Here is a 57,671-nt window from a genome sequence, read left to right on the forward strand (position 1 = left end):
GCGCTGCGAAGCAGTCGTAAAATCAGTCATTGCGGTACGTCAGGCAGGCCGCGTCAGCTGGACTCACGACTGCTTCGCAGCCGAACGCAGCCTCGCGGGCTCGGCAGCTGCTACAAAGGGAGTCGCGGCTGAAATTGCTTAACTGAACGACCGCGAGCGCGAGCGCGAGTAATCATCGTGAACCAATTGTGAAATTATTTGAGTTGCCAGGGGTGGCAGGGCATGAGCCGTTGCGGAAGCAGTGCAGACTGCTCCCGCTTGAAAGGAGGGGGTCAGGCGAGTGGGGCGCGTTGCGTCACAGCCAGGGGCTGCGTCTGACCGGCTTGCAGCAGTAGCCGCAACTGCGCCAGCTCCTGTTTCAATTGATCGCGTTCGTCCTTCAACTGACGCAATTCATCGCGACGGATAGTGACGTAAAGGGTTTGTGCTGGCAGTGCGGTGTGTACTGTGCCCATTGCTCACCTCGCAAATGGCGTGTCTCAACTGTAGGTCCGCCTCGAAATCAACGGCTGATCTACTATCGGCGCCAATTTTGATTTCTTTTGCCCCCGAAGGGAACTTTTTTATTTTTCATTGTCGTTGTGTCTTCGGTTTGATTACCGACGTTATCCATCAGGATCGGGCACAATGCCCGGAAACTTCGTGCCAACGCTCTGGACTAACCCCATGAGTCGCGTTGGGCTATAACCTTTGACACACATTTTATTTGTAGTAGGGAGCATCAGCACATGCAACTCGGGATTATTGGACTGGGCCGCATGGGCGGCAATATTGCACGGCGCCTGATGCTCAACGGGCACACCACCGTTGTTTACGACCGCAATACCGCCTTTGTCGAAACCTTGTCCGCTGAGGGTTCCACCGGCGTCACCGATCTGCCAGCGCTGGTCGCTGGCCTGGCCAAGCCGCGTGCGGTGTGGGTCATGCTGCCGGCCGGCGCGCCGACTGAAGAAACCATCGACACCCTGAGCACCTTGCTCGAACCCGGCGACACCATCATCGACGGCGGCAACACCTTCTATAAGGACGACATCCGCCGGGCGAAAACCCTGTCGGAAAAAGGCCTGCATTACATCGACGTCGGTACGTCCGGCGGCGTCTGGGGCCTGGAACGTGGTTACTGCATGATGATCGGCGGCGATGCCGCGACCGTTAAGCGCCTCGACCCGCTCTTCGCAACCCTGGCCCCCGGAATGGGCGACATCCCGCGCACCAAGGACCGCAAGTCCGACGACGATCGTGCCGAGCGTGGCTATATTCACGCAGGTCCCGCTGGCGCCGGGCATTTCGTGAAGATGATCCACAACGGCATCGAATACGGAATGATGCAGGCCTTCGCCGAAGGCTTCGACATTCTGCAAACCAAAAACAGCGAGAGCCTGCCGCAAGACCAGCGTTTCGACCTGAACGTGGCGGACATTGCCGAAGTCTGGCGTCGTGGCAGCGTGGTGTCGTCGTGGTTGCTCGACCTGACTGCCGACGCCCTGGCCAGCGATCCGAAACTCGACGGTTTCTCCGGGTCCGTGGCCGACAGCGGTGAAGGTCGCTGGACCATCGAAGCCGCCATGGAGCAAGCGGTGCCGGTACCGGTGCTGTCGAACTCGCTGTTCTCCCGCTACCGTTCGCGTGGGCAAGGCACCTTTGGCGACAAGATTCTCTCGGCCCAGCGCTTCGGCTTCGGCGGCCACGTGGAGACCKCGAAAAAATGACCCAYGTGATCCGCAGGAAATCCAAGGCAGAGCCCGCACCACCGACGACGTTGTTTGTGTTYGGCGCCCACGGTGACCTGGTCAAGCGTCTGTTGGTGCCGGCGCTGTATAACCTCAAGCGCAATGGGTTACTCGGGGATGGACTGCGGATCATCGGCGTTGACCACAACGCCATCAGCGATGAAGGCTTTGCGCAAAAGCTCGAAGACTTCATTCGAAACGAGATGGCTGGCAAGGGTGACCACACCCTTGATCCAGCGGTCTGGTCCAGACTCGCCAAAGGCATCAGCTACGTCCAGGGCGATTTCCTGGACGACAGCACTTATCAAGCGCTGGCGGCGAAAATCGCCGACAGCGGAACCGGCAATGCGGTGTTCTACCTGGCCACCGCACCGCGTTTCTTCAGTGAAGTGGCACGCCGTCTCGGTGCCGCCGGCTTGCTGGAGGAGACCCCCGAGGCGTTCAGAAGGGTCGTGATCGAAAAGCCCTTCGGCTCTGACCTGCAAACGGCCGAAGCCTTGAACGCTTGCCTGCTCAAGGTAATGACGGAAAAGCAGATCTACCGGATCGATCATTATCTGGGCAAGGAAACCGTGCAGAACATTCTGGTCAGCCGTTTTTCCAACAGCCTGTTCGAAGCGTTCTGGAACAATCACTACATTGATCACGTGCAGATCACCGCCGCCGAAACCGTCGGCGTGGAAACCCGTGGCAGTTTTTACGAGCACACCGGCGCGCTGCGGGACATGGTGCCCAATCACCTGTTCCAGTTGCTGGCGATGGTGGCGATGGAGCCTCCCGCCGCGTTTGGCGCCGATGCGGTGCGCGGCGAGAAAGCCAAGGTCGTCGGTGCGATCAGGCCCTGGACGGTCGAGGAGGCCCGCGCCAATTCGGTGCGTGGCCAATACGCCGCGGGTGAGATCGACGGCAAGGCACTGCCGGGCTATCGCCAGGAAGACAAGGTCGCAGTCGACAGCAATACCGAAACCTATGTGGCCCTCAAGGTCATGATCGATAACTGGCGCTGGGTCGGCGTGCCGTTCTACCTGCGTACCGGCAAGCGTATGAGTGTGCGTGACACCGAGATCGTGATCTGTTTCAAGCCGGCGCCCTATGCGCAATTCCGCGATACCGAGGTCGATGAGTTGCAGCCGACCTATTTGCGCATTCAGATCCAGCCCAACGAAGGCATGTGGTTCGACCTGTTGGCCAAACGGCCCGGTCAGGCCCTGAAGATGGATAACATCGAGCTGGGGTTTGCCTACAAGGACTTCTTCGAGATGCAGCCGTCCACCGGCTACGAAACCCTGATCTACGATTGCCTGACGGGTGATCAGACGTTGTTCCAGCGCGCCGACAACATCGAAAACGGCTGGCGCGCCGTGCAGCCGTTCCTGGATGCCTGGCAGCAGGATTCCAGCCTGCAGAGCTATGCCGCCGGGGAAAACGGCCCCAAGGCCGGCGAAGAATTGCTGACCCGCGACGGTCGTGTCTGGCATCGTCTCGGATAACGCGGATCTCCTGTGGGAGCGAGCTTGCTCGCGATGGCGGCCTGTCAGGCACAGGGATGTTGAATGTGCCGCCGCCATCGTCGGAACGCCGCCCGGAGCAAGCTCGCTCCCACAGGGGCGGCGGTGTCAGAGCCAGTAGCTCACCGCATACCACCCGAGCAAGCCCATCACCACGGTGTACGGCAACGCCATCCAGACCATCCGCCCATAAGACAGGCGCACCAGCGGCGCAATCGCCGAGGTCAGCAAAAACAGGAACGCCGCCTGACCATTGGGTGTAGCCACGCTCGGCAGGTTGGTGCCGGTATTGATCGCAATGGCCAGCGTCTCGAAATGCTCACGGGTCATCTCACCCGCCATGAATGCACGCTTCACTTCGGTGATGTAAATGGTTGCCACGAACACGTTGTCGCTGATGGCGGATAACAGACCGTTGGCAATGAACAGCATGCCCGGTTGTTGGTCCGCCGGCAGCGTCAGCACCCAGTGGATCAACGGGGCGAACAGCTGTTGATCGTGAATCACCGCGACCACGGCGAAAAACACCACCAACAATGCGGTGAACGGCATGGCGTCCTTGAACGCGGTGCCGAGACGGTGTTCGTCGGTGATGCCGGTAAAGGCAGTGATCAATACGATCACCATCAAACCGATCAAGCCCACTTCGGCAATGTGAAACGCCAGCCCGGCAATCAGGATCAATGCGGCAACGCCTTGCACCAGGAGCGCAGCACGCTGGCGTGAGGTGCGCGCGGCGTTGTCTTCGGCGGCGTAGTTGGCCAGCACCGTTCGGACGTTATCCGGCAGCAACGTGCCGTATCCGAACCAGCTCAGCTTTTCCAGCAGCACGCATGTCAGCAGTCCGGCAACCAGCACCGGCAAGGATACCGGCGCAACCCTGGAAAAGAACTCGGAGAAGTGCCAGCCCATTTCATGGCCGATCAGCAAGTTCTGCGGCTCGCCGACCAATGTGCAAACGCCACCCAGCGCGGTGCCCACGGCACCATGCATCAGCAGGCTGCGCAGAAAGGCGCGAAACTGTTCGAGATCGCCTTGATGCAGGGTGGGCAGATGTTTGTCGTCGTTGAACTCGCTGTCCTGACGCGGATCGTTACCGGAGGCGACACGGTGATACACCGAGTAAAAACCCACGGCGGCACTGATGATCACGGCGGTCACGGTCAAGGCATCGAGAAACGCCGACAGAAAGGCCGACAAAAAACAGAACATCAGGGCCAGCAGGGCCTTGGAGCGAACCCCGAGCAGCAAACGCGAGAACAGGTACAGCAACAAGTCCTTCATGAAGTAGATGCCGGCCACCATGAACATCAGCAGCAGGATCACCGGGAAGTTGTGCAACAACTCGTCGTACAGCGCCTGGGGCGTGGTCATCTTCAGCAACAGGGCTTCAATCATCAGCAGGCCGCCGGGCATCAGCGGATAACATTTGAGCGCCATGGCCAGGGTGAAGATGAACTCCAGAACCAGCAGCCAGCCGGCCGCCACCGGGCCTGCGGTCCACAGCACCAGGGCATTGAGAATGAGGAAACCGACGATGCAGGCCTTATACCAACGGGGCGAGTGCCCGAGAAAGTTGTGCGCGAACGCCTGGGCCATTGAACCGGACATCGGCTGCTCCTTGTTTTAAGAAGCGCGCAAATTGCCGTAAGCGGACGAGAAGATCAAGCGCAGGAAAAATACATCGGTTTAGCCCAGATATCGCGCGACGACGGCCTTGTAGCTGCCATGCAACGAATAGCCGCCAGCTACGATGTTTCCATCGGCCTGCACCGCGACACAGGTGGCAGTATCCAGGCTGGGGCCGAGGCGGGTCCGCGTACAGCCGCAGCCTTTGCCAAAGTGGCGATCGGGACGGCCGTTGGGCAGGTATCGCCCCAGAATGAAGTCTGCTTCAACGCCGCCGATGGTGGCGCCCGCCGTCAGCACACGGCCATCGGGCTGTAACTGCGCGGCGTTCCACTGGCATCCGCTGTGACCGATTTTCAGTCGCTGCGGTTGTCCGCCGTTGCAATGATTGTCGGGGCGGCCGTTGCTGTGCATTTTAAATGTCAGGCAGTGCATCGGCTCGCAACTGCTGCCAAAACACAGGATGTCGCCTTCGTTTTGCTGGACCACCTGACTGACCCGGGCGCCATGCCCTTGCGCCTTGAAGGTCATGAATCCATCGACGGCAAAACGGTCGTCGAGGCGCCCGTCCGGGTGATAGCGTGCCAGCAAGCCTTCTTCAGGGAAGTTGATCGATCCACCGACCAGAATTCGGCCATCACGTTGTAGCGTCAGGCTGCTGAGCCAGGTGTTCATCAGCAGGTGCCTGACCACGACAAAGCCGCGGTCATTGAACGAGTAGTCCAGCGAGCCTTCGACATCCAGCCGTATCAACATACCGGCGTGATCGGCCAGTTCGTAGTGATGGTTGGCCAGGATCAGGATTCGACCGTCTTGTTGGACGCCGATATCGCAGGCTTCGGCGCCGGGTACACCGGGGGGGAGCCAGGCATCGCGTATGCCCAGGGACAGACCGCCAGGCAATCGCACGACACAGCGACCATTATCACCAAAGCGTCGAACCAGCCGACCCTCCTGATCCAGCAATGCCAGGGCCGGGAGCGTGCGGTGCGCATTTTCGTATTGCAGGCCGGCCAACAGGATATTGCCGTCGGGCATGACCAGAACCTTGGCACCCATGGCTTCGAACCCCGGCTCGAATTGCCCGATGACACTGCCTTGATTGCCGAATGCGAGGTCTGCGGAACCATCCTCCAGCAAACGGGCCAGACCAAAGCGGCTGCCATCGGCCATGAAGACTTTAGCGGCTACCAGCAAGCGACCCTGCGCATCGATCGCAACACCATTGGCCAGGCTGGAAAGGCTATCGGCGAAATACACCTGGGTCTTGCCATTGGCGGCAAACGTTTTATCGAGGACTCCGGCGTTGTTCCGGGTGGTGGAGTAGGCAAAAGCCGACTGGATTGACATGCGTCGCATCTCCTTGCGAGTCGTCATGATCCAGAAGTTTGGCTGGCGACTGATAAGGAAAATATTCAACCCCTGAATGAAGGGATGCACAACTCTAATAACTAACAAGCGGAGGGTCGTTGTGTGCCACAACAGTGTCTTTTCGAACCATTGGCAAGCCTGCAAAGTATCAGGCGTATGCAAAGTTCGAACTGAACAGCGTCAAATAGTGCGCAGGGCCAGAAAATTCAGCGAACTAATGACAGGAGGAGGGCGCGGATTACCCCGGAGTAATCCGCAAAACAATTAGTTTGGCATCGACCACGACTGCAGTGTGTAACCTTCCTGGCTCAATTCGGCGCGGGCCTGTTCCAGCAGCAGTTCGAGTTGTGCGGGATCGGAGTAAGCGCTGCTTGGGATCTGCTTGCGGCCAATGCGGGTGCTGGTGCGGTCGATAACGGTCAGGCTGAGTTCGCCATTACCGTCTTGTGGTGCCCAGGCCACGCATTTGAATGGTTTAAATGCGCGGTCGGCAATCAGCAGTGCTTCGTTGATACGGAGCGGGGCGTTCATGGGGTCTTCCTCTGCATGCCCAATCAAGTGATGTGCCGATGGTTGGGCTTACCGTTCGGCTGGTTACTTGTACTGATGCCCGCAACCGGGGTTCGGGTCACACACAATCAAAAGAAATTTCCACTTTATTTCAAATGCTCAGGAATGAGCCTGACATTGAAAGCTGAATGAAAGGAAAGAGTCGTTAGGTAACTAACAAAATCGCAGCTTATAACTGGTTGTATAGCGCCCCTATAGTTAAACGGTACAAGGACCTGTCAAATTCTTGCTAATGTTACAGTCGGGTCCGCCAAATGACTGTTTTTAATAAATTTTCATAAATTTGGCGCCAAGGAATTGTCATGAGCGATGCGCCTGCTTTACGACGTCTATTAGTGGTGGACCCCTGTGACGATTGCTATCGTCTGCTCCCTGGATTGCGCTCTATCGGTTGGGACGTTGACAGCTGCACACTGGAGAACGCCACCGACCGAACCTGTGACGTGGGTTTGTTACGCTTGCAGCCCTTTCACCTCGAGCACCCGGACGCTGTCAAAGAACTGATCAGCCGCAGCGGCACCGAGTGGATAGCCGTACTCAATCAGGATGTGCTGCGACTGCAAAATGTCGGCGACTTCGTCTGTGAGTGGTTTTTTGACTTTCATACCTTGCCATTCGATGTGTCCCGGGTTCAGGTAACACTGGGCCGGGCGTTTGGCATGGCGCGGTTGCGCGGGCAGGGTACGGTCCATGTTGACCAGCCCGAGCACGAATTGCTGGGCGACAGCAAACCTATCCGTGAACTGCGAAAGCTGTTGAGCAAACTGGCTCCGACCGAATCTGCGGTGTTGATTCGGGGTGAAAGCGGCACTGGCAAGGAACTGGTCGCCCGAACCCTGCATCGTCTGTCCCAGCGTCACAGCAAACCCTTTATTGCGATCAATTGTGGTGCGATTCCCGAACATTTGATCCAGTCCGAGCTGTTTGGCCATGAGAAAGGCGCATTTACCGGCGCGCACCAACGCAAGATCGGACGGATAGAAGCCGCCAACGGTGGCACTCTGTTTCTCGACGAGATCGGTGACCTGCCACTGGAGYTGCACGCCAACCTGCTGCGGTTCCTCCAGGAAAAACACATCGAGCGGGTGGGCGGCAGTCAGCCGATTCCGGTGGATGTGCGGGTTCTGGCGGCGACGAACGTCGACCTTGAAGCCGCCATCGAGAAGAAACGCTTTCGCGAAGACTTGTATTACCGCTTGAACGTACTGCAAGTGGCGACCGTTCCGCTGCGCGAGCGCCATGGCGACCTGGCGACGCTGGCCAACCACTTCTCCCATTTCTACAGCCGTGAAACCGGGCGCCGCCCACGCAGTTTCAGCGAAGACGCGTTGATTGCCATGGGTAAACACGACTGGCCAGGCAATGTTCGCGAACTGGCCAACCGCGTTCGTCGCGGGTTGGTGTTGGCCGAAGGCCGGCAGATCGAGGCCCGTGATCTGGGGTTGATCAGTCAGCATTCAATCTCCGCGCCGATGGGCACCCTTGAAGAATACAAGTCCCGGGCCGAACGCCAGGCATTGTGCGATGTATTGACCCGCCACAGCGATAACCTGAGTGTCGCCGCCAAAGTATTGGGTGTGTCGCGACCGACCTTCTACCGGTTGTTGCACAAGCATCAGATTCGTTGAATTCCTGCTTCAAACAAAAAGACCGCTGCAATGGAAATTGCGGGCGCGGCGCGCTTGAGTCGATCGCCAGTAATCGAGCGTCGACCGGCTGCTCCTACAGGCGCGGTCTCTTGTGGGAGCTGGCTTGCCCGCGATGGTCGTTAACGATAACGCGTGTGGACTGGATGAACGCGGCGCACTTGAGTCCATCGCCAGCAAGGCTGGCTCCTACAGTTTCAGCGTGGGCACGCTTCCGTGTAGGAGCTGGCTTGCCAGCGATGGTCGTTAACGATAACGCGTGTGGACTGGATGAACGCGGCGCATTCAAGTCCATCGCCAGCAGGCTGGCTCCTACAGTTTCCCGGGATTGCGTGAAGAGCCTATTTAGTTCAGGTCAGAAGTAGTAAGGGAATTTCAGGCTGAACTGGAAATCCGGGGCGTCGTCCGTCAAGCCGATGGACAGGTTGGGTACGATGGTCAGGTTGTCGGTGGCCGCAATGGTCATGCCGATGTTGAAATAACCGGCGTTGGCATCGCTGGAAACCACCGATTGCCAATCCCCGCCATCTTCCTTGAGCTTGCTTTTGCGTTGCACCAGGTCGGAGACCGAGAACGACATACTCATCTTTTCGTTCAGGGCGAACGCAATGCCGGCGCCAATCTGGAAGCTGTCGCCAATGCGTACTTTGCCCGGGGTCTTGACCGCCGGGTTGGAGCTGATGTCGTCGAAAGACTCTTCCAGGTTGTGCGTGTAGGACAGGCTGCCGAACAGCACTGCCGGATCGAAGGTCTTGACCAGGGAGATCCCCGGCGTAACCGACCAGACGCCGTTACCGGTAGGCAAGGATTCAGGCACGGCCAGGTTGGAGTTATTGTCCACACGAATCAGCTTGATGCCGAACGGATCTTTGCCAGTCGGCGCCTTGACGCGCAAGGTCACCACGGCATCCGGCGTGTTGGCCGACTCGTCGAGGAATTTGTAGGCGATACCGAAGTTGACGTCGCCTATGGCCGGGGATTCCTTGACGGTGTCTTCGGTGGTGACGTTGGCGGCGCCGTTATTGCCGCCACCGGACTGGTACGTGGACTGACGGTAGACCACCGGCACGTTCAGGTCGAACTGCCAGCGATTGTTGAAGTTGTAGCGGCCGGTGAGGTCCAGCGTCCAGGTGTCGGCCTTGATCCGGTCCAGGTTGATGGCACCGAGAAAGATCGAGTCCAGGGCGAGAAAGCCGTTGAGGACCAGTTGGCGGGTATCGTATCGGGAGTAGGTTATCCCGGTTTCGAAGCTGAACTTGCCACCGCCGAAGAACCCGCTGGCCTCGTCATACAGGTTTGAAACGCTTTGCGCCGGTTGTGAGTCATCGGTCAGCGATTGTCCATAAGAGCTGCCGCTGCCCCCGGCGGCCCCCCCTGAAGCCGCCGCGGCACCGGTGCCGGTGGCGACGTTGGGATTGCCCTTCAGGTCCGCTGGCGACTTGGCCAGGCGTTTGGGAGGKGGTGAAGCGGGCTGTTCTTCGACCTGGCGAACCCGTTGCTCGAGAACCGCCAGGGCTTTTTGCTGGACTTCGTATCGTTGTTTCATCTCCAGAAGTTCTTTTTTGAGAGCCTCTAATTCCGGGTCAGGTGCTGCCTGCACCATCGCCACCGGGAGTAGAGAGCACAAGCATATGACTGCACGCAGTGATACCGATCGGTACATGAAAAAGCCGTCCATTTGTGCCCAATGGTCGTGTTTCAGCGTAGCTCAATACCCCAAGGTCCGTAATGCAGCGAGTTGGTTCAGGTTGTAGCCCAATGCAACAGCACTCGGGCCTTTATTGTCGAGCACCACGTTGAGTCGAGTCATGTTGTTGACCACATTGCTGTTGCCCAGCAACCGGGTGTCTTGCAGTAACCCGCCTTGGGCGACTTGTTGCAGGCTTGAGCCCTGGTTGTTGTTGGCGGTGATGGCCACCTGAACGCCGCCACCGGTCGCGGACACAGCAACACTGCCTGCACCATTGCTGCCGGTGATGGTTTGACCGGCTATCAGCGCCTGGCCCCGTCTCGGCACCGGCACCGGCGCAGGGGCCGTGCTGGCCTCTTTCACGTTGATGGCGATCTTGTTGTTTGAGCTGTTGCCATCGCCGGCGGCCCGTGTGACCTGGGTGATGCCCTGAGAGGTGCTCAGTCCGGCGCCACCCGTTACATTACCGGTGCCCGAGCCGGTGCCCGAACGGTTGCCCGAACCGGTACCCGAGTTGCCCGAACCGCCTTTACCGCTGTGTTCGATGGTTGAAACATAGAACTCGGGCTTGACCGTTTCGGCTTGAAGTTGCATCGAGGTGGATGCCCCGATCAGATCACCACTGGCGTTGCGCCAGGTACTGCTCATGACAACACCGAAGCTGATGATCCGCCCCGGCATCACATACCGGCCACGCAACTCGGCCAGTTCCTGGTCCTTGATTTCGATGGGTCTGAACTCATCAGCAAAACCTGAAGTGGTCGCTGCCAGACAGGCAGTGACCACCCAATACGAGGTTTTCATTTGCTGCTCCCGGAGCATCCTGCCCCCTGTCATCTTATAGGCGATTAAAAGAAGTCGCTCTGTATGAAACCAAAATCCATCAATTCGGCATCTTTGACCGGGTTGAAGTTATCCAGCTTGTTCTTGGCTGTCAGCGGTTGCGGTGGACTGCGTAACGCATTGGTCTTTTCGTACCCCGGACCGACAATAGCGAAGATAATGCCATTCCAGCCTTTGACAAAGTCATCATGGGAGTAGCGTTTGTGACCGAGCACCGGGTCGCCGATGTAGACCCAGTTCTTGTCCGCCCGCTGCAACACCACGAAGTGCTTGTAGCCGCGAATTTCCATCAGTACTACCACCGGAATCGTCACGGCATCGAGTCTTTCAGGCGGGATCTTGTAGCCCCGGGCGCGCATGCCGATGCTTTCTATGTAGCGCTTCATGTCCAGCATGGAAAAACCCTGGGTACGCACAAGGTCCTGGTCTGCGTAGACCAGCATGCCTTTGATGATGTGCTCCTCATCGACGTCGAGCCAATAGGCCTGGCGCAGTATCGTTGCCAGCGCGGCGGCGCCGCAGCTGAAATCGGTTTTTTGTTCGACGATGTCGCTGAACTTGCGCTCACGCAAACTCTGTACGTGCTTGTACACCAGCACACCACCCGGCAGGGCGGCAACCGGCATCTGTGCAGCCTGGGTCAGGCCAGACAGGCAGAGCAGGGCGAAAAGGGCAGTCTTACGCATCATCGATACGCCTTGTGACTGTGGAACAGCCCCATCGCCAGGACTTTCATGGCGGTCGCGATTATGGACATGATTTACAACCCGCGGCGATGGACAGCGAGTTGCTTTGCTGGTTGCCGACGCCGGACGATACGTTGGCTCCGCCGTTGCCGGAGAAGCTGTTCATCGAGCCCGTGATCGAAGCATTGTTGGTTACAGGAGGCCTCCAGCCTTCTGGCGTCATCACTTGCTGGGTGGTTATGCCGGACAGTCCGAGTACACCCAAGGGTACGAAATCAGTCCTGGCGTTGTTGGTGACGTTCAGCCCGGACGTACTTTGGTTGGCCGCCGCCGCGGCTACTGCGACACGGCCACCCGATACGGCAATCGCCAGGTTGTTTTTCTGTTGGTTGAAGTCGCCGGTGGTCACGTTGATGCCGATGTTGCCGGAACCGCTGTTGCCAGCGTTATTGAGCGTTGTGTTGTTGGTGTTGGAGTGGTTCCTGGCGGTGTTGCCGGTGCTCTTCTGAGTCGCGCTGGAGACGGTGACGGCGGAGCCGAAGATGAAGGCTTCGTCAGCCGTGGCAAGGGCGGCGGCGTTGTCTTGCTGGTTGCCGTTACCGGCTGCAACGTTGGCGCCCATGTTGCCGTTGGAGTTGTTCAGGGAGTTATCGATTTTAGCGTCGTTTTGGGTGCCCCGGTTCACTACCCTGCTGTCACTGCTTTCCTGCGAGTCCAGTACGGCGGCCCCAGCCCCGGCGCCTGCGGTAATCTGCAGAATCTGTTCCAGCGACGGGCCGTTAGGCTGTTGGTTGCTGCCCTGCCCATTGCCCTGCGCGGGATCATCAACACCGGCTGCCTGGGCTGCGAATGCCATCACTGCTGCCAGGGCGAAAGCCAGTGGTTTGAGAGCAGTTGTCGGGTTCATGGTGCTTCTCCGAGCTCATTGGTTGGTCAAGTGTTGGTACGTCCCTAATCGCACTGTATCGGGGTCAATCAGAGACCCGGATACTCAGGGTGTTAGCCATTCGGTTCCCCACCCCGGCACTCTGGTTCACCTGGATCACGCCCCGGCTGCCGGTGAAGGCCTGGTCGCTTGTCACGACCTGGCGACTGCCGTTTGGGGTGCCAGTTGCTCCCGAGTTCGGTAACAACGCCACGTTCTGTTGAGAAAGGGCACTATCGTCAACGGCTTGCGGTGCAGCTCCGATGCTGATGCGCATGGCGTTGGCCATCTGGTTGTTCGCCCCGGCACCCTGGTTCACGCCCAGTACGCCGTTGCCATTACTGAAGGAGGTGCCGCCGATATTGGCCGTCGCATCCATCGACGGATTGGCGGGCGTGGTGATGCTCTGCCTGACGCTGGTGGTCGCACCGGCTTGGGTACCAATGGCGATCGCGCGGACGTTGGCCTGCTGCTGTTGATCACCCGCGGCCTGGTTGACGCTGAAGTTGCCTCGGTATTGAGTACCGGAATCAAGGAAGGTGGCGTTGTTCACCGAACTGACGCCCGAATCGGCCATCACGCTGGTACTGTCGAGCAGGGCAAGTAACAGGGCAGGTAACAGGGCAGGCAACAGGAAGGAACGATCCATCTCACTGGCCTCCCGCCATTTTGCCCAGTGAGCCCAGGCCGCTGCTCATGGCGCGATTGATGGTTCCGGAAATGGCGCCGCCACTGCCGCCACCGTGGCCGACAGACATGCCAGGCAAACCGTTGGGGTTGGTGATGACATTCATGCCTTGCATGCCGCCCGGGTTTTGCCCGAAGCTGTTATGAGGGGTCGTTCCGGTGGTTACCCCGGCGATATCGGCGTCGCTGAGTTCGCCGGTGACGCGGGCAGAAGGGTTGGCATTGATGGTGGCCGGGTTCGGATCCCTGCCGCCGCTACGACCGATGAGAGTTGGGTGAACGGTACGATCAAGCACGATGACACCGTTGCCTTCGGCATGAACGTTGAAACTGAGAACAGTGCCAGCAGCGCTCGCGATCAGCAGGAGGCACATCAAGCCTTTTTTTTTGAATATCTCCACGACATTCATACCTTCATTTGTAAGCTGGCCCCGGTCAGCTGTGTGAGGGATAGAGCGAAAGCTGTGCCGGCTTTTGAATAACGAGTTGATTCAATGGTTTACAGACTTGGTTCGGGAACCCTTTGCCGAGAATGTATCAACGGTGAGACGAAACCCAGCGCAGGCAGACCGTAATTGCGGGCCAACCCCTGTGGAACAAGGGTTCTAGCGTTGTCGTAACAATGCCTTAACACATCCTGTGAGCAAACGATGAAGGGCGTTGAAATGGGCCGTTTCAGGCAGGGAGAGTGTTTCAGGATCGGACACTTTCCCCCCGAAACAGGGGGGGAGGATGGGGAAATTGCCCCAAACGCCGGTCAGGCGTCGAGCAATCGGGTCACGGCGTTCAGTGCCTGGAATCGGCGTTCTGCCCAATCTCCGTGCAGTACTTGAACCGGTTGGGCGTGGCGCTCAAGCCAGGCCAGGGTCTGGTCGAAAAATGCCTGGCGCTCACTCAATCGGGGCTGGCAACGCTGGCCATCATCCGTCCACTCGACGTGTTCCGGCGAAAGCAGCAAGTGCAAGTCGTAATGCCGGGCCAGTAGCGCTTGTTCAATCCAGGCCGGGCAGTCGCCAAACAGGGTCTGGCTCCAGAGGATGTTGCTCAGCAGGTGCGTGTCGAGGATGAGCAACGACGGTTGTTGCGCCCGCGCTTCGTCTTCCCATGCCAATTGACCGCGGGCGATCTCCGGAATGTCGGCCAATGTGGTGTCCCGCGGATTCTGCTCGATGAACCAGCGCACATACTCGTCGACCAGAGTCCCGCCGAAACGCTGTTGCAACTCGGCCGCCAGCCAGCTTTTACCGCTGGATTCGGGGCCTGTGAGTACCAGGACTTTCATGCGCGCAATGCCGGATCGGCGCGCCATTCGCGCCAGCCCTGCACCGCAATAACGGTAAACAACCCGTACAGGGTGGCGGTCAGGTACAGATCTTTGTAGATGAACAACCCGACGAAAATCACATCCAGGGCAATCCACAACGGCCAGCACTGGACACGTTTTTGTGCCATCCAGACCTGCGCCACCAGGCTGAATCCGGTCAGCGCCGCATCGAGCCAGGGTTGCGCAGCGTCGGTCCAGTGAGCCATGGCCGCCCCCAGCAACAGACTGCCGAGTGCGCCAATGGCAAGGCTCAAGGCCACAGACCGGGTATCGAGCCGACTGACTTCGCGGCCATGGGTGGTTTCGCCAAACTGCGTCCACTGCCACCAGCCGTAAAGCTGCAAGGCGGCATAGACGACTTGCAGCAGCATGTCCGAATACAGCTTTACCTCAAAAAAAATCCAGCTATAAAGCAGCACCATGACCAGGCCGATGGGCCAGCACCAGGGATTCTGTTTGACCGTCAGCCAGACGGCAATGACACCGAGGGCGGCGGCAAACAGTTCAAGCCCGGACATGGAGATTCCTTGGGGAAATAGAAGAAGGGGCGGATTGTAACCGGATTGGCGTCAGGAATCCTGTGGCAAGGGCGCGAGCCCCGATAACGCGGAAGCGTCAATCGGACTTGTCTGATAGGATTTCGGCCCCGTACGGATAAACCCGAATCAGGGTTGTTTTTTCACAGGATTTTTACGGTTCTGTGGTAATCCTTGATGCGCGGGGCTTCAGCTACGCTGATCGCGATGAACGCTTTTGAAAAATACTAACGGGGCATGCCGGTGCGCATAGCCTTTTGGGGGATTGATGGATTTTTGGACCGCCTTTCAGGCATTGATTCTTGGGGTTGTAGAAGGGCTGACCGAGTTCCTGCCCATTTCCAGTACCGGCCACCAGATCATCGTGGCCGACTTGCTCGGCTTCGGGGGCGAGCGGGCGATGGCGTTCAACATCATTATTCAGTTGGGTGCAATCCTGGCGGTGGTGTGGGAGTTTCGACGCAAGATCTTCGACGTGGTCATCGGTCTGCCGACCCAGCCGGGCGCTCGGCGGTTTACCGCGAACCTGTTGATCGCGTTCTTGCCGGCCGTGGTGTTGGGCGTCATCTTCGCCGACCTGATCCACAAGTACCTGTTCAATCCGATCACGGTGGCAACGGCGCTGGTCGTGGGCGGGTTCATCATGTTGTGGGCCGAGCGGCGTCAGCATGAAGTACACGCCGAAACGGTGGATGACATCACCTGGAAAGATGCCCTGAAAGTCGGCTTCGCCCAATGCCTGGCCATGATTCCTGGCACTTCGCGTTCGGGCTCGACGATCATCGGCGGGTTACTGTTCGGCCTGTCGCGCAAGACCGCTACCGAGTTCTCGTTCTTCCTGGCGATGCCCACCATGGTCGGCGCGGCGGTGTACTCGGGCTATAAATACCGTCACCTGTTTGTCCCGGCGGATTTCCCGGTGTTCGCGATCGGCTTCGTCACGGCGTTCGTCTTTGCGATGATCGCGGTCCGCGGGCTGCTCAAGTTCATCGCCAACCACAGCTATGCGGCGTTTGCCTGGTATCGCATTGTGTTCGGCCTGATCATCCTGGCGACCTGGCAATTCGGCTGGGTCGACTGGAGTGCGGTCAAGCCGTGAGTGACTCAAGCTCGCGCAATAACCCCGGGCGCCAGTCCGGGGGACAGGTTCGCCATTCACGGCTGAAGTGGTTGGTGTTTGCAATCCTGTGCGCGTTGCCGCTGTCGGGTTCGGTGTCGTTGTGGCTGCACGGGGTGTCGCTGATTCCCCTGGCGGCCTACGGCATTGTCAGCGTCGTGACGTTTTTTCTATACTGGAGCGACAAGCGCAAGGCGCGCGCCAATCAATGGCGGACGCCGGAGAATGTCCTGCATGCGCTGGAATTCGCCGCAGGCTGGCCCGGTGCTTTGCTGGCACAGCAAGTGTTTCGGCACAAAACGCGCAAAGTCTCGTTCCAGTTGGTGTTCTGGATCATCGTGCTGTTGCATCAGGTGTTCTGGATCGACCACCTGTTCCTCGGCGCACACCTGTTCGCCTTGTTCTAATAAAGAAGGCCCTATAGCAACAGGCCGACTTGAGTGCGCCTTGGCAGTTTGCTCACCACCAACTGATGGGAACGCTGCAGCAATCTCTGTAGTTCTTCGCCACCGAGCGGGTAGGGCGTTTCCATGATGATCCACTGGGCGCGCGCCAGATAAGGCGCCGGATGAATCCCGGGACGGTCGCAATGGCCGAGAAACAGATCCTTGTCGACCTTGAAGGCCAGGGAGTCACCCCGCAGGCCCTGCAAGGCGAACATCTTGTTCCCGGCAATCGAAAACACCCGTACGCCTCCCCACTTATAGTCTTCCCGCGCTCCAGGCAGGGCGAGGCAAAATTTCGCGACATCCTCTTCGCTCATCCGTCCAGCTTTCATATCAACCGTTCCCCACAGGCATTGAATGATTCGACCAGATGGTCAATCCAGGCGCGTACCGCCGGCATCACCCCGCGTCGATGAGGATAGACCGCTTGCAACCAGCCACCGGGCAACGACCACTCGGGCAACAGCTGCACCAGTGAGCCGTTTTCCAGTTCCTGTTCGCAATACATCATGGGCAGCATCGTGAAGCCCAGGCCTGAAAGGGTGCTGGCCTTGCGCACGATAAAATCATCGATGCCCAGCCGGGCCTCGAGCGCGAGCTCACAAACTTTGCCTTTTTGATCCAGCATGCGGATGTGCACCATGCGGTCGGCTTCCAGGGCACCGAGCACCGGCAGGCTTTTCAGATCCTCGGGATGGTTGATCTCACGGCCAACGAGGAAACCGGGGCTGGCGACCATCAGCATTTGCGCCTGACGCAGGCGGCGGGTGACCAGCAGCGGGTCTTCGTCGCCCAGTTCCCGCACACGCAGGGCCACGTCAATGCCTTCGTTCACCAGGTCGACCCGCCGGTTGAGCAACATGATCTCCAGCTGGACTTGCGGAAACCGTTCCAGAAAGTCGCTGATCACACCCGGCAACATTTCGTGGGCCAGCCCAACCGGGCAGGACACCCGTAATCGCCCACGGGGCTCGCTGGACATGCTGGCCACGGCCTCGTCGGCCATTTCCGCCTCCAACAGCATCGCCTGGCAGTGCCTGAGGTAGCGCTCACCCACGGCGGTCAGTTTCAACTGTCGGGTCGTGCGTTGCAGCAATCGTGCGCCAAGGCGTTCTTCCAGTTCGGCGATGCGGCGTGACAGTCGTGACTTGGGGATGCCCAGCAAGCGCCCGGCCGCCGCGAAACCACCGGCTTCCACGACTTTGGCGAAGTAATACAGATCGTTGAGGTCTTGCATGATGTGAACTCGATTGTTCTATCTGTGAGACGAACTATCGCATTGTTGCCGTCTAATCAGCTATTGGTTTCGTCTGTAGGATTAGTCCCATCAGATCGCCCTTGTGGGCGATCCTCACCTGGAGATCCCACATGAAACTGCTGCATATCGATTCGAGCATTTTGGGCGACAACTCGGCTTCCCGTCAGCTGAGCGGCGAAGTCGTCAAAGCCTGGCAAGCCGCCGAGCCAACCGCCGTGGTGACCTACCGCGACCTGGCCGCCGACGCGATCAGCCACTTCTCCGCCACCACTCTGGTCGCCGCCGGTACCACCGCTGAACTGCGCAACGCCGCACAACAGCACGAAGCCGAACTGAGCGCCTCGACCCTGGCCGAATTCCTGGCCGCCGATGCCGTGGTGATTGCCGCACCGATGTACAACTTCACCATCCCGACTCAATTGAAGGCGTGGATCGACCGCATCGCCGTAGCCGGTCAGACCTTCCGTTACACCGAAGCCGGCCCTGAAGGCCTGTGCGGCGGCAAGAAAGTCGTGATCGTCTCGACTTCCGGCGGCATGCATGCCGGTCAGGCCACCGGTGTTGCCCACGAAGAATATTTGAAGCTGCTGTTCGGTTTCATCGGCGTCACCGACATCGAAATCGTCCGTGCCGAAGGCCTGGCTTACGGTGACGACGTTCGCAACAAAGCCATGAGCGCTGCTCACGCGCAAATCAGCGAGCAGTTGTTCGCCGCCGCGTAAGGCTTGCGTAAAAGTAGGCAAGCGTTCAGGTAAAGCCAAAAAAACTCTGTATTCTGGTTACGCAAGTACCAGATGCGGAGTTTTTTGTTTCTGGTCGTTGCAGATTGTGGCCTGACTTATGCAGTCAAGGGTTCACGTCTCAAGTCCGGTAACAAGGTGGGGCATCCCATGCTGCGTCTTTGTGCAACTTTACTGATTTGCCTGCTCAGCAGCCTGAATCCAGTGCACGCCGCGCCTGCGCCGCATCCTCACTGGAGCGTCGGCTTCCATGAGATGACTTTTCTCGATCCACTGGACCTGCAGCCGATGCGCGCCATCGCCTTCTATCCGTCCAGTGACTGGGAGCACACCAGCAAACTCGAGGGTTACACCGTCGAAGCCGGGGAGGACACCAAAGTCGCCATTGGCCGGTTCCCGATGCTGATGCTGTCCCACGGAAACACCGGTACCCCGCTGGCCCTGCACGACCTTGCCACGTCGCTGGCGCGCAAAGGCTTTGTTGTGGTGGCGGTGATTCACCCCGGTGACAACTCCAGGGACCACAGCCGCCTCGGTACTTTGAGTAACCTGTACGGCCGGCCGATCCAGATTTCCGAAGCCATCACCGCCACTTTGGGCGACCGTATGCTGTCGCCGTTCGTCAATGCCGACCAGGTGGGGGTCATCGGTTATTCGGCCGGTGGCGAGACTGCATTGATTCTGTCTGGCGCGACCCCGGACCTGGATCGCCTGCGCCGTTATTGCCAGGAGCGTCCGGATGACCGCGATGCCTGCAACACCCAGGGCGAATTGATTGTCGACCGCGACGACCTGCAACCAGTAGCTGACCCTCGCGTCCACGCCTTGATGCTGATGGCGCCGTTGAGCCTGAAGTTCGGCCGCCACACTCTGGCCGATGTGCATGTGCCGGTGCTGCTATACAGCGGCGATGGCGACAAACTGGTGGCTTTCGACAAGAACGCCGCGGCACTGGCACGCAAACTGCCGACGGCGCCTGACTTCAAGTTACTGGCCGGGGCAGGCCACTTCGTGTTCATGGCACCGTGCAACGACGAGCAGATCGTGATCACGCCCGCGCTGTGCACCGATGCCGATGGTGTCGATCGGCAAGATATACACCGCAATCTGATTTCCGAGGCTGGAAGTTTCTTCTCGCGCACCCTGGGCAGGGCGACCCGGGCGGGGATGCAGACCGCCGATCAGTAAACTTGTGATCGGCGATCGCTACCTTCAATGACTTATCGGCGAACCATCTTCCCAGGTTTTAATTCGGGAAGATGGTTCGCGAACCGGTTTAAAAACAATGCCACTGATTTTTTAAAATACTGGTGAGTGCCCGCGCTCAGCAGGCACTCACTATGGATATGGCTTCTGATTTTCCGGGCGGTCAGACCTATAGCGCAGTGCTCATCTTGTTTGTAATTGAATGTGATGCCTTACTGTTCGCGAAGTTTTCTGTCGGGTTTTCCAGGTGTTGGGCGTTGCTCTTCAGTTGCTCGATACTGAACGGGCAGCACTCGTCGCCTATATCGCCAATGTCATAACACACACCGTTATGGCAGATTTGCTGCATTGTATCTTCGGCATGTGCATTGGAGTAAAGAGCAATCAGCAATGGCGGAACGAGAAGGGGTAGCGATAATAGACGCATATTGATTTTCCTGTTTTTATAATCCAAGTTAGTTCAGCACATGCGATTCTGACTCCATCAATAATTTAAACAACGATAGCACTTTGGATTAATCTGTTCGGAGTGTTTCATCTTTGTTGTAAATTGAAATGCATTGGGTGTTGTTTCTTTTGGATATGTTTTTAATTCGTTGCGCGCGCGGATTTGCGTGCCAGCAATAAAGTCAGGCCAAGGCCCGCCACCGACAACACTGCCGCACTGAAGAAAATCCATGCGTAACCGAGGTTCAACGCCACGGCGCCCATCAACGGGCCGGCGATGGCCAGCGCCAGGTCGAAAAACACCGCGTAAGCACTCAAACCCGCGCCCCGGCTGGAATCAGGCACCTGTTTGATAGCCTCGACACCCAGTGCCGGGTACACCAGGGACAGGCCAAATCCGGTCAGGCCGGCGCCAATGAGCGCATACCCGGTCGACGGTGCGAGCCACAGCAGTACCAGGCCAACCGTCTCAATGCACATGCAGGCAATGGCCGACGTGAACCCGCCGAATCGGCTGATGGCGGAAATGAACAGCAACCGCGACAGAATGAAACATACCCCGAATACGGTCAGGCAGTAGGCCGCACCGGTCCAGCCGCGATTGATGTAATACAAGGTGATAAAGGTCGTCAGGGTGCCGTAGCCAATGGAAGCCAGGCTCAGGCTCGCGCCGAATGGCGCAATGCGCCAGAACACCGCCCAGAACGGCAAACGCTCACCGCGCACCACGGGAACCGAGGGCTTGTTGCGAATCAGTAACAGTGCGGCCAGGGCCAGCAGCGAAAGGGCTGTGCCCAGGCTGGCGAAACCGAGTTGTTGCACCATCACCACGCCCAGCGGTGCACCGATGGCAATAGCACCATAGGACGCGATGCCGTTCCAGGAAATCGACCGCGCGGTGTGCTCAGTGCCCACCTGGCCCATGCACCAACTGATGGTGCCGACGCCGATCAACCCTTGGGCGATCCCCAGCAACAGGCGCCCGGCGATCAAAATCAGCAGGCTGAGCAAGGGAAAGCCTTGCAACAGGGTCGATAGCAAGGTCAGCACTCCACTGAGCACAATCCCGGACAAGCCATAGATGATTGCGCGCTTGGTGCCAACGCTGTCGGACATTCGTCCGGCCATGGGCCGGCTGAGCAGGGTGGCGAGGTATTGCGAGCCGATGGTCAGCCCGGCCACGATGGCACTGAACCCGAGCTGCTCGTGGACATAGCCCGGTAATACCGCAATCGGCAAGCCAATGCAGAGGAAGGCAATGAAGGTATAGAAAACAATGGAGACGATCTGCAGGGTGATCGCCATGGAGCTTTGCGGAGCAACTTGCTGCACGGACATGAGGGCTCGTTCGCGGGCGGCGGTGGGAGAACTGCATCATGGCGCGGGACAGTGATAAAAGGAAGCAGGCTAACTATATTTCGTGGGCTGCCTTGCTGGCTGTAGGAGCGAGCTTGCTCGCGAAAAACGTCTGGATAACGCGCTCATTCAGGTTGCACGCGTTATCGTTGTCGTCCATCGCGAGCAGGCTCGCTCCTACAAGTGCAGCGAGGTAGTTTTAGAACACCACACCCTGGCTACGCAGGTAGTCGTCGTAGGTGCCGCTGAAGTCGGTCACGCCGTTAGGGCTCAACTCGATGATGCGGGTCGCCAGGGACGATACGAACTCACGGTCGTGGCTGACGAAGATCAGCGTGCCCGGGTAGTTTTCCAGCGCCAGGTTCAGCGCCTCGATGGATTCCATGTCCAGGTGGTTGGTCGGTTCGTCCATCACCAGTACGTTCGGCTTTTGCAGGATCAGCTTGCCGAACAGCATGCGGCCTTGCTCACCACCGGAGATGACCTTGACCGACTTGAGGATCTCGTCGTTGGAGAACAGCATGCGACCCAGGGTGCCGCGAATGATCTGCTCGCCCTGGGTCCACTGGCCCATCCAGTCGAACAGGCTGACGTCGTCTTCGAAGTCATGGGCGTGGTCCTGAGCGTAGTAGCCCAGCTCCGCGCTTTCGGTCCATTTCACGGAACCGGCGTCCGGGGTCAGCTCGCCCATCAGGGTGCGCAGCAGGGTGGTCTTGCCGATACCGTTCGGGCCGATGATCGCCACGCGCTCGCCGGCTTCGACGGTGAAGCTGAAGTTCTTGAACAGGGTCTTGCCATCAAAGCCCTTGGACATCTGTTCGATGGTCACGGCCTGGCGGTGCAGTTTCTTGGTCTGTTCGAAGCGGATGAACGGACTCACGCGGCTCGATGGCTTGACTTCGGCCAGCTGGATCTTGTCGATCTGCTTGGCGCGGGAGGTGGCCTGCTTGGCTTTCGAGGCGTTGGCCGAGAAGCGGCTGACGAACGTTTGCAGTTCGGCAATCTGGGCTTTCTTCTTGGCGTTGTCCGACAGCAGTTGCTCGCGGGACTGGGTCGCGGCGGTCATGTACTCGTCATAGTTGCCCGGGAACAGGCGCAGCTCGCCGTAGTCCAGGTCGGCCATATGGGTGCAGACGCTGTTGAGGAAGTGACGGTCGTGGGAAATGATAATCATGGTGCTGTTACGCACGGTGAGAATCGATTCCAGCCAGCGGATGGTGTTGATGTCCAGGTGGTTGGTCGGTTCGTCGAGCAACAGCACTTCCGGATCGGAAAACAGTGCCTGAGCCAGCAATACACGCAGTTTCCAGCCTGGAGCGACTTCGGACATCGGGCCGAAATGCTGTTCCAGTGGAATACCCAGGCCCAGCAGCAGCTCACCGGCGCGGGATTCGGCGGTGTAGCCGTCCATTTCGGCGAATTCGGTTTCCAGCTCGGCCACGGCCATGCCGTCTGCTTCGCTCATTTCCGGCAGCGAATAGATGCGGTCGCGCTCGGCCTTGACCTTCCACAGCTCTTCGTGACCCATGATCACGGTATCGATCACGGTGAATTCTTCGTAGGCGAACTGGTCCTGGCGCAACTTACCCAGACGCACGTTCGGCTCCAGCATGACCTGGCCGCCGGACGGCTCGAGGTCACCGCCGAGGATCTTCATGAAGGTCGACTTGCCGCAACCGTTGGCACCGATCAGACCGTAACGGTTGCCACCGTTGAACTTGACCGAAACGTTTTCGAAGAGCGGCTTGGCGCCGAACTGCATCGTGATGTTAGCTGTAGAAATCAAAGGTTTTTCCTGCGAAGCATTCAGAGTAGCTAGGGTTGCGGCAGTACCGGTTCAGTACCCGTTTCCACTGTTCGGGCCCGGGACATTCATCCCGATCAACAGTGGAAGATCCATCTGGCATCAAGTGGACAGCAGCATGTGGCGCGCCTGGCCCGAGTCAATGTGCGCTGAAAGGGGATTTTCCCGCTCTCAACCTGGGGGCGCGTAAAGTTTGGCGGCGATTGTACTGGTCTGGCTCTTTAAACGATAGGGCGTTGAGGTCTGCGCAACGCATTGGCAGTTTTCGCGGACGCATTTTCACCGTTACAGGTTAACTATTGGTTACAAACTATGGCTAAAATGCCGTCCATCAGATGAATGCCGACCATCGGCGTGGCTCGATGGCACCACAGGGCCACTGTTTCGTATTCAGTTGCTGCACAAGACCCGGGGACCGGCATGCCGGTAAAGGGCGCAGTGTGTTTACTTCTGACGTGTGACGATTTCCGTGAAACTGATCATTGCCATTATCTACGTTGTCTCTATTGCGTATGTCCATCTGCGTGGTCAAGTGCGCCATAAGCCGGGTCGCCAGTTGAGTGATCACTCGACGTTTCTGGCACCGATCAACTGCTTTCTTTATCTGTTTTCGAAAATCCCCAACAGACCGTACCTCGACCCGGCCGACTTCCCCGACCTGAGTCCGTTGCAGGCGCATTGGGAGGAAATCCGCGCTGAAGGCCAGAACTTGCTTGATTGCGGGGCGATCAAGCGTTCGAACCAATACGACGACGTCGGTTTCAACTCGTTTTTCAAGACCGGCTGGAAGCGCTTCTACCTCAAGTGGTACGGCGATAGCCATCCGTCGGCCATGAAGCTTTGCCCTCGGACCACCGAACTGGTGCAAGGCATTGGCTCGATCAAGGCGGCGATGTTCGCCGAGTTGCCACCGGGCTCCAGACTGGTGCGCCATCGCGACCCGTATGCCGGTTCGTACCGTTATCACCTGGGTCTGCAAACCCCCAACGCTGCCGGTTGCTACATCAATGTCGATGGCCAGAACTACCATTGGCGCGATGGCGAAGCGGTGATGTTCGATGAGACCTACATTCATTACGCAGAAAACACCACGCCGCACAATCGCATCATCTTGTTCTGCGACGTCGAGCGGCCGATGAAGTACCGGTGGGCAGCGGCATTCAATCGCTGGTTCAGTCGCAATGTCATGTCGGCGGCAGGTGCGCCGAACGAGGCGGGCGACAGGACCGGCGGGCTCAACCGGCTGTTCAGCAAGATCTACAAGGTTCGCCTGCGCGCCAAGCAACTGAAAAAGCGCAACCGCAAGCTTTACTACCTCGAAAAGTGGTCGATCTTTGCCGGGTTGCTGGTGGTCTTCATTCTGCTCTGATTTTTTGCTGTAGCGTACCAGGCCTTCGCGAACAGGCCTGATCAACGTCGTGTTACATCTTGCCGGGGAGGTTTTAGTTAACAAATCTGAACCCCGGGCGTAGCGTGGTATCGAAGTCCTTATCCACGTGACGTAGAGAGGCACGCCATGAACCGATACGTGTTTGGCGCCGTTGTGCTGGCCTTGAGTGCCATGCTGGGCCCTCTGGCCCAGGCCGCTGCCCCTGCTTCGTTGCAATTGGCCCAGAACCTGCCAGGCAGCACCAACAACAACCCTTACAGCAGCCCGATCAACCGGGCCAATCCCAACAGCATGCAAGGCACCCGACCCAGTGCCCCGGCGATTCGTGGGCCCAATACCGTGCCGGTCCCGCGCCCGCCGACACTGGAAAACGGCGGCATCGGTAATCGCTATCCCGAACGGAGCGCTCCCGCCAGCCCACCGACATTCATTCCCAATCCTGCGCCACGAGACGCCGGCACCGGCAACCGTTGAGCGGCAGGCATGACATCTGCCAGCCATGTTCCTCAGAGCCCATGTTCCTCAGACAAGGAATCCCGCATGTTGCGCAAAGACTTGTTGGCAACCCTCTGTGCCAGCGTATTGATCACCGCCACTGTCCCCGCGCTTGCCGCGCCCGGCCAGACGATGAAAAGCGAAGAAGGCACCCTGGAGGTCACCCCCATCGTGACGGGGCTGGAGCACCCCTGGGCCCTGGCATTCTTGCCGGATCGTAAAAGCATGCTGGTGACCGAACGACCCGGCAACCTGCGGCTGGTCACCGCCGACGGCAAGCTGTCGGCACCGCTCAATGGCGTGCCAACGGTCTGGGCCAAAGGGCAGGGCGGCTTGCTGGATGTGGCGTTGTCACCGGACTTCAAGCAGGACCGGATGGTCTATCTGTCCTATGCCGAAGGTGGTGGTGAGGGTAACAAGGCCGGTACTGCGGTGGGCCGCGGCCGGCTCTCCGACGATCTGACGGCGATCAAGGATTTCCAGGTGATCCTGCGCCAGGAGCCAAAGCTCTCGGTCGGCAACCATTTTGGTTCGCGCCTGGTGTTCGATCGCGACGGCTATCTGTTCGTGACCCTGGGGGAAAACAACGACCGTCCGACCGCCCAGGACCTCGACAAGCTGCAAGGCAAAGTGGTGCGAATCTACCCGGACGGCACGGTGCCCAAGGACAACCCCTTTGTCGGCCAGGCCAACGTGCGCCCGGAAATCTGGTCCTACGGGCAGCGTAACCCGCAAGGCGCGGCGCTCAACCCGTGGAACGGCACGCTGTGGGAAAACGAACACGGCCCTCGGGGCGGCGATGAAATCAACATCATCGAGCGTGGCAAGAATTACGGCTGGCCGCTGGCGACCCATGGCATCAACTACTCCGGTCTACCGATTCCCGAAGCCAGGGGCGATACCGTTGAAGGCACCGTTGCCCCGAACCATGTCTGGGAAAAATCCCCGGGCCTGAGCGGCATGGCGTTCTACGATGCCGATCGTTTCAAGGCCTGGCAGCGCAACGTGTTTATCGGCGCGTTGGTCAGCCAGGAGCTGATCCGCCTGGAGTTCGACGGCGACAAGGTAATACACGAGGAGCGCCTGCTCGGGGAGCTGAAAAAACGCATCCGCGATGTGCGGCTGGGGCCGGATGGATACTTGTATGTATTGACCGATGAGGAGAACGGCGGGTTGTACAAGGTGGGTTTGAAGTAGCCAGCGGTTGGCATGTTCTGCGGCCGCCGTAGCGGGCAGCCGCAGTGCGAGTATTCAATATCAGGGAATCTGGTTTTGCAGGTACCGCACATCCGGTGTGGGAGCGAGCCTGCTCGCGATAGCTGTTTCAACCTCACCACAGGGACCGAATCAGATCTAACGAGTCGCGGTAGCCAACTTCTTTCGATCCTGAAGCCCGCGGACCACCAGATACAACAATGGCCCAATCGATACAAAAACAGCGGTGATCAATAGATAAGGCACCACCGAAACAGTCGATTGCCCGCGCTTTCGAGCATCCCGGTACATCCAGATGCCCGCCAACGTCGCCAGCAGATAGAGATCGATTACCACCTGTGCGGTATCCGGTCGTGACATCAGGCTGATACCGAAATCGATCAGCGATTGTTCGGCCTGGAGCATCACCGAAACGGTATAACCGGCAAAGGCGATCAGGGCGATAAGGGGCAGGGCGATGGCCTTCATGTGTTCCTTCCTTGGGCAATGATTAGAATCAACACCCTATAGTGACCACCACAAATTTGCCATTGACTTGCCACCACCACCCGGCTAATTTCCAGCCATGACTTCCACTGTATTGCGCTGCCAGCCAAGCATTATTACCGCCATTCCTCATTTGGCGGGCTAGCTCACGACTGCAGCACCCAACCCGCCCTGGAGGCGGGTTTTTACTTTCTGTCTCCCGGACCCCGATCAACGTCAGGAGACAACCATGAGTTTTACGACCGATCAGCAAGCCCTGCTTGAGCGCTACGTCAAAAAAATCCTTGCCGCACCGGTGTATGAACTGGCCGTGCGCACACCGTTGCAACCAGCGCCTGCCTTGTCTGAAGCCTTGGGCAACCGGGTCTTGCTCAAGCGCGAAGACTTGCAACCAACCTTTTCCTTCAAGATTCGCGGCGCCTACAACAAGCTGGTGCAACTGAGCGAAGCGCAAAAGGCTCGCGGCGTGGTCACGGCTTCCGCCGGCAATCATGCGCAGGGTGTAGCCCTGGCCGCGCGGGAACTGGGGATCAATGCCACCATCGTCATGCCCTGCACGACGCCGCAACTGAAGGTCATCGGGGTGCGCAGTCGCGGCGCCGAAGCGGTGTTGCATGGCGAAAGCTTTCCGTTTGCACTGGCCTGTGCACTGGATCTGGCCGCTGAAACCGGTCGCACCTTTGTTTCGCCTTTTGACGACCCGCAAGTAATCGCCGGCCAAGGCACGGTGGCCATGGAAATCCTGCGCCAGCATCAAGGTCCGCTGGATGCGATCTTCGTGCCGGTGGGTGGCGGGGGCCTGATCGCAGGCATCGCAGCTTATGTCAAATACTTGCGGCCGGAGGTGCGCATCATCGGCGTCGAGTCGGAGCATTCCGCGTGCCTGCAAGCCGCGTTGCTGGCCGGTGAACGAGTTATCCTGCCCGGCGTCGGCACCTTCGCCGATGGAGTGGCGGTGGCGCAGATCGGCGCTTACGGTTTCGAGGTCTGCCGGTTTTGCGTCGATGAAGTGGTGACGGTCAGCAACGATGAGCTTTGCGCCGCAATCAAGAATATCTACGACGATACCCGCTCGATCACCGAACCTTCCGGCGCGCTGGCCGTGGCCGGGATCAAGAAATACGTCGCGCAAACCGGTGCTTTGGGTCAGACCCTGGTGGCGATCGACTCAGGTGCCAATATCAATTTTGACAGCCTGGGGCATGTGGCCGAGCGCGCCGCGTTGAATGGCGCCCCGGCATGACGCTTGGGCAGGTCGACAGCGGGCGCCGCAAGCAGGTGCCGCAAGCGGGCACCGCAAGCAGGCACCGGATGGACGGGTTATTCCTGAATGGCTTTCTCGACCTTGTTCGATGCCGACCAGATTCGGTAGCGCACCTCGATGTCCTTGGGCACGTACAGCACGAGCGGCAGCTTGCTGTTGTAACGCAGCAGGAAACCGTCGCCGACCACCGGTACAAAGTCCTGTTTGCTCGTGCCGTCCGGGCAGGCCATCAGCGTGCTCATCGGGCCAATGACTTTTTCCAGGCGATAGAACGGGTAGCCCCAACCCTCGAGGTTCTTCTCCTCGAGAATGCCGCCCAGACGGGGGCGATTGCAGTCGACGGTCATTGTTTTGCCGGCCAGGATCTCGACCTGGAAGTCGTCTTCCCGGGTCTGTGGCGCGAGGTGGATCACCTGGCGGGTAAACCCGCTTGCGGCCTTCGGATAGGGCGCGGTGTCTTCAAGTTTGGCGGCGTGCGCCACGCCTGCAAGCCCTAGTGCGAACAGTGCTGCGCTCGCGTTAACGGTCAAAGAACTCATGATGCCTCCTTGCTTGAAGTGATGGGCGGCATTCTCACTGTCGTATGCAGTGAATGCAAACCCGGGGCGCCCAGTGTGCAAATTGCAGGGTTGCCAGGGGCAAAAATTGCAAACTGCATGGCGGGTTTACAGGTGGCTTGCCTGGACCCTTGAATTGCCGATGAGCTGCACAGCGAAATTCAGCGCATGCTTTATGCTGTAGCTGTCCTTGAAGCTTGCCGGGTTTTCATATGAGCGAGCATTGATCGTTATGGGCAGTCTCACAAAGGAGGGAGTCGCCATGTTTCTTTCTGCCTTGGAACTTCGCAACATCATCGAAAGCAGTTTTCTGCCCAAGCGCTGCCAGTGCACGCTGTCACCGGATCTGTCGATGACCGTCAAGGTCTATGCAGACGGGCAAACCGATCAGCTCGATCTATTGGTCACCGGCATCGATGCTTCCGGGCTCAATGGTTGTCGGGAAATCAACGAATTGATTGCCCAGCTGCGTTCCAGACAGCATCACGTCGAGGTCGATCCGCACTCTATGTTGGGCAAAGCGCTTTAATCTGCGGTTTCGAGTTCTACCGGTATGCGCCGGTAAACGTCGATAAGGTGCGACACGACAACTGCATGGCAAATCCTTGCGGGCGGTGAGGGTGGCGCCAGGGCATAGCGCCGGGACCCTCTGAGGAATACCGCCAGGTGCCAATTCAGATTTTTCAGTCAGCTTTGGTTGTCGCAGGCGTCGGAAAGTTTACGGTAGGTGATTTCTGCGGGTTTTCCCGTGTCATCGATGTACTTCATGTGGGCGTTTACCACTTTGCACTCCAGGGTACTCGGCTCGGTCAGTGAAATCACTTTGCTGACATGCAACGGCATGCCGTAGTGATAGGGCACGGCTTGAGAGGGCGTGGTGTCATTGGCCTGGGCCAGGCCGGCAAACGCGGTGCAGGCGAGGGCGGTGGTAACCAGCAAGGTGCGAGTGTTCATCAGCGATCTCCGGTGCGGGCGGAAAGTCAGTTCGATGTGTGGCTTGTCGAACCTGCCGCACTGGGCGTCAGAACAGTCTGAGGGCGTGCGGTCCAGTGAAGTGTTGGACCGCACGGTTAAACGGGGGTTAACCCGTCTGAACGTCGCCTGTCGCGAATGCGCGATCCTGTGTATCAGTTAAGACCATCGGGCGCCTGATGGAAAGGCATCGCGAGCAAGCTCGCTCCCACAGTAGATTGATGCCCGACGGTGATCCAATGTGGGAGCGAGCTTGCTCGCGATGGGGTCCCTGAATTCAGCGCATCTCCAACTGCTGCCGATAAGGCAAGTCCGGCCCGGTCTTGCTGCACGTCAGCGCCGCCGCCTGCACCGCGAACTTCAGCATGCTGTCGATCTGCTCGCGGCCAAGTTGCTTCACGCCCTCCACCGTGTCCAGCTGCTGTTCTGTCAGCCAGGCAATCAGCGCCGCCTGAAAGGTATCGCCCGCGCCCACGGTGTCAGCGATTTTTATCGAACGGGCGGGAGCCGACCACGAACCATGGGCACGGCTGAAGACGGTGGCGCCTTCGCCGCCCCGGGTCAGGAACACCAGCTGACAGCGGTACTGCAACCAGCTTTCGATGACCTGCGCCGGGTCCTGGCCCGGGTACAACAGATGCAGGTCCTCGTCGCTGACCTTGATCAGGTCGGCCAACGCCACCAGCGTCGCGATCCGTTTACGCCACAGCTCAATGTCCGGCTCCGGGTTCAGGCGCACGTTCGGATCGAGGCTGATCAGGCGCCTGCCACTTTCCCGGCGCACCAATGCCAATAGTGTGTCGGCAATCGGCTGCACCACCAGGGAAAACGAGCCGATATGCAGGCCGCGTACCTCAGGCCCGAGTGCCGGCAGGTGCTCCGGTTGCAATTGTCGATCCGCGCAGCCTTCGCCACGGAAGCTGTACTGCGGCGAGCCATTGGCCCCCACGGCGACCATCGCCAGGGTGGTCGGCGCGGCAAAATCCAGCAGGTAATCCTGGCACACGCCTTCATCTTGCAGCACTTGCAACAGGCGCCGGCCCAGGTAGTCGGTGGACAACCCGGCCAACAGCGCCGCGTCCACGCCCAACCGGCGCAAGCCCACCGCCACGTTGAACGGCGAGCCACCGGCAATGGCCTTGAAATTCACTTTGGAAGCCAGACCGCTGGCGTCGTTTTCACTGAAAAAATCGAACAGCGCTTCGCCACACACCAGGTACATAGTTGTTCACTCTTTAAAGGGTTGCGACATGCCGTTGATAGCGTTCATAAGCCTGCTGACAGGCTTGCACATTGTCGGCCACCGGCAGGGTTTCACTGGCCGGGTCCAGTTTCATGCAGCGCTCGCATAAGTCCGCCAGACTGTGTTCGTGCCCGTTTTCCCAGGATAAGCACCAGGCCGCCTGAATCGCTGCGCCGAGGGCCGCGGCCTCACTTTGTTCGGTACAGATCACGGGCGTGTTCATGGTGTCGGCGACAATCTGCCGCCAGACCGCGCTTTTCGAGCCACCGCCGATCAGGCAAATGCTGCGGCTTTGTAAGCCATTGCGGCGTAGCAGGTCCAGTCCGTAACGCAAGCCGAACGTCGTGCCTTCGACCACTGCGCGGCACAGGTTGGCCCGGGTCAGGTTGGTCATGGTCAGGCCCGACAGGCTGCCGCTGGCATGGGGCAGGGCGGGCACCCGCTCGCCGTTGAAGAACGGCAGCATGCACACACCTTCGGCACCGATCGGTGCCTGGGCAACCAGTTCGTTGAACTGATCGATGTCGAGGTCCAGCGGGTCGCGAATCAGGCCGGTGGCATTGGTCAGGTTCATGGTGCAGATCAATGGCAGCCAGCCGCCACTGGATGAACAGAAGGTGGCGACCGCAGCCTCCGCGGCGACGTTTGGCCTGTCTGAATAGGCGTAGACCGTGCCCGACGAGCCGAGGCTCATGGTGATCGTACCCGGCTGGATGTTACCGGTGCCAATGGCCCCCATCATGTTGTCGCCGCCGCCACTGGACACCAGCGCCCGCGGGTTGATGCCCAGGTGTTCCGCAATCCCCGGCAGAATCGTGCCGACCGCCTGGTGGGCATCGATCAGCTCCGGCAGCGCGGCTTGCAGGTGTCCGCTCGGGTCGATGTCACGCAGCAATTGCAAATCCCACTGGCGCGTACGCACATTGAAATACCCGGTGCCCGAGGCATCCCCGTAATCGCTGCAACTGCGGCCGGTGAGCCAATGGTTGAGGTAGTCGTGGGGTAGCAGAATGCGGGCGATCCGGGAAAACACCTCGGGATGTTGTTCTTTGGTCCAGAGCAATTTGGATACGGTATAGCCCGGCGCGATGACCACGCCGAGGCGTTCCAGCGAACCCTTTTCGCCACCCAGGTGGGCCAGCAATCGGTCATTCTCCGGGGTGGTTTCGGTGTCGCACCAGAGTTTGGCCGGACGCAGCACCTTGCCCTGATCGTCGAGCAGCACCAGGCCATGTTGCTGGCCAGATACGCCGATGCCGAGGATCGACCGGCCATCGACCTTAGCCGCGAGCAACGCGCGGCGGGTGGCCGTAGCGAAGGCTTCCAGCCACTGATGGGTGTCCTGTTCACGGCGACCATCGGCAGCGCTGATCAGTCTGTGGCTGGCCGCTCCCTGGCCGAGCACTCCACCACTGGCCGCGTCGAGGATGATGGCTTTGGTGCCCTGGGTGCCGCAGTCGATGCCGAGGAATAGTGGTTGGGTTGTCATGCAAGATCCTTCGATATCAGTGAACCCTCATCGCGAGCAGGCTCGCTCCTACAGGAGATCTTCAGAGGACACACATGTTGTGTTCGATGAATTTCCAATGTGGGAGCGAGCCTGCTCGCGATGACGGCAGTTGTTACGCCACCGACCTTACGCCAGCACCCGCTCCAGCGTCCGCGACACCCCCACCTCGCGCAAACTGTTGCAGCACCACTCGAACGCCGCGACAAACTCCGGCGAGCGCGCAATCGCCGTACCGAAAATCTCCTCGACCGCCAGCAACCGCTGGGTAATCAGCACATCATCGACCACCAACGCCTGGCAGAACGCTGCACGCGGGTCCGCAATCGAGTAGGTCTCGCCATTCTCATCCACGCCTTTGAGGTACAACGCCCACGCCGCCACCACCAGTGCCGCACGCTTGGTCTCGCGGCCTTCGGCAATCAGGCGGTTGATGGTCGGTACGGTGAATTTCGGAAACTTCGACGAGCCGTCCGAACACACCCGTTCAAGCTGATCGGCGATCGCCTGGTTGGAGAAACGCGCCACCAGGGTGTTCTTGTACTCGCTCAGGTCGATTCCCGGCACCGGGGCCAGTTGCGGCGTCACGTCCAGGTCCATGTAGGCGTGTATGTAGCGTACGAACAACGGGTCGTTCATGGTCTCGTGGACGAAGCGGTAACCCTTCAGGAATCCCAGGTACGTCAGCGCCAGATGACTGCCGTTGAGCAGCTTGATCTTCATTTCTTCATAGGGTGTGACGTCGTCGGTGAATTGCACGCCGACCTTTTCCCAGGCCGGGCGACCGTTGGTGAACTTGTCTTCCAGCACCCATTGCACAAAAGGTTCGCAGACCACCGGCCAGGCATCGTCCAGCCCATGCTGGTCCGCCAGTTGCAGACGGTGCCGGGCGCTGGTCATCGGCGTGATGCGGTCGACCATGGCGTTGGGAAAACTGACGTTGGCGTCGATCCAGTCGCGCAATTCGCTGTCAAGCAAGGCGGCGAAGGCCAGCAGCGCCTTGCGGGTGACGGCGCCGTTGTGTGGCAGGTTATCGCAGGACATTAGGGTGAAGGCCGCTGTGCCAGCCGCGCGGCGCCTGGCCAGTGCGGCACAGAGAAAGCCGAACACGGTTTTCGGGGTGTCGGGGTGCACCAGGTCATGCTGGATCTGCGGCAAGTGCGCCATGAACTCGCCGTTGCTGTCGTCGATGCAGTAACCGCCTTCGGTGATGGTCAGCGAGACGATGCGGATCTCGGGACTGGCCAGCTTGTCGATCAACGCCGGGGCATCGTCCTCGGCCAGCAGCATGTCGCGAAGGGCGCCGATCACCCGCACTTCGATGGCGTCGCTATCGCCGAGTTCGAACAGGGTGAACAGGTAATCCTGATCCTTGAGATCGTCACGGGCGCGGCGGTCCTCGGCGCGCAGGCCGACACCACAGATTGCCCAGTCCAGGCCTTCTCCGGTGTTCATCAGTGCATCGGTGTAAAACGCCTGATGGGCGCGATGGAAACCGCCGACGCCGATGTGCGCGATGCCTTGGCGGGTATCGCCCAACGCGTAGGCGGGCAGGACCACTTCGGGAGCGAGGCGGTTGAGGTTCTGTTTGTTCAGTTTCATCGCAGGTTCTCTGAAATCAGGCAGCAACGCGCAATGGGCGGGTCAACGCCACGCCGTCGGCATCGAATAAATGGCAGTGTTGCGCGTCCAGGTGCAGGCTCAGGGTCTCGCCGTAGCGGCTGGCCAGATCGCCGCGAACGCGCATGGTCAGGGCTTCACCGGACGAAGTCAGGACGTGGCAGAACGTGTCGCTGCCCAGGCGCTCGCTGACATCGGCGGTGACCTGCAGGGTGCAGTCACCCGGTTTGGCCAGTTCCAGATGCTCCGGGCGAATGCCCAGCGTCACCGCCCCCCCGACGCTCAGATGGGATCCGCTCAAGGGCAGGTTGATGCGGGTTCCGGCGTCCAGTTGCACTTCGCAACCCTGACTGTCGACGCGGCTGACCTTGCCCTTGAGGAAGCCCATTTTCGGCGTGCCCAGGAAACCGGCGACGAACAGGTTCGCAGGCTGGTGATAGAGATCCAGCGGCGAGCCGACTTGCTCGATCTTGCCGCCATTGAGTACGACGACTTTGTCGGCCATGGTCATCGCTTCGACCTGATCGTGAGTCACGTAGATCATCGTGGCTTGCAGTTCTTTGTGCAGGCGCAACAGTTCCAGACGCATCTGCACCCGCAGGGCGGCATCGAGGTTGGACAAGGGTTCGTCGAACAGGAAGATTTTCGGGTTGCGCACGATGGCCCGGCCAATCGCCACGCGCTGGCGCTGACCGCCGGACAGTTGCTTGGGTTTGCGCTCCAGCATCGGCCCCAGCTCGAGGATGCGCGCCGCTTCGCTGACCTTTTTCTCCACTTCGGCTTTCGCCACGCCAGCCAGGTCCAGGGCGAGCGACATGTTCTTGCGCACGCTCATGTGCGGGTACAGGGCGTAGGTCTGGAACACCATCGCCAGGTCGCGCTTGGCCGGGCTCACTTCGGTGATGTCGCGGCCATCGAGTTCGATGGTGCCGCCGCTGACTTCTTCGAGCCCCGCGATCAGCCGCAGCAGCGTGGATTTACCGCAGCCCGACGGGCCGACGAAGACCACGAATTCCTTGTCGTTCACTTCAAGGTCAATGCCCTTGATGATGGAAAAGCCTTCGAAGCCTTTGTGCAGATTCTTGATTTTCAGGTTGGCCATGGTGATGGGCCTCCGGTTGTTTTTATTCGGATTGAGCCGGGCAGGCTTTTCTGTAGGAGCGAGCTTGCTCGCGATGCGCTTGCAAGCGACGCATTCTTCCAGTCAGCACGCGTTATCGTTCACGTCCATCGCGAGCAGGCTCGCTCCCACAGGGATCGCATTGAGTCAGGAATCCGGGGAGATTCATTTCACGGCACCGAACGACAGGCCGCGCACCAGTTGTTTCTGGCTGATCCAGCCGAAGATCAGGATCGGCGCGCAGGCCAGGGTCGAGACCGCCGACAACTTGGCCCAGAACAGCCCTTCGGGGCTTGAATACGAGGCGATCAACGCGGTCAGTGGCGCGGCTTTCGACGAGGTCAGGTTCAGCGACCAGAATGCCTCGTTCCAGCACAGGATCAGCGACAGCAGCACCGTGGACGCCAGGCCGCCCTTGGCGATCGGCAGCAGCACCCGGAGCATTTCCTGCGCCAGCGTTGCGCCGTCCAGGCGTGCGGCTTCGAGGATGTCCTTGGGGATGTCCTTGAAGTAGGTGTAAATCATCCAGACCACGATCGGCAGGTTGATCAGCGTGTAGATCACGATCAGCGCTATGCGCGTGTCGAGCAGGCCGAAACTCTTGGCCAGCAGGTAGATCGGCATCAGCACGCCCACCGGCGGCAGCATTTTGGTCGAGAGCATCCACAGCAGCGTGCCTTTGGTGCGCTGGGTTTCGTAGAACGCCATGGAGTAGGCCGCCGGCACCGCGATCAGCAGGCACAGGGCCGTGGCGCTGAAGGAAATCACCACCGAGTTCCAGGCAAAACTGAAGTAATCACTGCGCTCGTTGATGTGCAGGTAGTTCTCCAGCGTCGGCATGAAAATGAATTGCGGTGGCGTGGCGAACGCATCGATTTCGGTTTTGAAACTGGTCAGTACCATCCAGAAGATCGGGAAGAAAATCAGGATCGCGATGGCCCAGGCCAACGTACCGAGCAGCAGGCTTTGCAGGCGACGGGATTGTTGAAGAGTCATGGCAGGCCTCAGGCTTTGTCGGTCAGGTTTTTGCCGATCATTCGCACCAGAATGATCGCGGCGATGTTGGCGATGACCACGGCGATCAAGCCGCCCGCCGAGGCCATGCCGACGTCGAACTGCACCAGCGCCTGGTTGTAGATCAGGTAGGCGAGGTTGGTCGAGGCGTAGCCGGGGCCGCCATTGGTAGTGGTGAAGATTTCGGCGAACACCGAGAGCAGGAAGATGGTTTCGATCATCACCACCACCGCAATCGGCCGCGCCAGGTGTGGCAGGGTCAGGTGCCAGAAAATCGCGATGGGCCCGGCGCCGTCCAGGCGCGCGGCTTCTTTCTGTTCCTGGTCGAGGGACTGCATGGCAGTCATCAGGATCAGGATCGCGAAGGGCAGCCATTGCCACGAGACAATGATGATGATCGACAGCAGCGGGTAGTGCGCCAGCCAGTCCACCGGTTGCGCGCCGAACAACTTCCAGACGTAGGCGAGAATCCCCGACACCGGGTGGAAAATCAGGTTCTTCCAGATCAGTGCGCCCACCGTGGGCATGATGAAGAACGGCGAGATCAGCATCACCCTGACGATGCCGCGACCGAGAAACTCACTGGCCTCCAGCAAGGCGCTGATCAGTACGCCAAACACCACGCTGATCAACAGCACGCTGCCCACCAGCAACAGGGTGTTGGTGGCGCCGGGCAGGAAGCCCGAGTCGGTGAGGAAGTAGGTGAAGTTCTCCAGTCCGACGAACTCGTTCTCACCCGGATTGAGCAGGTTGTAGCGAATCAACGAAAAGTAGAGGGTCATGCCCAGTGGCACGATCATCCACAACAGCAGCAGTGCCACCGAAGGGCTGACCAGAAACCAGCCGGGATTGGCCACGCGGTTTTTGCGCAGCGGTTGGACAATGTCCATGTGAGCTTTGACAGTTGATGTATTCATGGTGTTAAACCGATTGGGTACAGGCAATGAAGATCAACTGTGGGAGCGGGCTTGCTCGCGAAGAGGCTGGTACATCCGATGCATCTTTTTCGACTGGAATACCCGGTCTGGCTCCTGGCTTGCCCGGGTCCGCGGCCTTGAGCGATTCCAGCGTAACCTTGGCGAATGGCGCCGCACTCAAGTACGCCTCACTGTAGGTCGAGGCCCGGGTGCCCGGCGGCACGTTGGCGATGCCGTCCTTTTCCGCGACCAGGGCGCTGTACTCCCTGGAGGTGGCCCAGGCGCTGAAGGTTTTCGCGGCGTCCTTGGCTTTGGAACTGGTCGGAATGGCCAGCGCCCAGGAGTACAACCAGGCCGAGCCCTTGTCGGTCACCTGGTGCGGCGCATAGGTGAAGCCGACGTGATCGGCGACCTTGCTTTGGGTTTTGTCGGTGACGAACGAGCCGGCAACGCTGGCATCGACCCAGATCGCGCATTTGCCGCTGTTGAACAACGCCAGGTTTTCATTGAAACCGTTGCTCGACGCGCCCGGCGGGCCGGATTTCTTCATGGTGTCGACGTAGAAGTTCAGCGCGTTTTTCCACTCGGGGCCGTTGAATTCCGGCTGCCACTTCTCATCGAACCAGCGCGCGCCATAGGCGTTGGCGACGGTGGTGACCAGCGCCATGTTCTCGCCCCAACCGGCCTTGCCGCGCAGGCAGATGCCGTACTGTTCCTGCCCGGGTTTGTTCAGTTTGGCGGCGAACTCACCGATCTGCTCCCAGGTCGGGTGTTCGGGCATGTTCAGGCCAGCGTCCTTGAACAGGTCGGTACGGTAATAGGTGATGGAGCTTTCGGCGTAGAACGGGAGGGCATACAGCGACCCCTTCACCGACAGGCCTTCACGCACCGATGGAAACACGTCGTCGAGGGCATAGGCGGCTGGCAAATCCTTCATCGGCTCCAGCCAGCCCTTGGCGCCCCAGAGTGCGGCTTCGTACATGCCGATGGTCAGCACGTCGAACTGCCCGCCCTGGGTGGCGATGTCGGTGGTCAGGCGCTGGCGCAGGACGTTTTCCTCGAGCACTACCCAATTGAGCTTGATGTCCGGGTGCTCGGCCTCGAAGGTTTTCGAGAGCTTCTGCATGCGGATCATGTCGCTGTTATTGACGGTGGCGATGGTCAGGGTCTGGGCGCCAAGGCTGACGCCGCTGAGGGTCATGCAGGTGAGGGCAAGCAGAGCTTTTACCGAAGGTTGCATCGTGCACTCCTTTTCTGCACCCGGCGGGTTACAGAAGGACAGTTATTGTTTTTGTGTCTTCCGAAGGCAGGAAGAATGTGCACTGATTACATCCTTCATTGGAGGGCGAGACAAATCATCCATCGCACTTTAATTGATACTTTTTTGCACTGAACTTTAGGGGGGTAGACGCAAGGAAGGGCTTTTCAGCGATGGGGCGGTATTGAAACCGTACAGGTTTCAGGGCTTGGCGCTGTACCTGTGGGAGCGGGCTTGCTCGCGAAGGCGGTGTGTCAGACAACACTTTGATAACTGACACACCGCGGTCATGCCCTTGAGCTGCTGAAAGCGCCGGTTGAAGTTGGAAATATTGTTGAAGCCCGATTCGAAGCACACGTCAGTGACCGGTTTGTCGCCATCGGCGAGCAACTCGCAGGACTTGCTGATGCGCAGGCGATTGACGAATTCGATGAAATTACGCCCGGTGGCCTGCTTGAACACTCGGCTGAAATACGTGGGCTTCATGCCCAGGTGTTCGGCGACTTCTTCCAGCGGCAAATCCCGGGCGTAATGGGCGAAGATGTAATCCACCGCGCGGTTGGTGCGATCGATATTGTGCTCGTCGGCCAGTTGTGGGGTCGTGGCACCGGAGAGCAATTGGTACTCGTCGGTGGCCGCGAGCAACTCCAGCAGAATGAAAAAGTGCCCGAGCCGGGTGGCGCCGCTGGTATCGGCAATGCGCTGCATCAAGTCCATGGCCCGGGCGATGGTGTGCTTGCAGCGAAACTCAATACCGTACTGCGCGCGTTCGAGCAGCGGTGCCAGGGTCTTGAGCTCGGCGAATACCTGATAGCCGCTGTCGAACAACTCGTCGGTGAAATTGACCAGCATGTCGCGCTTGGGCACCACTTCGTCCTCGGCCACCTGGCTGATCCAGTTGTGGGGCAGATTGGGGCCGGTCAGGAACAGGGTTTGCGGATAGAAGTTGCCGATGTAATCGCCAATGAACACCTTGCCGGAGCTGGCGACGATCAGGTGCAGCTCGTATTCCTTGTGGAAATGCCAGCGCACCAGCGGGCTGGGAAAACCGTGCTGGCGGTAGATGATGGACAAGCCATTGTGGTCGTCCATCAATTCATAGGAAGGATCGGTGACTCTGGCGGGGCGGGTCATGTCAGGGCGCTTGTGTTGTTATTCCGTCCTGATCATGCCTCTTGACTGAGGGATAACGCTACTACCGGCTGAGTACCTGCTCCTGCAAGGCGCGCTACTCCTGATTAAGCCGGTTCTTCGCCTCGATCCATTGCGCCATGTATTGAGTGCTCTTGTGCTGGTGATGACGCAGCATACTGCCGGTAAAGTTATCTCGTCTGATGTTGGCCAGATCCCGTTGGCATTCGACGAGCCGCTGGATCAAGGCCGGGCCATGAACGGATTTCCGGTAACGGCTGGCGAGCAGGGTTTGCGCGTGCGCCTGGGCGTGGAGCCAACGCGTCTTGTCGTTGTGCAGTTGCACGGCATGATCGGCGAACTCGCGTGCCGTACGGGTCACTGCACCGGGCCATGCCTCTTCGCCGTGCATCGCCTCTGCACCGACTGGCGTCGTCACATTCGGTGTGCCACAGAGCATCGCATCGACAATCTTGCCTTTGATTCCCGCGCCAAAACGCAGAGGCGCCATACACACCCGGGCCGACGACATGACTTGCAGGGCGTCCTCTGCCCAGTTCATCACATGAAAACCGTGGGCCGGGTTATGCAAGGCCGTCGCCTTGGGTGGTGTGTAGGCACCATAGATATGCAATTGAGCGCCGGGCAATTGCTCGCGAATCAGCGGCCAGATCGCGGTTTTCAGCCAGAGCACCGCATCCCAGTTGGGCGCATGGCGAAAGTTACCGATATGCAGAAAATGTGCCCGGTCTTCGAACGCTACCGGTGCACTGGCCGCAAGCTCGACCATCAACGGGCACCAGTGCAACAGGTTGCGCGGAAATCTGAACTGCTCGACCAGCAATTCGATTTCCACTTCGGAAACCATCAGCGTCAAATCACAACGATAAAATGAGGCAATCTCGCGCTTCGCCAGATCGGTATTGGCCATGTGTTCAAATTCGTCGCGCGACGCCGGGGCGAACAGGTCGTTGAAGTCATTGTTGTCCTCACTGGCCTTCAAGCGCTCCTTGAGGCGTTGCTGCCGCCCATGCCTGAGGCTTTGCAGGTCGCAGCTTTCGAGCACGCGCAAGGCATCGGGGCAATACTTCTCGACCCGCCAGCCGAACTGTTCTTCCATCATGAATTGATCGAACAACACGATGTCCGGTGCCAGTTCGCTGATGAATGCGTCGAAACTGCTGTTGTTCAGCTCGATAGGTACTTCGCGAATACCCAGCGCCGTCAGGTCTGCGCGTTGTTCGCCGAAGCCCGCCGGGCTGCTGAACGTGATATCCCAGCCTTGTTGCAGGAAAACCTCGAGAATTTGCATGACATGCCCGCTGGCCGCCGAAGAGCGGGGCTCGGGCCAGACGTAACCAATGACCAGGACTTTGGTTGCGTAGGGCTCAATCATTGACGGGAATTCCTTGAAGCGGATACAGGGCAGGAAAGAAAAACGGGGCGCATTAAACCACAGCAAGACCCAGGGTTAGCCGATTATGCTTTTAACTTTGTCGCGCAACTGATCGATGGAGAACGGTTTGCCGATCAAGTGCATGCCTTGGGGCACTTCGATGTTATCGGCATAGCCGCTGGCAAACAGGACCGGAAGGGCTGGACGCAAAGCACGTGCTTCATTGGCCAGTTCGCGGCCGTCCATGATCGGCAGGCCCACATCGGTCATCATCAGGTCAATGTGCTGGTTCAAGTCCTTGAGCTGCTCCAGTGCCTGTTCGCTGCCATCGGCTTCAAGCACGTTGTATTCCAACTCCTCCAGTACGTCGACGATCAGCATGCGCACGATGGCATCGTCTTCGACGACGAGGATGATGGAGGCGTTGGCGGATGACATAGTGAGATTCCCGAAAAAATGGCGTTGCCGGTCGCTCGAAATCACCGGCCTCTTGCATGAGTAAGTGACGGATCCCGACAAGTTCCCAGCGCGATGAAAAAAAGAATGGCCGCGCAGGTCAGGCAAGGATAACCCGCTGCTTTGGGGCGCGCAGCGGAATGTAGGACCCTGCGCAAAAACACGTCAGAAAAATGGATCAATGTGCCAGTTTTGGGGCAAACTCCTTGCACTCTGACAGTTCTACAAGGCCTGCCCCATGACCCCTGCGTCCTCGGTTGATGAGCAACGATTTCGTAAACTCCTGAGCCGCAACATCAGCCTGCCCTTGGGTCTGGGCCTTATCAGTGCAGTGTTCTTCGTGTCGCTGATCAGCTATTTACTGTCGACGATCCAGTGGGTGCAACACACCGACCGGGTGATCAATAACGCCAATGACGCGGTCAAGCTGACCGTGGACCTGGAAACCGGGATGCGCGGTTTTCTGCTCAGTGGCGACGAACATTTCCTCGATCCCTACGAAACCGCCAAGCCGCGCATCGCCGTGGCCCTCAACACGTTGCTCGAGCTGACCGCCGATAACCCGGTGCAGACCGACCGCTTGTTGCGGTTGCAGGCCTTGCAGCAGGAGTGGGCCCAATACGCGCAATCGCTGATCGATTTGCAGCGCAGCAGCGGTGACTTTCGCGCCGTGGTCAAGGCCGGGCGTGGCAAGCGACTGACCGATGAAATTCGCAAGCAGTTCGAGGACGTGATCGACGCCGAACAACAATTGCGCACATCGCGCAATGATGAAGTGCGACGTACCACGGTCATGAGCATCAGCCTCTACCTGTTGTTCATTGCCGGGGTGAGCGGGTTGCTGGCGTATGTCGGGCGCCGCGATTTGTTGACCCTGTCGCAGAACTACAGCGTCAACCTTGCCGCCCAGCAGGCCAGCGCCCATCGTCTGGAGCAGCAGGCCTGGCTGCGCAACGGCCAGACCGAGCTGGCCGAGCAAGTGCTGGGGCAATTGAGCCTGAACATGCTGGGTCGCAATATCCTGCAATTTTGTGCGCAGTACCTCGGCACCGCCGTGGCGGCCATTTATGTTCGGGAAGAACAGGGCGGCCTCAAGCGCATCGCCACCTACGGCTTTTCCCGTGAGCAGGAAGATCGCGAGCAGCAGATTTACAGCGACGAAGGCATTGTCGGCCAGGCGGCGCAACAGGCACGACTGATTCGCCTGGACGAGGTGCCGGGTGATTATTTCAAGGTCAGCTCCGGCCTCGGCGAAGGTTTGCCGCGCAGTGTGCTGGTGGTGCCAACCCGCGACGACGACCGGGTCAATGGCGTGATCGAGTTGGGTTTCCTGCGTCCGCTGAGTGAACGCGATGTCGCGTTGCTGGAGTTGATTGCCAGCAACATCGGCACGTCCATCGAGGCCGCACGTTATCGCCAGCGCTTGCAGGATGTGCTGGCTGAAACCCAGCAGCTCAATGAAGAGCTGCAAGTGCAGCAGGAAGAACTCAAGACCGCCAACGAAGAGCTCGAAGAGCAGTCGCGGATTCTCAAGGAGTCCCAGGCGCACCTGGAAACCCAGCAGGTGGAGCTGGAGCAGACCAACGAACAACTCGCCGAGCAGGCTGAAGCACTGGCCGGGCAACGCGATGCCATGGACCTGAAAAATGCCGAACTCAATCAGGCCCGGATCCAGCTCGAAGAGCGCGCTGAAGAGTTGCAGCGCTCAAGCAAGTACAAGTCCGAGTTCCTCGCCAACATGTCCCACGAGCTGCGCACGCCGCTGAACAGCTCGTTGATCCTGGCCAGGCTGCTGGCGGAAAACCCGGAGGGAAACCTCAGCGCCGAGCAGGTCAAGTTCGCCGAATCGATCTACTCCGCCGGCAATGACTTGCTCAACCTGATCAACGACATTCTGGACATTTCCAAAGTCGAGGCCGGCAAGCTGGAAATCCGCCCGGAGAACACCAGCGTGGCGCGCCTGGTGGAGGGCCTGCGCGGCCTGTTCCAGCCATTGGCCACGGACAAGCAGCTGGATTTCCAGATCGATATGCAGGACGGCGCGCCGCAGGTGCTGTTCACCGACCGCCAGCGCCTGGAGCAGGTCCTCAAGAACCTGCTGTCCAACGCCGTGAAGTTCACCGAAAAGGGCAGCGTCAGCCTGCTCGTCGCCATGGCGCCGAACGAGGGCATTGCGTTTACCGTCCGCGATTCCGGTATCGGCATAACGGCGGATCAGCACGAAAGCATCTTCGAAGCGTTCCGTCAGGCCGATGGCACCACCAATCGGCGTTACGGCGGCACCGGGCTGGGCTTGTCGATCTCCCGTGATCTGGCAGCCTTGCTCGGCGGCTCCATCAGCGTGACCAGCACGCCGGGGCAGGGCAGTGCGTTTACACTGGTCATGCCACAGCAGTACGTGGAACCGGGCGAAGTGCCTGTCGAACCGATGCGAGCCGTTCCTGTGACGGCTGCACCGAGTGTATCGCCGCCCACGTTGTCGCCACTGATTGCCGACGTCGACATTCCGCGTTTCGACGACGATCGCCACAACGGCCCGTTCACCAGCCGCTGCATTCTAGTGGTGGAGGATGAGGCCAACTTTGCGCACATCCTCTACGATCTTGCCCATGAACTGGGTTATCAGTGCCTGGTGGCCCATGGCGCCGACGAAGGTTATGACCTGGCCAAGACGTTCATTCCCGATGCAATCCTGTTGGACATGCGCCTTCCGGATCATTCCGGCCTGACCGTGCTGCAACGTTTGAAGGAGCACGCCGAAACCCGGCACATCCCGGTGCATGTGATTTCGGTCGAGGACCGGGTTGAAGCGGCGATGCACATGGGCGCCATTGGCTATGCGGTCAAACCGACCACCCGCGAAGAACTCAAGGACGTGTTCGGCCGCCTTGAGGCCAAGCTGACCCAGAAGGTCAAACGCGTGCTGCTGGTCGAAGATGACGATTTGCAACGCGACAGCATTGCCCGCCTGATCGGCGACGATGACATCGAGATCACCGCCGTTGGCCTTGCGCAGGAGGCGCTGGACCTGCTGCGGGCCTCCGTCTTTGATTGCATGATCATCGACCTCAAGCTGCCGGACATGCTCGGCAATGACCTGCTCAAGCGCATGTCCACCGAAGACATCTGCTCGTTTCCACCGGTCATCGTCTATACCGGGCGTAACCTGACCCGGGATGAAGAGGCCGAACTGCGCAAGTATTCGCGCTCGATCATCATCAAGGGCGCACGCTCGCCGGAGCGGCTGCTGGACGAGGTGACGCTTTTTCTGCACAAAGTCGAATCTCGGTTGTCCCATGAGCGGCAGAAGATGCTCAAGGTCGCCCGCAGTCGCGACAAGGTCTTCGAGGGCCGCAAGGTGCTGCTGGTGGATGACGATGTGCGCAACATCTTCGCCCTCACCAGCGCGCTGGAGCAAAAGGGCGCGGTCGTGGTCATTGGCCGCAACGGCCGTGAAGCGATTGAACGATTGAATGAGGTGCAAGACATCGATCTGGTGTTGATGGACGTGATGATGCCGCAGATGGATGGTTTTGAAGCCACCGTTGAAATCCGCAAGGACCCGCGCTGGCGCAAGTTGCCGATCATTGCGGTGACGGCCAAGGCCATGAAGGACGATCAGGAACGCTGCCTGCAGGCCGGCGCCAACGATTACCTGGCCAAGCCCATCGACCTGGATCGCCTGTTTTCGCTGATTCGTGTCTGGTTGCCGAAGATGGAACGTATCTAGTGGAGCGCAATTTTTCAGTGGAGCGAAACAGCGAAATCGAATTGCGGTTGTTGATCGAGGCGATCTACCTCAAGTACAGCTACGATTTTCGCGATTACTCTGGCGCTTCGATCAAGCGCCGGATCAACCATGCGTTGAGTCAGTTCGAGTGCAACACCATCTCGGCGTTGCAGGAAAAGGTCCTGCACGATCCCGTCGCCTTCATGCAACTGCTGCAATTGCTGACCATTCCGGTCAGTGAGATGTTTCGCGACCCTTCGCACTTCCTGGCCATCCGCAAGGAAGTGGTACCGCTGCTGCGAACCTACCCTTCGATCAAGATCTGGATCGCCGGATGCAGCACCGGTGAAGAGGTGTATTCGATGGCCATTCTGCTGCGCGAAGAAGGCCTGCTCGACCGAACCATCATCTACGCGACCGACATCAATCCGCGCTCACTGGAAAAGGCCAAGCAAGGGATTTTCTCGATGGAGAATGTCCGCGCCTACACTGCTAATTACCAGCAGGCCGGTGGCCAGCGCTCGTTTGCCGACTACTATACGGCCGCTTATGGGTACGCCATTTTCGACAAGACGCTGCGCGAGAACGTGACCTTCGCCGATCACAGCCTGGCAACGGACAGCGTATTTTCCGAAACTCAATTAATTTCATGTCGTAACGTATTGATTTATTTCAATAAAAAACTTCAGGATAGGGCGTTCGGGCTGTTTCATGAGTCCCTCTGCCATCGCGGTTTCCTGGTGTTGGGCAGCAAGGAAACCCCGAATTTTTCAGCCTTCGGCAATCAGTTCGAGCCGCTGGTCAAACTAGAACGGATCTACCGAAAATCATGAACAGTGCAGCGAACCTGCCGGCTATCGAAGCGATCGTGATCGGTGCCTCCGCCGGTGGCGTCGAGGCGCTGTTGAACATCCTCGGCCCGCTGCGTGAGGGCTTCGCGCTGCCGATCATTGTCGTGCTGCACCTGCCGGACGATTACCGCAGCCAACTGGCGGACGTGTTTTCCCGACGGGTTGCCCTGCCGGTGCTGGAGGCGTGCGACAAGACTCCGATCGAGGCCGGTACGCTGTATTTCGCCGCGCCCGGTTATCACCTGTCGGTGGAGCAGGACCGCAGCTTTTCCCTGAGCCTGGAGCCACGAGTGCATCATTCGCGACCCGCCATCGATTACCTGTTCGAATCGGCCGCCGATGCGTACGGAGCCAATCTGGCTGCGGTATTGCTCACTGGCGCCAACCGCGATGGCGCGCGCGGGCTGGCCCGGGTCAAACAGTGCGGCGGCATGACCATCGTGCAAGACCCGCAAGAGGCTCAGGTCGCCACCATGCCCCAGGCTGCGCTGGATATGCATCAGCCGGACCACATACTTCCTGTACGCGGCATCGGCCGTCTGCTTGTCGAACTGGAACGAATCGCATGCTAAGAAATATCCAGGCCAAACTGCTGATCGTCGACGATCTGCCGGAGAATCTGCTGGCGCTCGAAGCGCTGATCAAGCGTGAGGACCGAATCGTGTACAAGGCGCTGTCCGCCGACGAAGCCTTGTCACTGCTGTTGCAACACGAGTTCGCCATGGCCATCCTCGATGTGCAGATGCCCGGCATGAATGGCTTCGAGCTGGCCGAGTTGATGCGTGGCACGGAAAAAACCAGGAACATCCCGATCGTTTTCGTCAGCGCCGCCGGGCGTGAGCTGAATTACGCGTTCAAGGGCTATGAAAGCGGTGCCGTGGACTTCCTGCACAAGCCGCTGGACATCTACGCGGTCAAGAGCAAGGTCAATGTGTTCGTCGACCTGTATCGCCAAAGCAAGGCGATGCAGGAACAGGTGCTGGCCCTTGAGCAAAGTCGCCGCGAACAGGAGACCCTGCTCAAGCAGCTGCAAAACACCCAGCTGGAACTGGAGCAGGCGGTGCGCATGCGCGATGACTTCATGTCCCTCGTTGCCCACGAAGTGCGCACGCCGCTCAATGGCCTGATCCTTGAAACCCAGTTGCGCAAGATGCACCTGGCCCGGGACAACGCAGCCGCCTTCACCCTGGACAAAATGCACGCCATGGTCGACCGCGACGAGCGGCAGATCAAAAGCCTCATACGTTTGATCGAAGACATGCTCGATGTCTCGCGCATTCGCACCGGCAAGTTATCGATTCGGCCGACGTGTTTCGATCTTTCAGCGCTGGTTCGGGAGTTGTTGCAGAATTTTTCCCGGCAGATCGACGCTGCCGAGACGTCGGTCACACTCGATGCCGAGCAACCGGTGATCGGAAATTGGGACGAGTTTCGTATAGAACAGGTCATTTCCAACCTGTTGACCAACGCCTTGCGTTATGGGGCCAAGGGCCCGATCTCGGTGAAGGTATACAGTGAGGAGGGCCGGGCGCTGGTGGACGTACAGGACCAGGGGATCGGCATCAGCGAAGAAAACCAGGAGCGGATTTTCCAGCAGTTCGAACGGGTATCGGCCAAACACGCCGTCGCCGGGCTGGGCCTGGGATTGTTCATTTCAGAACAGATTGTGACCGCCCATGGCGGCACCATTACGGTCCAGAGCCGGATTGGCGAAGGCGCCTTGTTTCGCGTTTGTCTGCCGCTGTAGGAAAACAGCCAGAGAAACGCAACCTCTGATCGACACCACGGTCGTATCAGCAGCAATTGACCGAACAAAGGCTTCCCCATGAGCGAAGATGCACAAGATGTAGTACTCGTCGTCGAGGACGATCCCTCGATTCTGATGGTGCTGTCCGCTTATCTGTCGGGCGAGGGTTACCGCGTATTGCAGGCCGAAAACGGCGAGCAGGCTTTTGAAATCCTGGCGAGCAAACCGCACCTGGACATGATGATCACCGACTTCCGTCTGCCCGGTGGAATCTCCGGCGTGCAGATCGCCGAACCCGCCGTGAAGCTGCGACCGGAACTCAAGGTGATTTTCATCAGCGGCTATGCCCAGGAAATCCGTGAGACCGACAGCCCGATCACGCGCAAGGCGCCGATTCTCGACAAGCCATTTGATCTGGATAAATTACAGGAGCTGATGCAGGACATGCTTTCGTAAGCGCGCTGTTGGTTCTCGTACCTGTAATTTCTGACAGTTCGCGCCAGACACAGCCGCGATCCGCGGCTTTTTGCCCTTCATGAACACGATGGGTCCGTGGCCGAGACTACGGCTCAACAAAACTTCAGTCGGGGTTAAAGCCCTTGCTGCAACGCCGGATCATCGGGATTCATCTGTTCGAGTTGCGCCAACAGGATCTGTACGTTTTGCAGTTGGCCGCTTTCCTTCCAGAAATTGATCAGCAACACCCGGGCCTTGCGGTCATTCGGATGACGCTGAACGATTTCCTGCAACTGTTTCTGCGCCGCTTCCAGCTCCTGCTCGCCGTGCAACGTGGTGGCCAGGTCGTAGCGGTAATCCCGGTTGTTCGGTTCAAGTTCCACGGCCTTGGACAGGCCAAGCAGGGCGAATTCGCTTTGCTCGTGATGCAGCAACCAGAGCCCCAGGGCATGTTGGAGGTAGGCCGAATCGGGCTGTGCCTGGAGTTGCCTGGCCAACAACTGGCGGGCGGCGTCGATCTGGCCCTGTTTATCCAGCACCTCGATTTGCAACACCAGCGCCGGCAGGTTGTCCGGCGCCAGGCGCAGGGTGTTGTCCAGCGCCTGTTGCGCCTCCTTGAGCTCGGCGTTGTGCAGGTGTAACCGGGCCAGTTGGTATTGGTTTTCCGTGCTTTGCGGCTCGCTCTTGAGTACTTGCTCCCAGGCATCAATGGCTTGCTCCAGCGGCCCGAAATACAGGCCGAGTTCATCCGGAGACAAGCCCAGCAGCGCGTTGATCGCGGCCAGTCGAACGCTTTGTTCGCTGTCGTCGAGCAATGGCCCCAGCAATAAACTGCGCTGGCCGTTCGGTACCAGGCCGCTGATGCTCTTGATCGCGGCGATACGCACGTCGGGCGACTCGTTCTGCAAGTCGGCATCCGCCAGTTTCAGGGCCACCGAGCTTGGATAATTGGGCAGCTCGGCATGCAGCCAGACACGACGCTTGGGAGGCAGGTCCGGACGACGCAATTGCTGATAGAGCACCCGCGCGGCACCGGGTTGACCAGCCCGGGCAGCCGCCAGCGCTTCGCTGTAGCCATGCTGGATGGCTTCGGGAACCACCGGGGTGGTATCGCGCAGGGAAAACCACGCAAGGCCGATGACGAGCAGGGCGAAGACGCTGATAAACAGATAGCGGCGGGACTTGGGCATGCAGGAATCCGGAAGCTGGCAAGCTTTTGCAAAGGCGCAAGCTTCGGTCAGGCCAGGCTTTGAGTCAAACCTTGACGACGTTTACGCTCGATTCAAACGGTTGAACAACCCTTCAGCCGACAAACAACGGGCCTGCAAGCTGTGTCGACAGCAAAACCTCTCGAGGCACCGCAGTAGTGACTACGCTTGCTGGAGGTGTCACTTCGAGYGCTCCCATGCAAGCGTTGCTGCAGTACTTCAAGGCCATGCTCAACCCCGGGCCCGGGGTGTTGCTGTTTGCCTTGAGAACCATCGCGGCCGGGCTGTTGACCCTGTACCTGGCGTTCCTGTTCGATCTGGACCAGCCAAAATGGTCGATCATGGCCGTGGTCATCATCAGCCAGCCACTGGGAGGCATGGTGCTGGCGCGCAGTTTTGGCCAGGTGATCGGCACCACGACGGGCGCGGCCGTGGCGGTGCTGATCATGGCGATCTTTCCCCAGGCGCCGCTGCCGTTCATCACCACCCTGGCGTTGTGGCTGGCGTTGTGCACCGCCGGTGGCACCTTGTTGCGCTATACCAGTTCCGGGGCGTTTGTCCTCAGCGGCTACACCGCCGTGGTGGTGGCCTTGCTGGCGGTGCCGGACCAGGACGGCATGTTTTTGCTGGCGGTGACCCGCGTCACCGAGACGCTGCTGGCGGTTGCCTGTGTGTGCGTGGTCAGCCTGCTTACCGCCAGGCCGGAAGCCGTGGCCCGGGACTACTTCGCCAGGATCGATCAAATCACCCGGTTGCTGGCCACCCATGCCAGCGCCGTCATCCGCACCGAAGAGAGCGAAGCGGATTTCCAGCACCGGCAAATGCAGCTGTTGGGCCAGATCAGCGGCCTGGAGGGCGTGCGCCGGCACATGTACTTCGATGCCCCACGGTTACGCAGTGCCAATGGCCTGGTGCAACTATTGGGCAACCAACTGGTGTTGTTGACCGCGCGGCTGACCGCTCTGCGCCATCAGCGGCTGTTGTTGACCGAGCGCTGGGAGGGTGAGTTGCCTGAAGAAATTCAGCGATTACGCGCCGAAGAACTGGCCTTTCTCGATGAACTGGCGCAGAAGGGGCGTTCGCTGTCCAGTGACCAGCGCCATCATTTCACGTTGCTGCAACAACGCTTTGATGAGTTGGCGTACAGAGCCGAACAATTGACCGAGCCGCTACCGGCCACCTTGCGTTCGCTGGCCTGGTCGCTGCGCTGGGAGCAAGCGCGTCTGCTGCAGCAACTGGAGCAGATTCTGGAATTGAGCGATGCCATCCAGAGCGGGCGACCCGCCAGCAGTGTGTTTCGCGGGCGGGAAAACCCGTTGCATCTGGACTTTACCCTGGCGACCATGAATGCCGTCCGGGCCTTTTCCGCGCTATTGATAGCTGGCCTGATCTGGATCGAAACCGGCTGGGATGGTGCGCGAGGCGGGATGGTGCTGGTGGGCATCCTTTGCTCGCTGATGTCGACGTTTCCCCGACCGCTGCTGGCGGTTCAAAGCTATGCGAGGGGATTCGGGCTGGCACTGGTGGCCTCGGCGCTCCTTCAGTTCATGTTTGTCCCGATGATCAGCAATTTCGAGATGCTTGCCTTGCTGCTGGCGCCCTTGCTCTACGCTGTCGCGGTGGGGCTGGCCAGTCCACCCACCACAGGTACCGGGATTGGCCTGGGACTCACGACTTTTCTGTTGCTCGGCCCGTTGAACGTTGGGATTGGTCAAAACACCGCCATCCAGTGGTTTGAGTTTGCCGGGGCTTACACCTGCGCGACCGTGCTGGCCTTGAGTGTCTACGCGCTGATCTTTCCGTTCAGGCCGGATTTGCGCATGCGCAGGCTCCACAAAGAGAACGGCGAGCAGGTGTACGCCTTGCTGAAAACCTCGGCGACCGATGAGCAGCAGTTTGCGTTCGAGAGCCGTATGGTTGATCGCCTGACCATGATGCTGGGGCTACTGCCGGCGACCCGGGAGCCACAATCACGTGAGCGGTTCCAGGTCAGCCTGGGCTGCATGGCACTGGGTACTGCCTTGAATCAGCTTCGGCAGCAGGGGCAGAACAACGCGTTACTGAGCCCGGCTCTGCAAACTCGCCTGTTTTCGACCGTACGGGAAACGGGAAGGCTGGTCGCCGGTCGGCCCGGGGTCGAAGTGGCGCAGGTGATTGATAGCCTGCACGCCTTGGGCGACGACCTGGACGCCCTGCATACCGATGTTCATGAGCGCTTGTGGTCGGTGTTCCGGATGCGGGTGGCGCTGCTGATCGTGGTGTCGTTCGTCGAGCGTTATCGTGGCTACTTTCAACCCTCCGGCCTTGAAGGAGACCCGGTCCTTGCCCATTGATCTGGAAGTGGGGGGGGCCTATCTGCCCCCGATTGCCCAGGCACTGCTGCTGGGCTTGCCGATTTTTCTGTTGCTGGACTGGACGTTACGGCGCCTCGGTGTGCTGCAGTTTGTCTGGCACGAGGCATTGTTCGAAGGTGCGTTGTACGCCTGCGTCTGCGCTACGTTGATTCTGGTGATGGGAGCCTGATGCCTTGAAGAACATCCTTTCCCGACTCACGACGGTGGCGGTGGTCCTGCTGGCCTTTATCCTGGGCTGGTTCGCCTGGGAGCATTACACCCGCGCGCCCTGGACCCGGGATGCCCGGGTGCGTGCCGATGTGGTGACCTTGTCCGCCGATGTCTCGGGGCGAATCGTCAGCCTGGCCGTGCAGGACAACCAGCACGTGGACAAGGGCCAGGCACTGCTGGAGATCGACCCGGCGCGTTACACCCTTGCGGTGGAGCATGCCAAACGTGCCGTTGAGGTGGCGAAAGCCTCACTTGGGCAGGCCCAGGCGGCCATTACCGCCAGCGAAGCATTGCTCAAACAACGTCAGAGCGAAGAACAACGGCGGCGCACGCTCAAGGATCGTTCGGCGATTTCCGGCGAAGAGTGGGAAAAAGCCAACACCGATGTGTCGGTGGCCCAGGCTGACTTGCTGCGTAATCAGGCCAATCTGGTGTTGGCCCAGGCCAACGTGCAACTGGCCATCGCGGCGTTGACCCAGTCCGAGCTCGATTTGCAGCGTACCCATGTCGTATCCCCGGTGACCGGCTACGTCACCAATCTGCTGACCCGGGAGGGCGACTATGCCTCGGCCGGCGGTCCATTGCTGGCACTGGTGGACAGCGACTCGTTCTATGTCAGTGGCTACTTTGAAGAAACCAAGTTGCCGCGGATCGGCGAGGGTGACCGGGTCAAAATCGAATTGATGAGTGGCGAGATGTTCGGCGGCAAAGTGCAGAGCATTGCCTTCGCCATTGCCGACCGGGAAAACCTGCCCGGTGGCCGCCTGCTGGCCAACATCAACCCCAGTTACACCTGGATCAAACTGGCGCAGCGGGTGCCGGTACGGATCGAGATCGATGCCGACTATGTCGGTAAAGACAAGCTCAGGGCGGGGACCACGGCCACCGTGACCGTACAGGAAAATCACAAATCCCAAGACCAGCATTAACCCCCTGTAGGAGCGAGCCTGCTCGCGATGACGGACTCACATTAGAAAAGGATGTTGACTGACACACCGCTATCGCGAGCAGGCTCGCTCCCACATTGGTTGGTGGTGGACTCAGCATTGAGCGCGCAAAAAAAAACCCCGCGACCGAATGAGGCGCAGGGCAAAGAAACTGGTCGGTTGCGGCCAACCAAAGGAGCTCTTCAAACCATCGGGTTAATTGCTCGCGACTGTCTCCGGTTGCCAGCCACCGCCAAGGGCCTTGTAGATCGCGACGATGCCACGATACAGGTCGACTTCGGCCTGGGCCTGGGAGTCTTCGGCGGCCAGGCGCTCACGCTGGGCGTCGAGCAGCACGAGGAAATCGGCGGTGCCTTCGCGGTAGCGGATTTCCGCCAGGTCGGCGGCCGAGCGGCTGGACTCGCTCTGACGAATCAGCGAGATCAGGCGCTGTTGGCGTTTGCCGTAGTCGCTGAACGCGTTTTCCGATTCTTCCAGGGCCAGCAACACTTGCTGCTCGTAGGTCGCCAGGGCGCCTTCGGCATCCGCGTCGGCGGCGCGCAAACGGGCGCGCACGCTGCCCAGGTCGAACGCCGCCCAGGTGATGCTCGGGCCCAGCGCCCAGGCGTTGGCCGCCGAGGAACCGATTTGCGAACCACGCCCGGCGGTGAAACCAAGGAAGCCGCTGAGGCTGACTTGCGGGAACAGGTCGGCCTTGGCCACGCCGATCCGCGCCGTGGCCGAGGCCAGTTTGCGTTCGGCACTGAGAATGTCCGGCCGGCGTTGCAGCAGTTCACCCGGGTTACCGATCGGCAAGGCCTTGGCAATCGCCGGCAAGTCTTTCGGGCTCAGGTCCACGGCCAATTTGTCCGGGCGCTGACCGAGCAAAGTGGCGATACGGTTCTTCTCCCGAACCTGCTCGGCCTGCAATTGCGGCACGCTGGCTTCGACCGACGCCAGGCGGGCATCGGCACGTTCCACATCGAGCTGATCGCCGACGCCGGCATCACGCAGGCTGATGGTGATCTTGCGCGACTCCTGCTGGTTCTCCAGGTTGGCCAGGGCGATCTTTTCCCGCAGTTGCGCTCCGCGCAGTTGACCGTAGGCATCCACCAGTTCAGCAATCATGGTGACTTGCAGCTGGTACAGATCGGCTTCAAGCGACTGTTGCTCGGCATTCGCCGATTCCAGGTTGCGCTGGATACGACCAAACAGGTCGATCTCCCAGGCCATGTCCAGGCCCAGGTCGTAGCGTTCGCTATTGACCCGGTCGGTGGTCTGGCCGGGAATCTGCCCCTTGCCCAGGTCACTGCTGACACGGCTGGTGACGACCGGCAGGTTGTCGTTGCTGATGTCATCGCGGATGGCCCGGGCCGCTTTCCAGCGGGCAAAGGCGACGCGCAAATCACGGTTGCCCTTGAGCGATTCGGTCACCAACTGGTTAAGCGTCGGGTCTTCGAACTGCTGCCACCAGATGCCTTCGAAACGAGAACGGTCAAAGTTTTTCTGACCGGCCGCGCCATCGGTGGCGGTGGTGATGTTCGCCGGTTCCGTGGCTGGGGTCTTGTAGTCCGGGCCGACGGCACAGGCACTCAGGGCCAGTACCAGCAGGCTCGGCAGAAAGGCTTTCAAACTCATCAATGAGACTCCAGCTGCTTATCCAGTTTCAGCGCCTTGGCGGCTTTGCGCGATTGGCCGCGCTCGACAAAGTTACGAATCAGTACGTAGAACACTGGCGTCAGCAACAGACCGAAGAAGGTCACCCCGAGCATCCCGGAGAACACCGCTACACCCATGGCGTGGCGCATTTCGGCACCGGCACCGCTGGAGAACACCAGCGGCACAACACCCATGATGAACGCGAAGGAGGTCATCAGGATCGGCCGCAGACGCAGACGGCAGGCTTCCAGAACCGCTGCCAGCGGGTTGAGGCCTTCCAGTTGCTTGTCCTTGGCAAACTCGACGATCAGGATCGCGTTCTTACAGGCCAGGCCCACCAGTACGATCAGGCCGATCTGGGTGAAGATGTTGTTATCACCACCGGAGGCAATCACCCCGGTAATGGCCGACAGCAGGGTCATCGGTACGATTAGGATCACCGCCAGCGGCAGGCTCCAGCTTTCGTACTGAGCCGCCAGTACCAGGAACGCCAGCAGTACGCAGAGCGGGAACACGAACAGCGCGGTGTTGCCGGAGAGAATCTGCTGGTAAGTCAGGTCGGTCCACTCGTAGGTCATGCCGTTCGGCAGTTCTTCCTTGAGCAGTTTCTCGATGGCTTTTTCGGCCTGGCCGGAGCTGTAGCCGGGGGCGGCGGCACCGTTGATTTCAGCGGTGATGAAGCCGTTGTAGTGCATCACGCGGTCGGGGCCCGAAGTGTCGCTGACCTTGATGAAGGTCGCCAGCGGGATCATCTCGCCTTTGTTGTTACGCACCTTCAGCTGGCCGATCTGGTCGGCTTCGAGGCGGAACTGTTGTTCGGCCTGAACGTTGACCTGATAGGTGCGACCGAAGCGGTTGAAGTCGTTGGCATACAGCGAACCCAGGTAAATCTGCAGGGTGTCGAAGATGTCGCTGACGGCCACGCCGTGGGTCTTGGCTTTTTCCCGGTCGATGGCGGCATCGACCTGCGGCACGTTCACCGTGTAGCTGGTGAACAGACCGGCCAGTTCCGGCACGCTGTGGCTCTTGGCAATGATGTTCATGGTTTCCTTGTACAGCTCTTCGTAGCCCAGGTTGCCCCGGTCTTCGATCTGCAGGCGGAAACCACCAATGGTGCCCAGGCCTTGTACCGGCGGTGGCGGGAAGATTGCCATGTAGGCTTCCTGAATGTTCGCGTACTGGCCGTTCAAGGCACCGGCAATCGCACCGGCGGACATGCTCGGGTCTTTACGTTGGTCGAACGGTTTCAGGGTCACGAACACGATGCCGGCGTTCGGGCTGTTGGTGAAGCCGTTGATCGACAGGCCAGGGAAGGCCACGGCACTTTCCACGCCAGGCTGTTTCAGGGCCAGCTCGGACATGCGCTTGATCACGTTTTCGGTGYGGTCCAGGCTCGAGGCATCCGGCAGTTGCGCGAAGGCCACCAGGTATTGCTTGTCCTGGCCGGGTACGAAACCGGTCGGGGTGCTGGAAAAACCGAAGAAGGTCAGGACCATCAGGCCGGCGTACAGCAGCAGGGCGATACCGCTTGAGCGGATCACACGGGCAACCGTGCCGACATAACCGTGGCTGGCCTTCTCGAAGAAGCGGTTGAACGGACGGAACAACCAGCCACCGAAAATCTTGTCCAGCACCTTGGAGAAACGGTCTTTCGGCGCGTCATGACCTTTGAGTAATACCGCCGCCAGTGCCGGCGAAAGGGTCAGCGAGTTGAAGGCCGAGATCACCGTGGAAATCGCAATGGTCAGGGCGAACTGCTTGTAGAACTGGCCGGTCAGGCCGGAAATGAACGCTGCCGGTACGAACACCGCACACAGCACCAGCGCCGTCGCAATGATGGGGCCGGTCACTTCACGCATGGCGCGTTTGGTGGCTTCGACCGGGGTCAATCCGAGTTCGATGTTCCGCTCGACGTTCTCCACCACCACGATGGCGTCGTCCACCACGATACCGATGGCCAACACCAGGCCGAACAGCGACAAGGCGTTGAGCGAAAAGCCAAACAGATGCATCACGGCAAAGGTACCGATCAGCGATACCGGCACCGCCACCAACGGAATGATCGAGGCGCGCCAGGTTTGCAGGAACAGGATGACCACCAGCACTACGAGGATCAGTGCTTCGAAGAGGGTGTGAACCACCGCCTCGATGGAGCCGCGTACGAAGATCGTCGGGTCATAGACGATGCTGAAGTCCATGCCTTCGGGGAAGCTCTTCTTCAGTTCGGCCATTTTTGCCCGAACTTCGTTGGAGATTTCGATGGCGTTGGAACCCGGGCGCTGGAAGATCGGGATTGCCACCGCCGGCTGGTTATTCAGCAACGAACGCAGGGCGTACTGGCTGGAGCCCAGTTCGACGCGGGCGATGTCCTTGAGGCGAGTGATTTCACCGTTGTCGCCAGAGCGAATGATGATGTTCTCGAACTCTTCCTCACTGACCAGACGGCCCTGAGTGTTGACCGACAGCTGGAAGCTTTGGGCATTCGGGGCAGGGGGAGCGCCCAATGCACCGGCGGCCACCTGGCGGTTCTGTTCACGAATGGCGGTTACAACGTCAGTTGCGGTCAGGTTGCGCGAAGCGGTTTTGTTCGGGTCGAGCCAGACACGCAGCGAGTAGTCGCCCATGCCGAACAGTTGCACGTCACCGACACCGCCCAGCCGCGCCAGCTCATCCTTGATGTTGAGGATCGCGTAGTTGGACAGATAGAGCATGTCGTAGCGTTTGTCCGGCGAGGTCAAGTGCACAACCATGGTCAGGTCGGGCGATGCCTTGTCCACGGTGATACCGATGCGTGTCACTTCCTCGGGAAGTTTCGGCTCGGTCCGGGTCACGCGGTTCTGCACCTGCACCTGGGCGTTGTCCAGGTCGGTACCCAGGGCAAAAGTGATGGTCAGGGTGATCTTGCCGTCGGCGGTCGACTGCGAGGACATGTACAGCATGTTCTCGACGCCGGTGATGGCCTGCTCCAGC

Annotated in this window: 50 protein-coding genes and 2 pseudogenes (1 of these 52 running past the window's edge); 20 read left to right on the forward strand and 32 right to left on the reverse strand. The window is 59.4% G+C overall.

The window, feature by feature from the left end:
- Positions 1-272: 272 nt before the first annotated feature.
- Positions 273-455, reverse strand: a complete 183-nt coding sequence (locus tag AB4Z35_RS13080; RefSeq protein ID WP_108228275.1) for a DUF6026 family protein — start codon at positions 453-455, stop codon at positions 273-275.
- A 249-nt stretch (positions 456-704) separates the two neighbouring features.
- Between AB4Z35_RS13080 and gnd the strand changes: the two genes are divergently transcribed.
- Positions 705-1,709 (forward strand): phosphogluconate dehydrogenase (NAD(+)-dependent, decarboxylating), encoded by a 1,005-nt coding sequence (gene gnd, locus AB4Z35_RS13085; RefSeq protein WP_442097583.1) that lies wholly within the window; start codon positions 705-707, stop codon positions 1,707-1,709.
- Positions 1,706-3,220, forward strand: coding sequence for a glucose-6-phosphate dehydrogenase (gene zwf / locus AB4Z35_RS13090; protein ID WP_442097457.1), 1,515 nt, complete (start codon positions 1,706-1,708; stop codon positions 3,218-3,220). The genes gnd and zwf overlap by 4 nt, the downstream gene beginning before the upstream one ends.
- A 126-nt stretch (positions 3,221-3,346) precedes the next feature.
- On the opposite strand, the gene nhaB is transcribed toward zwf, so the two are convergent.
- The 3 genes from nhaB to AB4Z35_RS13105 all read right to left on the reverse strand — a co-directional run bounded on the left by nhaB (position 3,347) and on the right by AB4Z35_RS13105 (position 6,769).
- Positions 3,347-4,849, reverse strand: a complete 1,503-nt coding sequence (gene nhaB / locus AB4Z35_RS13095; RefSeq protein WP_442097459.1) for a sodium/proton antiporter NhaB — start codon at positions 4,847-4,849, stop codon at positions 3,347-3,349.
- Between the two features lie 78 nt (positions 4,850-4,927).
- Positions 4,928-6,217, reverse strand: a complete 1,290-nt coding sequence (locus tag AB4Z35_RS13100) for a hypothetical protein (protein WP_442097461.1) — start codon at positions 6,215-6,217, stop codon at positions 4,928-4,930.
- Between the two features lie 285 nt (positions 6,218-6,502).
- Entirely contained in the window at positions 6,503-6,769 is a 267-nt protein-coding gene (locus AB4Z35_RS13105) for a hypothetical protein (RefSeq protein WP_108228280.1), read from the reverse strand.
- 341 nt (positions 6,770-7,110) lie between these two features.
- On the opposite strand from AB4Z35_RS13105, the gene AB4Z35_RS13110 reads away from it, so the two are divergent.
- Positions 7,111-8,436: a sigma 54-interacting transcriptional regulator gene (locus AB4Z35_RS13110; RefSeq protein WP_442097463.1), complete on the forward strand. Its 1,326-nt coding sequence runs from the start codon at positions 7,111-7,113 to the stop codon at positions 8,434-8,436.
- Positions 8,437-8,809: 373 nt separating this feature from the next.
- Here the strand turns inward: AB4Z35_RS13110 and AB4Z35_RS13115 are convergent, their stop codons facing one another.
- The 8 genes from AB4Z35_RS13115 to pnuC form a co-directional block, all read right to left on the reverse strand.
- Positions 8,810-10,117 carry a transporter gene (locus AB4Z35_RS13115; protein ID WP_442097465.1) on the reverse strand — a complete coding sequence of 436 codons (1,308 nt, stop codon included), beginning with the start codon at positions 10,115-10,117 and terminating at the stop codon, positions 8,810-8,812.
- Between the two features lie 45 nt (positions 10,118-10,162).
- Positions 10,163-10,966 carry a hypothetical protein gene (locus AB4Z35_RS13120; RefSeq protein WP_442097467.1) on the reverse strand — a complete coding sequence of 268 codons (804 nt, stop codon included), beginning with the start codon at positions 10,964-10,966 and terminating at the stop codon, positions 10,163-10,165.
- A 26-nt stretch (positions 10,967-10,992) separates the two neighbouring features.
- The gene (locus tag AB4Z35_RS13125) at positions 10,993-11,673 is read right to left on the reverse strand and encodes a C39 family peptidase (RefSeq protein WP_108228416.1); all 681 of its coding nucleotides are present in this window, start codon (positions 11,671-11,673) and stop codon (positions 10,993-10,995) included.
- Between the two features lie 61 nt (positions 11,674-11,734).
- Positions 11,735-12,580, reverse strand: a complete 846-nt coding sequence (locus AB4Z35_RS13130; protein ID WP_442097469.1) for a heme utilization protein — start codon at positions 12,578-12,580, stop codon at positions 11,735-11,737.
- 64 nt (positions 12,581-12,644) lie between these two features.
- Positions 12,645-13,247 carry an adhesin gene (locus tag AB4Z35_RS13135; protein WP_442097470.1) on the reverse strand — a complete coding sequence of 201 codons (603 nt, stop codon included), beginning with the start codon at positions 13,245-13,247 and terminating at the stop codon, positions 12,645-12,647.
- Between the two features lies 1 nt (position 13,248).
- A complete protein-coding gene (locus AB4Z35_RS13140) occupies positions 13,249-13,695 on the reverse strand; it encodes a hypothetical protein (RefSeq protein ID WP_442097471.1) in 447 nt (148 codons plus the stop codon).
- Between the two features lie 347 nt (positions 13,696-14,042).
- Positions 14,043-14,567, reverse strand: a complete 525-nt coding sequence (locus AB4Z35_RS13145) for an AAA family ATPase (RefSeq protein ID WP_442097472.1) — start codon at positions 14,565-14,567, stop codon at positions 14,043-14,045.
- Positions 14,564-15,127: a nicotinamide riboside transporter PnuC gene (gene pnuC / locus AB4Z35_RS13150; RefSeq protein WP_442097474.1), complete on the reverse strand. Its 564-nt coding sequence runs from the start codon at positions 15,125-15,127 to the stop codon at positions 14,564-14,566. The genes AB4Z35_RS13145 and pnuC overlap by 4 nt, the downstream gene beginning before the upstream one ends.
- Positions 15,128-15,413: 286 nt before the next feature.
- Here pnuC and AB4Z35_RS13155 point away from each other — a divergent pair, with 286 nt between their 5' ends.
- Together AB4Z35_RS13155 and AB4Z35_RS13160 are read left to right on the forward strand one after the other, a co-directional pair.
- Positions 15,414-16,244, forward strand: a complete 831-nt coding sequence (locus AB4Z35_RS13155) for an undecaprenyl-diphosphate phosphatase (protein WP_008003379.1) — start codon at positions 15,414-15,416, stop codon at positions 16,242-16,244.
- Positions 16,241-16,669, forward strand: coding sequence for a DUF1294 domain-containing protein (locus tag AB4Z35_RS13160; protein ID WP_008003381.1), 429 nt, complete (start codon positions 16,241-16,243; stop codon positions 16,667-16,669). The genes AB4Z35_RS13155 and AB4Z35_RS13160 overlap by 4 nt, the downstream gene beginning before the upstream one ends.
- 11 nt (positions 16,670-16,680) lie before the next feature.
- Here the strand turns inward: AB4Z35_RS13160 and AB4Z35_RS13165 are convergent, their stop codons facing one another.
- Both AB4Z35_RS13165 and AB4Z35_RS13170 read right to left on the reverse strand, forming a co-directional pair.
- A complete protein-coding gene (locus tag AB4Z35_RS13165; RefSeq protein WP_442097476.1) occupies positions 16,681-17,040 on the reverse strand; it encodes an MmcQ/YjbR family DNA-binding protein in 360 nt (119 codons plus the stop codon).
- Positions 17,037-17,945 (reverse strand): LysR substrate-binding domain-containing protein, encoded by a 909-nt coding sequence (locus AB4Z35_RS13170; protein WP_008003386.1) that lies wholly within the window; start codon positions 17,943-17,945, stop codon positions 17,037-17,039. Before AB4Z35_RS13170 ends, AB4Z35_RS13165 begins: the two co-directional genes overlap by 4 nt.
- Before the next feature lie 131 nt (positions 17,946-18,076).
- Here AB4Z35_RS13170 and AB4Z35_RS13175 point away from each other — a divergent pair, with 131 nt between their 5' ends.
- Both AB4Z35_RS13175 and AB4Z35_RS13180 read left to right on the forward strand, forming a co-directional pair.
- A complete protein-coding gene (locus AB4Z35_RS13175; protein ID WP_442097477.1) occupies positions 18,077-18,688 on the forward strand; it encodes an FMN-dependent NADH-azoreductase in 612 nt (203 codons plus the stop codon).
- Positions 18,689-18,856: 168 nt separating this feature from the next.
- Positions 18,857-19,894: an alpha/beta hydrolase family protein gene (locus AB4Z35_RS13180; RefSeq protein WP_442097479.1), complete on the forward strand. Its 1,038-nt coding sequence runs from the start codon at positions 18,857-18,859 to the stop codon at positions 19,892-19,894.
- 606 nt (positions 19,895-20,500) lie between these two features.
- Here AB4Z35_RS13180 and AB4Z35_RS13185 read toward each other — a convergent pair.
- Positions 20,501-21,697, reverse strand: a complete 1,197-nt coding sequence (locus tag AB4Z35_RS13185; protein WP_442097481.1) for an MFS transporter — start codon at positions 21,695-21,697, stop codon at positions 20,501-20,503.
- 217 nt (positions 21,698-21,914) lie between these two features.
- Positions 21,915-23,501: an ABC-F family ATPase gene (locus tag AB4Z35_RS13190; protein ID WP_033052720.1), complete on the reverse strand. Its 1,587-nt coding sequence runs from the start codon at positions 23,499-23,501 to the stop codon at positions 21,915-21,917.
- A gap of 487 nt (positions 23,502-23,988) precedes the next feature.
- Here AB4Z35_RS13190 and lpxO point away from each other — a divergent pair, with 487 nt between their 5' ends.
- The 3 genes from lpxO (at position 23,989) to AB4Z35_RS13205 (ending at position 26,601) form a co-directional block, all read left to right on the forward strand.
- Positions 23,989-24,888: a lipid A hydroxylase LpxO gene (lpxO, locus tag AB4Z35_RS13195; RefSeq protein WP_442097483.1), complete on the forward strand. Its 900-nt coding sequence runs from the start codon at positions 23,989-23,991 to the stop codon at positions 24,886-24,888.
- 147 nt (positions 24,889-25,035) lie between these two features.
- Complete coding sequence (locus AB4Z35_RS13200; RefSeq protein WP_442097485.1) at positions 25,036-25,383, forward strand: hypothetical protein; 348 nt, start codon at positions 25,036-25,038, stop codon at positions 25,381-25,383.
- A 66-nt stretch (positions 25,384-25,449) separates the two neighbouring features.
- Positions 25,450-26,601, forward strand: a complete 1,152-nt coding sequence (locus AB4Z35_RS13205) for a PQQ-dependent sugar dehydrogenase (protein WP_442097487.1) — start codon at positions 25,450-25,452, stop codon at positions 26,599-26,601.
- 156 nt (positions 26,602-26,757) lie between these two features.
- Here AB4Z35_RS13205 and AB4Z35_RS13210 read toward each other — a convergent pair whose 3' ends face one another.
- Complete coding sequence (locus AB4Z35_RS13210) at positions 26,758-27,087, reverse strand: DUF2834 domain-containing protein (RefSeq protein WP_442097489.1); 330 nt, start codon at positions 27,085-27,087, stop codon at positions 26,758-26,760.
- A gap of 247 nt (positions 27,088-27,334) precedes the next feature.
- On the opposite strand from AB4Z35_RS13210, the pseudogene ilvA reads away from it, so the two are divergent.
- A pseudogene (ilvA, locus tag AB4Z35_RS13215) lies at positions 27,335-28,330 on the forward strand (threonine ammonia-lyase, biosynthetic); the annotation flags it as partial.
- 95 nt (positions 28,331-28,425) lie between these two features.
- Here ilvA and eco read toward each other — a convergent pair.
- On the reverse strand, positions 28,426-28,908 hold the full coding sequence (eco, locus tag AB4Z35_RS13220; RefSeq protein ID WP_442097491.1) for a serine protease inhibitor ecotin: 483 nt from the start codon (positions 28,906-28,908) through the stop codon (positions 28,426-28,428).
- Positions 28,909-29,188: 280 nt separating this feature from the next.
- Here eco and AB4Z35_RS13225 point away from each other — a divergent pair, with 280 nt between their 5' ends.
- Positions 29,189-29,455 (forward strand): DUF1652 domain-containing protein, encoded by a 267-nt coding sequence (locus AB4Z35_RS13225; RefSeq protein ID WP_007997617.1) that lies wholly within the window; start codon positions 29,189-29,191, stop codon positions 29,453-29,455.
- A gap of 158 nt (positions 29,456-29,613) precedes the next feature.
- On the opposite strand, the gene AB4Z35_RS13230 is transcribed toward AB4Z35_RS13225, so the two are convergent.
- The 11 genes and pseudogenes from AB4Z35_RS13230 to AB4Z35_RS13280 all read right to left on the reverse strand — a co-directional run bounded on the left by AB4Z35_RS13230 (position 29,614) and on the right by AB4Z35_RS13280 (position 41,542).
- Complete coding sequence (locus AB4Z35_RS13230; RefSeq protein ID WP_442097493.1) at positions 29,614-29,880, reverse strand: DUF2790 domain-containing protein; 267 nt, start codon at positions 29,878-29,880, stop codon at positions 29,614-29,616.
- Between the two features lie 295 nt (positions 29,881-30,175).
- Entirely contained in the window at positions 30,176-31,120 is a 945-nt protein-coding gene (locus AB4Z35_RS13235) for a carbohydrate kinase family protein (RefSeq protein ID WP_442097494.1), read from the reverse strand.
- A gap of 13 nt (positions 31,121-31,133) precedes the next feature.
- Positions 31,134-32,630, reverse strand: coding sequence for a xylulokinase (xylB, locus tag AB4Z35_RS13240; RefSeq protein WP_442097495.1), 1,497 nt, complete (start codon positions 32,628-32,630; stop codon positions 31,134-31,136).
- 147 nt (positions 32,631-32,777) lie between these two features.
- Entirely contained in the window at positions 32,778-34,250 is a 1,473-nt protein-coding gene (locus AB4Z35_RS13245) for a mannitol dehydrogenase family protein (RefSeq protein ID WP_442097496.1), read from the reverse strand.
- A gap of 16 nt (positions 34,251-34,266) precedes the next feature.
- Positions 34,267-35,370, reverse strand: coding sequence for an ABC transporter ATP-binding protein (locus AB4Z35_RS13250; RefSeq protein ID WP_442097497.1), 1,104 nt, complete (start codon positions 35,368-35,370; stop codon positions 34,267-34,269).
- 183 nt (positions 35,371-35,553) lie between these two features.
- The gene (locus tag AB4Z35_RS13255; RefSeq protein ID WP_442097498.1) at positions 35,554-36,384 is read right to left on the reverse strand and encodes a carbohydrate ABC transporter permease; all 831 of its coding nucleotides are present in this window, start codon (positions 36,382-36,384) and stop codon (positions 35,554-35,556) included.
- 8 nt (positions 36,385-36,392) lie between these two features.
- A complete protein-coding gene (locus AB4Z35_RS13260; protein WP_442097499.1) occupies positions 36,393-37,319 on the reverse strand; it encodes a carbohydrate ABC transporter permease in 927 nt (308 codons plus the stop codon).
- Between the two features lie 103 nt (positions 37,320-37,422).
- Positions 37,423-38,559: pseudogene (locus AB4Z35_RS13265) on the reverse strand (ABC transporter substrate-binding protein); the annotation flags it as partial.
- A 219-nt stretch (positions 38,560-38,778) separates the two neighbouring features.
- The gene (locus AB4Z35_RS13270; RefSeq protein ID WP_442097500.1) at positions 38,779-39,711 is read right to left on the reverse strand and encodes an AraC family transcriptional regulator; all 933 of its coding nucleotides are present in this window, start codon (positions 39,709-39,711) and stop codon (positions 38,779-38,781) included.
- Positions 39,712-39,805: 94 nt separating this feature from the next.
- Complete coding sequence (locus tag AB4Z35_RS13275; protein ID WP_442097501.1) at positions 39,806-41,104, reverse strand: glycosyltransferase; 1,299 nt, start codon at positions 41,102-41,104, stop codon at positions 39,806-39,808.
- Between the two features lie 75 nt (positions 41,105-41,179).
- Positions 41,180-41,542: a response regulator gene (locus AB4Z35_RS13280; protein WP_442097502.1), complete on the reverse strand. Its 363-nt coding sequence runs from the start codon at positions 41,540-41,542 to the stop codon at positions 41,180-41,182.
- A gap of 256 nt (positions 41,543-41,798) precedes the next feature.
- Between AB4Z35_RS13280 and AB4Z35_RS13285 the strand changes: the two genes are divergently transcribed.
- The 5 genes from AB4Z35_RS13285 to AB4Z35_RS13305 all read left to right on the forward strand — a co-directional run bounded on the left by AB4Z35_RS13285 (position 41,799) and on the right by AB4Z35_RS13305 (position 48,344).
- Positions 41,799-45,290 (forward strand): response regulator, encoded by a 3,492-nt coding sequence (locus AB4Z35_RS13285; protein WP_442097504.1) that lies wholly within the window; start codon positions 41,799-41,801, stop codon positions 45,288-45,290.
- A 17-nt stretch (positions 45,291-45,307) separates the two neighbouring features.
- A complete protein-coding gene (locus AB4Z35_RS13290; RefSeq protein WP_442097505.1) occupies positions 45,308-46,123 on the forward strand; it encodes a CheR family methyltransferase in 816 nt (271 codons plus the stop codon).
- Complete coding sequence (locus AB4Z35_RS13295) at positions 46,120-46,713, forward strand: chemotaxis protein CheB (protein ID WP_442097506.1); 594 nt, start codon at positions 46,120-46,122, stop codon at positions 46,711-46,713. Before AB4Z35_RS13290 ends, AB4Z35_RS13295 begins: the two co-directional genes overlap by 4 nt.
- Complete coding sequence (locus AB4Z35_RS13300; protein WP_442097508.1) at positions 46,707-47,888, forward strand: hybrid sensor histidine kinase/response regulator; 1,182 nt, start codon at positions 46,707-46,709, stop codon at positions 47,886-47,888. Before AB4Z35_RS13295 ends, AB4Z35_RS13300 begins: the two co-directional genes overlap by 7 nt.
- Positions 47,889-47,966: 78 nt before the next feature.
- On the forward strand, positions 47,967-48,344 hold the full coding sequence (locus AB4Z35_RS13305) for a response regulator (RefSeq protein WP_007970583.1): 378 nt from the start codon (positions 47,967-47,969) through the stop codon (positions 48,342-48,344).
- Positions 48,345-48,478: 134 nt separating this feature from the next.
- On the opposite strand, the gene AB4Z35_RS13310 is transcribed toward AB4Z35_RS13305, so the two are convergent.
- Complete coding sequence (locus AB4Z35_RS13310) at positions 48,479-49,534, reverse strand: tetratricopeptide repeat protein (protein ID WP_442097509.1); 1,056 nt, start codon at positions 49,532-49,534, stop codon at positions 48,479-48,481.
- A gap of 215 nt (positions 49,535-49,749) precedes the next feature.
- On the opposite strand from AB4Z35_RS13310, the gene AB4Z35_RS13315 reads away from it, so the two are divergent.
- The 3 genes from AB4Z35_RS13315 to AB4Z35_RS13325 are packed head-to-tail and all read left to right on the forward strand — an operon-like array spanning position 49,750 to position 53,045.
- Positions 49,750-51,885 carry an FUSC family protein gene (locus AB4Z35_RS13315; protein WP_442097511.1) on the forward strand — a complete coding sequence of 712 codons (2,136 nt, stop codon included), beginning with the start codon at positions 49,750-49,752 and terminating at the stop codon, positions 51,883-51,885.
- Positions 51,875-52,075 carry a DUF1656 domain-containing protein gene (locus AB4Z35_RS13320; protein ID WP_032829912.1) on the forward strand — a complete coding sequence of 67 codons (201 nt, stop codon included), beginning with the start codon at positions 51,875-51,877 and terminating at the stop codon, positions 52,073-52,075. The genes AB4Z35_RS13315 and AB4Z35_RS13320 overlap by 11 nt, the downstream gene beginning before the upstream one ends.
- Before the next feature lie 4 nt (positions 52,076-52,079).
- Entirely contained in the window at positions 52,080-53,045 is a 966-nt protein-coding gene (locus AB4Z35_RS13325; protein WP_442097513.1) for an HlyD family secretion protein, read from the forward strand.
- Positions 53,046-53,258: 213 nt separating this feature from the next.
- Here the strand turns inward: AB4Z35_RS13325 and AB4Z35_RS13330 are convergent, their stop codons facing one another.
- Both AB4Z35_RS13330 and AB4Z35_RS13335 read right to left on the reverse strand, forming a co-directional pair.
- Positions 53,259-54,680 carry an efflux transporter outer membrane subunit gene (locus tag AB4Z35_RS13330; protein WP_442097515.1) on the reverse strand — a complete coding sequence of 474 codons (1,422 nt, stop codon included), beginning with the start codon at positions 54,678-54,680 and terminating at the stop codon, positions 53,259-53,261.
- On the reverse strand, positions 54,680-57,671 hold the 3' portion of the coding sequence (locus tag AB4Z35_RS13335) for an efflux RND transporter permease subunit (protein WP_442097517.1). Its footprint extends 197 nt past the window's final position; the window shows 2,992 of its 3,189 coding nt (coding positions 198-3,189); its start codon lies beyond the right edge, outside the window — the gene reads right to left on this strand; its stop codon occupies positions 54,680-54,682. Before AB4Z35_RS13335 ends, AB4Z35_RS13330 begins: the two co-directional genes overlap by 1 nt.

Source organism: Pseudomonas sp. KB_15, from assembly GCF_052114525.1.
GTDB lineage: Bacteria > Pseudomonadota > Gammaproteobacteria > Pseudomonadales > Pseudomonadaceae > Aquipseudomonas.

Coding starts and splice junctions, on each gene's coding strand:
- AB4Z35_RS13080 (WP_108228275.1), bottom strand. CDS start 455: ATGGGCACAGTACACACCGCACTGCCAGCACAAACCCTTTACGTCACT.
- nhaB (WP_442097459.1), bottom strand. CDS start 4,849: ATGTCCGGTTCAATGGCCCAGGCGTTCGCGCACAACTTTCTCGGGCAC.
- AB4Z35_RS13100 (WP_442097461.1), bottom strand. CDS start 6,217: ATGTCAATCCAGTCGGCTTTTGCCTACTCCACCACCCGGAACAACGCC.
- AB4Z35_RS13105 (WP_108228280.1), bottom strand. CDS start 6,769: ATGAACGCCCCGCTCCGTATCAACGAAGCACTGCTGATTGCCGACCGC.
- AB4Z35_RS13120 (WP_442097467.1), bottom strand. CDS start 10,966: ATGCTCCGGGAGCAGCAAATGAAAACCTCGTATTGGGTGGTCACTGCC.
- AB4Z35_RS13125 (WP_108228416.1), bottom strand. CDS start 11,673: ATGCGTAAGACTGCCCTTTTCGCCCTGCTCTGCCTGTCTGGCCTGACC.
- AB4Z35_RS13130 (WP_442097469.1), bottom strand. CDS start 12,580: ATGAACCCGACAACTGCTCTCAAACCACTGGCTTTCGCCCTGGCAGCA.
- AB4Z35_RS13135 (WP_442097470.1), bottom strand. CDS start 13,247: ATGGATCGTTCCTTCCTGTTGCCTGCCCTGTTACCTGCCCTGTTACTT.
- AB4Z35_RS13140 (WP_442097471.1), bottom strand. CDS start 13,695: ATGAATGTCGTGGAGATATTCAAAAAAAAAGGCTTGATGTGCCTCCTG.
- AB4Z35_RS13145 (WP_442097472.1), bottom strand. CDS start 14,567: ATGAAAGTCCTGGTACTCACAGGCCCCGAATCCAGCGGTAAAAGCTGG.
- pnuC (WP_442097474.1), bottom strand. CDS start 15,127: ATGTCCGGGCTTGAACTGTTTGCCGCCGCCCTCGGTGTCATTGCCGTC.
- AB4Z35_RS13155 (WP_008003379.1), top strand. CDS start 15,414: ATGGATTTTTGGACCGCCTTTCAGGCATTGATTCTTGGGGTTGTAGAA.
- AB4Z35_RS13165 (WP_442097476.1), bottom strand. CDS start 17,040: ATGAAAGCTGGACGGATGAGCGAAGAGGATGTCGCGAAATTTTGCCTC.
- AB4Z35_RS13170 (WP_008003386.1), bottom strand. CDS start 17,945: ATGCAAGACCTCAACGATCTGTATTACTTCGCCAAAGTCGTGGAAGCC.
- AB4Z35_RS13175 (WP_442097477.1), top strand. CDS start 18,077: ATGAAACTGCTGCATATCGATTCGAGCATTTTGGGCGACAACTCGGCT.
- AB4Z35_RS13180 (WP_442097479.1), top strand. CDS start 18,857: ATGCTGCGTCTTTGTGCAACTTTACTGATTTGCCTGCTCAGCAGCCTG.
- AB4Z35_RS13185 (WP_442097481.1), bottom strand. CDS start 21,697: ATGTCCGTGCAGCAAGTTGCTCCGCAAAGCTCCATGGCGATCACCCTG.
- AB4Z35_RS13200 (WP_442097485.1), top strand. CDS start 25,036: ATGAACCGATACGTGTTTGGCGCCGTTGTGCTGGCCTTGAGTGCCATG.
- AB4Z35_RS13205 (WP_442097487.1), top strand. CDS start 25,450: ATGTTGCGCAAAGACTTGTTGGCAACCCTCTGTGCCAGCGTATTGATC.
- AB4Z35_RS13210 (WP_442097489.1), bottom strand. CDS start 27,087: ATGAAGGCCATCGCCCTGCCCCTTATCGCCCTGATCGCCTTTGCCGGT.
- eco (WP_442097491.1), bottom strand. CDS start 28,908: ATGAGTTCTTTGACCGTTAACGCGAGCGCAGCACTGTTCGCACTAGGG.
- AB4Z35_RS13225 (WP_007997617.1), top strand. CDS start 29,189: ATGTTTCTTTCTGCCTTGGAACTTCGCAACATCATCGAAAGCAGTTTT.
- AB4Z35_RS13230 (WP_442097493.1), bottom strand. CDS start 29,880: ATGAACACTCGCACCTTGCTGGTTACCACCGCCCTCGCCTGCACCGCG.
- AB4Z35_RS13235 (WP_442097494.1), bottom strand. CDS start 31,120: ATGTACCTGGTGTGTGGCGAAGCGCTGTTCGATTTTTTCAGTGAAAAC.
- xylB (WP_442097495.1), bottom strand. CDS start 32,630: ATGACAACCCAACCACTATTCCTCGGCATCGACTGCGGCACCCAGGGC.
- AB4Z35_RS13245 (WP_442097496.1), bottom strand. CDS start 34,250: ATGAAACTGAACAAACAGAACCTCAACCGCCTCGCTCCCGAAGTGGTC.
- AB4Z35_RS13250 (WP_442097497.1), bottom strand. CDS start 35,370: ATGGCCAACCTGAAAATCAAGAATCTGCACAAAGGCTTCGAAGGCTTT.
- AB4Z35_RS13255 (WP_442097498.1), bottom strand. CDS start 36,384: ATGACTCTTCAACAATCCCGTCGCCTGCAAAGCCTGCTGCTCGGTACG.
- AB4Z35_RS13260 (WP_442097499.1), bottom strand. CDS start 37,319: ATGAATACATCAACTGTCAAAGCTCACATGGACATTGTCCAACCGCTG.
- AB4Z35_RS13270 (WP_442097500.1), bottom strand. CDS start 39,711: ATGACCCGCCCCGCCAGAGTCACCGATCCTTCCTATGAATTGATGGAC.
- AB4Z35_RS13275 (WP_442097501.1), bottom strand. CDS start 41,104: ATGATTGAGCCCTACGCAACCAAAGTCCTGGTCATTGGTTACGTCTGG.
- AB4Z35_RS13280 (WP_442097502.1), bottom strand. CDS start 41,542: ATGTCATCCGCCAACGCCTCCATCATCCTCGTCGTCGAAGACGATGCC.
- AB4Z35_RS13285 (WP_442097504.1), top strand. CDS start 41,799: ATGACCCCTGCGTCCTCGGTTGATGAGCAACGATTTCGTAAACTCCTG.
- AB4Z35_RS13295 (WP_442097506.1), top strand. CDS start 46,120: ATGAACAGTGCAGCGAACCTGCCGGCTATCGAAGCGATCGTGATCGGT.
- AB4Z35_RS13300 (WP_442097508.1), top strand. CDS start 46,707: ATGCTAAGAAATATCCAGGCCAAACTGCTGATCGTCGACGATCTGCCG.
- AB4Z35_RS13305 (WP_007970583.1), top strand. CDS start 47,967: ATGAGCGAAGATGCACAAGATGTAGTACTCGTCGTCGAGGACGATCCC.
- AB4Z35_RS13310 (WP_442097509.1), bottom strand. CDS start 49,534: ATGCCCAAGTCCCGCCGCTATCTGTTTATCAGCGTCTTCGCCCTGCTC.
- AB4Z35_RS13315 (WP_442097511.1), top strand. CDS start 49,750: ATGCAAGCGTTGCTGCAGTACTTCAAGGCCATGCTCAACCCCGGGCCC.
- AB4Z35_RS13330 (WP_442097515.1), bottom strand. CDS start 54,680: ATGAGTTTGAAAGCCTTTCTGCCGAGCCTGCTGGTACTGGCCCTGAGT.